The 57671-nt window shown below is 44.2% G+C and carries 49 protein-coding genes, 2 pseudogenes and 1 riboswitch (1 of these 52 running past the window's edge); of the genes and pseudogenes, 24 read left to right on the forward strand and 27 right to left on the reverse strand.

Annotated features, from left to right (window positions below; all coding sequences use genetic code 11):
* Positions 1-452: 452 nt before the first annotated feature.
* On the reverse strand, positions 453-773 hold the full coding sequence (locus tag ACED41_RS04825) for a helix-turn-helix domain-containing protein (protein WP_371724573.1): 321 nt from the start codon (positions 771-773) through the stop codon (positions 453-455).
* A gap of 114 nt (positions 774-887) precedes the next feature.
* Here ACED41_RS04825 and ACED41_RS04830 point away from each other — a divergent pair, with 114 nt between their 5' ends.
* The 3 genes from ACED41_RS04830 to ACED41_RS04840 all read left to right on the forward strand — a co-directional run bounded on the left by ACED41_RS04830 (position 888) and on the right by ACED41_RS04840 (position 3725).
* Entirely contained in the window at positions 888-1400 is a 513-nt protein-coding gene (locus tag ACED41_RS04830; RefSeq protein ID WP_371724619.1) for a hypothetical protein, read from the forward strand.
* Positions 1394-2773, forward strand: coding sequence for a DEAD/DEAH box helicase (locus ACED41_RS04835; protein WP_371724574.1), 1380 nt, complete (start codon positions 1394-1396; stop codon positions 2771-2773). The genes ACED41_RS04830 and ACED41_RS04835 overlap by 7 nt, the downstream gene beginning before the upstream one ends.
* 274 nt (positions 2774-3047) lie before the next feature.
* Positions 3048-3725 carry a hypothetical protein gene (locus ACED41_RS04840; protein WP_371724575.1) on the forward strand — a complete coding sequence of 226 codons (678 nt, stop codon included), beginning with the start codon at positions 3048-3050 and terminating at the stop codon, positions 3723-3725.
* Positions 3726-3858: 133 nt separating this feature from the next.
* Here the strand turns inward: ACED41_RS04840 and ltrA are convergent, their stop codons facing one another.
* The 8 genes from ltrA to ACED41_RS04880 form a co-directional block, all read right to left on the reverse strand.
* Positions 3859-5331: a group II intron reverse transcriptase/maturase gene (gene ltrA / locus ACED41_RS04845; protein WP_029626754.1), complete on the reverse strand. Its 1473-nt coding sequence runs from the start codon at positions 5329-5331 to the stop codon at positions 3859-3861.
* A gap of 678 nt (positions 5332-6009) precedes the next feature.
* On the reverse strand, positions 6010-7434 hold the full coding sequence (locus ACED41_RS04850) for a sensor histidine kinase (RefSeq protein ID WP_371724576.1): 1425 nt from the start codon (positions 7432-7434) through the stop codon (positions 6010-6012).
* A complete protein-coding gene (locus ACED41_RS04855) occupies positions 7424-8080 on the reverse strand; it encodes a response regulator (RefSeq protein ID WP_005393404.1) in 657 nt (218 codons plus the stop codon). The genes ACED41_RS04850 and ACED41_RS04855 overlap by 11 nt, the downstream gene beginning before the upstream one ends.
* 3 nt (positions 8081-8083) lie before the next feature.
* On the reverse strand, positions 8084-8719 hold the full coding sequence (locus ACED41_RS04860; RefSeq protein ID WP_017063791.1) for a hypothetical protein: 636 nt from the start codon (positions 8717-8719) through the stop codon (positions 8084-8086).
* A gap of 14 nt (positions 8720-8733) precedes the next feature.
* On the reverse strand, positions 8734-9528 hold the full coding sequence (locus ACED41_RS04865; protein WP_017063792.1) for an SDR family oxidoreductase: 795 nt from the start codon (positions 9526-9528) through the stop codon (positions 8734-8736).
* Positions 9529-9536: 8 nt separating this feature from the next.
* On the reverse strand, positions 9537-10220 hold the full coding sequence (locus tag ACED41_RS04870) for a TenA family transcriptional regulator (RefSeq protein ID WP_017063793.1): 684 nt from the start codon (positions 10218-10220) through the stop codon (positions 9537-9539).
* 25 nt (positions 10221-10245) lie between these two features.
* Positions 10246-11805 carry an AMP-binding protein gene (locus ACED41_RS04875; protein ID WP_017066111.1) on the reverse strand — a complete coding sequence of 520 codons (1560 nt, stop codon included), beginning with the start codon at positions 11803-11805 and terminating at the stop codon, positions 10246-10248.
* 80 nt (positions 11806-11885) lie between these two features.
* On the reverse strand, positions 11886-12497 hold the full coding sequence (locus ACED41_RS04880) for a thermostable hemolysin (RefSeq protein WP_005464330.1): 612 nt from the start codon (positions 12495-12497) through the stop codon (positions 11886-11888).
* Between the two features lie 238 nt (positions 12498-12735).
* Here ACED41_RS04880 and ACED41_RS04885 point away from each other — a divergent pair.
* The 8 genes and pseudogenes from ACED41_RS04885 to mnhG form a co-directional block, all read left to right on the forward strand.
* Positions 12736-13254: pseudogene (locus ACED41_RS04885) on the forward strand (universal stress protein); the annotation flags it as partial.
* Positions 13255-13337: 83 nt separating this feature from the next.
* Entirely contained in the window at positions 13338-13529 is a 192-nt protein-coding gene (locus ACED41_RS04890) for a hypothetical protein (RefSeq protein WP_080582258.1), read from the forward strand.
* Between the two features lie 292 nt (positions 13530-13821).
* Entirely contained in the window at positions 13822-16428 is a 2607-nt protein-coding gene (gene mbhE / locus ACED41_RS04895) for a hydrogen gas-evolving membrane-bound hydrogenase subunit E (RefSeq protein WP_017068245.1), read from the forward strand.
* Positions 16428-16781 carry a Na+/H+ antiporter subunit C gene (locus ACED41_RS04900; RefSeq protein ID WP_017062418.1) on the forward strand — a complete coding sequence of 118 codons (354 nt, stop codon included), beginning with the start codon at positions 16428-16430 and terminating at the stop codon, positions 16779-16781. The genes mbhE and ACED41_RS04900 overlap by 1 nt, the downstream gene beginning before the upstream one ends.
* Positions 16778-18346: a proton-conducting transporter membrane subunit gene (locus ACED41_RS04905; protein WP_371724577.1), complete on the forward strand. Its 1569-nt coding sequence runs from the start codon at positions 16778-16780 to the stop codon at positions 18344-18346. Before ACED41_RS04900 ends, ACED41_RS04905 begins: the two co-directional genes overlap by 4 nt.
* The gene (locus ACED41_RS04910) at positions 18343-18819 is read left to right on the forward strand and encodes a Na+/H+ antiporter subunit E (RefSeq protein ID WP_017062420.1); all 477 of its coding nucleotides are present in this window, start codon (positions 18343-18345) and stop codon (positions 18817-18819) included. Before ACED41_RS04905 ends, ACED41_RS04910 begins: the two co-directional genes overlap by 4 nt.
* 28 nt (positions 18820-18847) lie before the next feature.
* Positions 18848-19108 (forward strand): cation:proton antiporter, encoded by a 261-nt coding sequence (locus ACED41_RS04915; RefSeq protein WP_032545874.1) that lies wholly within the window; start codon positions 18848-18850, stop codon positions 19106-19108.
* Positions 19108-19404: a monovalent cation/H(+) antiporter subunit G gene (mnhG, locus tag ACED41_RS04920; protein WP_017062422.1), complete on the forward strand. Its 297-nt coding sequence runs from the start codon at positions 19108-19110 to the stop codon at positions 19402-19404. Before ACED41_RS04915 ends, mnhG begins: the two co-directional genes overlap by 1 nt.
* Before the next feature lie 669 nt (positions 19405-20073).
* Here the strand turns inward: mnhG and ACED41_RS04925 are convergent.
* A complete protein-coding gene (locus ACED41_RS04925; RefSeq protein WP_004734802.1) occupies positions 20074-20547 on the reverse strand; it encodes a GNAT family N-acetyltransferase in 474 nt (157 codons plus the stop codon).
* Between the two features lie 1322 nt (positions 20548-21869).
* Here ACED41_RS04925 and ACED41_RS04930 point away from each other — a divergent pair.
* Complete coding sequence (locus ACED41_RS04930; protein WP_371724578.1) at positions 21870-22124, forward strand: hypothetical protein; 255 nt, start codon at positions 21870-21872, stop codon at positions 22122-22124.
* A gap of 301 nt (positions 22125-22425) precedes the next feature.
* On the opposite strand, the gene ACED41_RS04935 is transcribed toward ACED41_RS04930, so the two are convergent.
* Complete coding sequence (locus tag ACED41_RS04935; protein WP_371724579.1) at positions 22426-23898, reverse strand: carboxypeptidase M32; 1473 nt, start codon at positions 23896-23898, stop codon at positions 22426-22428.
* 295 nt (positions 23899-24193) lie between these two features.
* On the opposite strand from ACED41_RS04935, the gene ACED41_RS04940 reads away from it, so the two are divergent.
* A complete protein-coding gene (locus ACED41_RS04940; protein WP_017058961.1) occupies positions 24194-24829 on the forward strand; it encodes a LysE family translocator in 636 nt (211 codons plus the stop codon).
* Between the two features lie 106 nt (positions 24830-24935).
* On the opposite strand, the gene ACED41_RS04945 is transcribed toward ACED41_RS04940, so the two are convergent.
* From ACED41_RS04945 to ACED41_RS04960, 4 genes are all read right to left on the reverse strand, one after another.
* Entirely contained in the window at positions 24936-26411 is a 1476-nt protein-coding gene (locus ACED41_RS04945; protein ID WP_371724580.1) for an aerolysin family beta-barrel pore-forming toxin, read from the reverse strand.
* A gap of 560 nt (positions 26412-26971) precedes the next feature.
* On the reverse strand, positions 26972-27433 hold the full coding sequence (locus ACED41_RS04950) for a hypothetical protein (RefSeq protein WP_017059728.1): 462 nt from the start codon (positions 27431-27433) through the stop codon (positions 26972-26974).
* Positions 27430-28242 (reverse strand): winged helix-turn-helix domain-containing protein, encoded by an 813-nt coding sequence (locus ACED41_RS04955; RefSeq protein ID WP_017066273.1) that lies wholly within the window; start codon positions 28240-28242, stop codon positions 27430-27432. Before ACED41_RS04955 ends, ACED41_RS04950 begins: the two co-directional genes overlap by 4 nt.
* A 384-nt stretch (positions 28243-28626) precedes the next feature.
* Complete coding sequence (locus ACED41_RS04960; protein WP_017059726.1) at positions 28627-29997, reverse strand: sodium:alanine symporter family protein; 1371 nt, start codon at positions 29995-29997, stop codon at positions 28627-28629.
* Between the two features lie 128 nt (positions 29998-30125).
* A riboswitch (glycine riboswitch) is annotated at positions 30126-30245 on the reverse strand.
* Positions 30246-30854: 609 nt separating this feature from the next.
* Between ACED41_RS04960 and ACED41_RS04965 the strand changes: the two genes are divergently transcribed.
* The gene (locus tag ACED41_RS04965; protein ID WP_371724581.1) at positions 30855-31589 is read left to right on the forward strand and encodes a chromosome partitioning protein ParA; all 735 of its coding nucleotides are present in this window, start codon (positions 30855-30857) and stop codon (positions 31587-31589) included.
* 322 nt (positions 31590-31911) lie between these two features.
* Positions 31912-32148: a hypothetical protein gene (locus tag ACED41_RS04970; RefSeq protein WP_371724582.1), complete on the forward strand. Its 237-nt coding sequence runs from the start codon at positions 31912-31914 to the stop codon at positions 32146-32148.
* A 143-nt stretch (positions 32149-32291) separates the two neighbouring features.
* Here ACED41_RS04970 and ACED41_RS04975 read toward each other — a convergent pair whose 3' ends face one another.
* From ACED41_RS04975 to ACED41_RS05000, 6 genes are all read right to left on the reverse strand, one after another.
* Positions 32292-33833, reverse strand: coding sequence for a sodium:alanine symporter family protein (locus ACED41_RS04975; RefSeq protein WP_017063800.1), 1542 nt, complete (start codon positions 33831-33833; stop codon positions 32292-32294).
* A 571-nt stretch (positions 33834-34404) separates the two neighbouring features.
* Entirely contained in the window at positions 34405-35577 is a 1173-nt protein-coding gene (locus ACED41_RS04980; protein ID WP_371724583.1) for an ABC transporter permease, read from the reverse strand.
* Positions 35574-36875: an ABC transporter permease gene (locus ACED41_RS04985; RefSeq protein ID WP_065583586.1), complete on the reverse strand. Its 1302-nt coding sequence runs from the start codon at positions 36873-36875 to the stop codon at positions 35574-35576. The genes ACED41_RS04980 and ACED41_RS04985 overlap by 4 nt, the downstream gene beginning before the upstream one ends.
* Before the next feature lie 7 nt (positions 36876-36882).
* Positions 36883-37857 (reverse strand): HlyD family secretion protein, encoded by a 975-nt coding sequence (locus ACED41_RS04990; RefSeq protein WP_017070946.1) that lies wholly within the window; start codon positions 37855-37857, stop codon positions 36883-36885.
* 3 nt (positions 37858-37860) lie between these two features.
* Complete coding sequence (locus ACED41_RS04995) at positions 37861-39297, reverse strand: TolC family protein (RefSeq protein ID WP_017059718.1); 1437 nt, start codon at positions 39295-39297, stop codon at positions 37861-37863.
* A 215-nt stretch (positions 39298-39512) separates the two neighbouring features.
* Entirely contained in the window at positions 39513-39740 is a 228-nt protein-coding gene (locus ACED41_RS05000; protein ID WP_371724584.1) for a hypothetical protein, read from the reverse strand.
* 617 nt (positions 39741-40357) lie between these two features.
* Between ACED41_RS05000 and ACED41_RS05005 the strand changes: the two genes are divergently transcribed.
* The 5 genes from ACED41_RS05005 (at position 40358) to gnd (ending at position 46893) form a co-directional block, all read left to right on the forward strand.
* On the forward strand, positions 40358-42010 hold the full coding sequence (locus ACED41_RS05005; RefSeq protein ID WP_032545674.1) for a sensor histidine kinase: 1653 nt from the start codon (positions 40358-40360) through the stop codon (positions 42008-42010).
* Between the two features lie 66 nt (positions 42011-42076).
* Positions 42077-42772, forward strand: a complete 696-nt coding sequence (locus tag ACED41_RS05010; protein ID WP_017059715.1) for a response regulator — start codon at positions 42077-42079, stop codon at positions 42770-42772.
* Between the two features lie 410 nt (positions 42773-43182).
* On the forward strand, positions 43183-44685 hold the full coding sequence (gene zwf, locus ACED41_RS05015) for a glucose-6-phosphate dehydrogenase (RefSeq protein WP_017059714.1): 1503 nt from the start codon (positions 43183-43185) through the stop codon (positions 44683-44685).
* Positions 44682-45416, forward strand: a complete 735-nt coding sequence (pgl, locus tag ACED41_RS05020; RefSeq protein WP_017066266.1) for a 6-phosphogluconolactonase — start codon at positions 44682-44684, stop codon at positions 45414-45416. Before zwf ends, pgl begins: the two co-directional genes overlap by 4 nt.
* A gap of 28 nt (positions 45417-45444) precedes the next feature.
* Complete coding sequence (gene gnd / locus ACED41_RS05025) at positions 45445-46893, forward strand: decarboxylating NADP(+)-dependent phosphogluconate dehydrogenase (protein WP_017059712.1); 1449 nt, start codon at positions 45445-45447, stop codon at positions 46891-46893.
* A 138-nt stretch (positions 46894-47031) separates the two neighbouring features.
* On the opposite strand, the pseudogene ACED41_RS05030 reads toward gnd, so the two are convergent.
* Positions 47032-47238: pseudogene (locus ACED41_RS05030) on the reverse strand (metal-dependent phosphohydrolase); the annotation flags it as partial.
* Between the two features lie 239 nt (positions 47239-47477).
* On the opposite strand from ACED41_RS05030, the gene ACED41_RS05035 reads away from it, so the two are divergent.
* The gene (locus tag ACED41_RS05035; RefSeq protein WP_010438513.1) at positions 47478-47891 is read left to right on the forward strand and encodes a VF530 family DNA-binding protein; all 414 of its coding nucleotides are present in this window, start codon (positions 47478-47480) and stop codon (positions 47889-47891) included.
* 132 nt (positions 47892-48023) lie between these two features.
* Here the strand turns inward: ACED41_RS05035 and ACED41_RS05040 are convergent, their stop codons facing one another.
* The 5 genes from ACED41_RS05040 to ACED41_RS05060 form a co-directional block, all read right to left on the reverse strand.
* Positions 48024-48215, reverse strand: a complete 192-nt coding sequence (locus tag ACED41_RS05040) for a hypothetical protein (protein ID WP_017066914.1) — start codon at positions 48213-48215, stop codon at positions 48024-48026.
* A 226-nt stretch (positions 48216-48441) separates the two neighbouring features.
* The gene (locus tag ACED41_RS05045) at positions 48442-49200 is read right to left on the reverse strand and encodes a sulfite exporter TauE/SafE family protein (protein WP_102333369.1); all 759 of its coding nucleotides are present in this window, start codon (positions 49198-49200) and stop codon (positions 48442-48444) included.
* 192 nt (positions 49201-49392) lie between these two features.
* Complete coding sequence (locus ACED41_RS05050; RefSeq protein WP_012603793.1) at positions 49393-50913, reverse strand: tripartite tricarboxylate transporter permease; 1521 nt, start codon at positions 50911-50913, stop codon at positions 49393-49395.
* A gap of 10 nt (positions 50914-50923) precedes the next feature.
* Positions 50924-51424 carry a tripartite tricarboxylate transporter TctB family protein gene (locus ACED41_RS05055; RefSeq protein WP_371724585.1) on the reverse strand — a complete coding sequence of 167 codons (501 nt, stop codon included), beginning with the start codon at positions 51422-51424 and terminating at the stop codon, positions 50924-50926.
* Between the two features lie 242 nt (positions 51425-51666).
* Positions 51667-52638 (reverse strand): tripartite tricarboxylate transporter substrate binding protein, encoded by a 972-nt coding sequence (locus tag ACED41_RS05060; protein WP_229648231.1) that lies wholly within the window; start codon positions 52636-52638, stop codon positions 51667-51669.
* Between the two features lie 497 nt (positions 52639-53135).
* Between ACED41_RS05060 and ACED41_RS05065 the strand changes: the two genes are divergently transcribed.
* The 3 genes from ACED41_RS05065 to prpB form a co-directional block, all read left to right on the forward strand.
* On the forward strand, positions 53136-56309 hold the full coding sequence (locus ACED41_RS05065) for an HD domain-containing phosphohydrolase (RefSeq protein WP_371724586.1): 3174 nt from the start codon (positions 53136-53138) through the stop codon (positions 56307-56309).
* Positions 56310-56700: 391 nt separating this feature from the next.
* Positions 56701-57420: a GntR family transcriptional regulator gene (locus ACED41_RS05070; protein WP_102428969.1), complete on the forward strand. Its 720-nt coding sequence runs from the start codon at positions 56701-56703 to the stop codon at positions 57418-57420.
* A 100-nt stretch (positions 57421-57520) separates the two neighbouring features.
* On the forward strand, positions 57521-57671 hold the 5' end (the start) of the coding sequence (gene prpB / locus ACED41_RS05075; RefSeq protein ID WP_017062292.1) for a methylisocitrate lyase. Its footprint extends 746 nt past the window's final position; the window shows 151 of its 897 coding nt (coding positions 1-151); the start codon lies at positions 57521-57523; the stop codon falls past the right edge of the window.

Here is a 57671-nt window from a genome sequence, read left to right on the forward strand (position 1 = left end):
GCCTTGGAACTTCAAACATTAGTAATATCGCCCTGTAGGTTCATGGGGCGTTTACAAAGTGCCCATCGAGCGACACGTAAAAATCAGGAATGCGGCGACCCCTTTTGACCCTCAATACCAAAAATATTTGGTGAAGAGAAGATCTAAAAGGCTAGCTCGTAACTCTTGGAAAGAGCCTGTCCCGACTGCGTTATAAGTTGCTGGGTATCAATGATGCCTTAGTTGAGGCTTGAGCCGTATGCAGTGAAAGTTGCACGTACGGTTCTTAGAGGGGCGGCACTTGGTAACAAGTGTCGTCTACTCGACAGATCTTTGCTTGGGAGTGGACGTACTGTGTGGACGTACTCGGTAATTACGCCTTTGAATTCTACCAATAAGAAACAGTAAAGGACGATCCTAAATACTACCTATTTAGTCAGGCCGCAGATCAAATCTAAGCCTGGATAGTACTGCTAGACTTCACGTTTACTTTTGGCTAGCAATGATGAAATTAATTCTTTCCTCTCACTCTCTGTCATTTGAGAAACAATACATGCTAGTTCTGCGGTGCTTTCATCTTCACAGAAAAAGTAACTTAAAGGCACACCTAGTTCATCGGCCAATAGCTTTAAGGTTTGTACGTCTGGGGTGTGTTTACCCTTCTCGTATTGATTCATTCTAGGGCTAGCAGAGCTTTCATCCATACCTATACGTACTCCCAATGCTTTTTGAGAGAGGTTTGCTTTTTTGCGGGCTTCTTTGAGCCGCACTGGAATTGGGTTTTCGAATGGCACTTGAGTTTCATGTCTCTGATCTCACGGTAACTAAGATTTTCTTAGTTTTACTGATTTCTGTATACTAAGCAATCCTTAGTATTTTAGTGGTATATGCGGTACATGAAGCGTTCTTTGAAAATCAGTGATGAAATGCACAAACTATTGATTGAAAAAGAGATGGATGGTTTTTTAGTTGTTGAGCTAAGAGATGCATTTGTTTCGATTGATCACTCCTATGTTGATCTGGATGATGCTCGTCGTAAGGTTTATCGACAGCTCCTTCGTTTGGTGAAGAACAATTGGCTTCGAGTTGAAGGGACGGGGCAGCAGAAACGATACTTTCAAACAGACTTATTTAAAGGTCTTCAAATCGATACTGCATCAGACAACACTAAGGTTACGTTTTCCACCTTGCCTGATTACTCGGTATTAAGGCACGAACGCAATCAGTACAAAGGTGAACTAGAGATTGTTTTTGGGGAGATTAATGAGTATCAATCTCTCTGTAGGCGCTTTCCTGAACTCGAGCCGAGGTTGCTTCCACTTCTTGAGCAAGCAAGAGAGCATTCAGCGCAGTTGTTAGGAAGAGTGAATGTACTCACCAGTGTTCTCAAAACACTTTGTGAGGACAACCAGTCGTGCTAAGGCAATGGCAGGCAGAATGCTCAGAGAAGGCATTACAGAAATACAGCTCAAACCAGCAGCACTTCTTCTGTCAAGCAACTCCAGGAGCAGGAAAAACGGTACTGGCTGCGACGGTCGCTTCAAGGTTGCTGCAAGAGGACAAGATCGACCTGGTATTGTGTTTCTCACCCTCTTTAACGGTTTCAAGCGGAATCAAGAGAACCTTTTCACAGATTCTTAATTGTACCTTTAATGGTGGATTAGGTTCTATTGGGCGATCTCTCACTTATCAGTCGATTCAATTTCTAAATGAGGAGTTTTGGCTGACGCTAAGGAATCATCGAGTTTTTGTGGTCTTTGATGAGATACACCATTGCTCTGGTACAGATATTGAAAATGCGAATGTTTGGGGGCAACAAGTCCTTGCAAAGATTCAAGGACTCGCAATGTATACCCTTGCTCTTTCAGGGACTCCGTGGTGTTCAGACTCTTTGCCGATAGTATTGGGACAGTACAGCGATCCTGATGGGATACTTTTGGTTGATTATCAATACACGTTGAAGCAAGCAATCGGCGATAAGGTTTGCAGAGCCCCTAAGATTGTTTTGGTTGATAATGAACATTTGACCGTGACGAACGATGAGAAGGTGGAGTCTTTTTCTTCAATATTGGAAATGATTAAGCAGACTAAGGCCTCATATCAAAGCATCATTCATAATGAAAATGCAATGGAGTACTTACTTGGATTGGGTTGCAAAAAGCTTGCAGAAATCCGTTCTCGATCCCCGACAGCTGGGGGGTTAATTGTTGCTGCATCAGTTCAGCACGCACAAACAATTAAAAAGGTACTTTCTGAAAAGTATGCTCAATCGGTCTCAATAGTGACCTACCGGCATGAAGAGCCTTTAGCAGAGATTGAACGTTATAGACGAAGCGATACTCAATGGATTGTTAGCGTTGGAATGATTAGTGAGGGGACCGATATTCCGCGCCTTCAAGTGTGTTGTCACATGAGTTCAGTCAAAACCGAATTGTATTTCAGACAGGTGCTCGGGCGAATTCTTCGTGTGAACGGCGCGACAAATCAACAAGCGTGGCTATTCACCTTTGCTGAACAAAGCTTGATTGACTATGCAGAAAGGATTGAACAAGATATTCCTGAGTCGTGTATATATGCAAAATGGGAAAAGTTTGCAGAAGCCGAGCCAGATACTAAGCGCAACCGTCTGAGCGAAAAGGGGTTGCTAGAAGAGAGAGGAGGACTTAGCTCTAAGTTGGTATGGAATAGCACGACAACGAATACTGAGAATACTGATGTCACACTTGGCGCGTTTGATGAGCTTCGGCTCGGAGCTTTTAGACAGCGGGTAATATCGGCATTTTTGGCTTCTTGAGTAGGCCTATTGTTTTACCAAGTCGTTTAACTCAATCAAAATTCAGCGTTTTGACTCTGGGTGGCGAGGCTTAGGGGCTCGTTAATACCACACTTCAGTTTTGATTACCCCTGACCCGAAAGAGCTAATAAATGCTGCTAGCTCAAAAATGCCCCCATTCCTTCTTTCAACTGATTGAACACACACTTCACCTAAGCATCATTTGACTTACTTTTCGTAATACCATTAATGTGGACATACATACGGATTAACTTCATTACGCGTAAAGGTACAAATGAGCATTGAGAGTGCAATAGAAGCAATTGGCAAATTTCAAGGGGATTCTCTGACTGAAAGTCTTTCTCGTTTGGAAGAAGACATTATCGGCGCTAGTGCTGCCGACTCATTAGAGTATTGCTCTGAGAGAAAAATAGATGATGACTTTGTTGCTTCAGCCTTGGCTGTGAAAAAAGTCGCTGGAGAGATCAATGTTATTATTCATGCCTCAGGAATATTGCACTTACTTAAAGATATTCTAAAGCAAGGGGAAGTTGTTCAAAGTGTTTCTTTAGGGGCGGGTAATACTGGTCGAAAATTTGATCTAGAAACAAACCTCCAAGTAGCTGAATTCAAGTTTATCGATTGGAAAGGAGGGGCTGAGTCAATACGGCAGAATGGGTTATTCAAAGATTTCTATGAGCTTGCAGAATATGATACTGAAAAGGCAAAAAACCTTTACGTGGTAGGCACTCATTATCCACTGAAATTTTTGAATGGAGGAAGAGCTTTAACTAGCGTTTTATCAAAGCAACCAGCAATATACAAAGGTATATCAGATAAATACGGTTCAGCGATTAAAGTAGTAAGAGATTACTATGAGATTCATAAAAGTTCAGTGGGTATCATTGATATTTCTCCATATATTGGACGTGTAGACAAGGAAGAAAAGGCAAAGGCGCTAACCACGGACTAATGGATTCTGTTGGCTCATCTTTGTCGGGTGGACGACACTTGTTACCAAGTGCCGTCTCCCTAAGAACCCAGCGTGCAACTTTCACTGCACTAGGCTCAAGCCTCCACGAAGGCATCGTTTGATACCCAGCAACTTATAAAGCAGTCGAAGCAGGTTCGTTCCAAGAGTTACGAGCTAGCCTTTTAGATTTTCTCTTTACCAAGTATTCTTGGTAAAGAGGGTCAAAGGGTGTCGCTGCACTTCGGATTTTCACATGCCTTTCTATTGGCACTTTGGCTATTTGGAAGAGATTGAACTGGCAATCCATATCCATGATCTTCTGCCAACCGTGAAACTGCCATTGGCCTTTTCGGTTGATGAAGTATTTTAGGGCAATCCAAGTTTTAGACTTTGTTGGATGACGCCTTTTAGCCCAGTGCCATAACGTATGGAATAACTTGTGACCTACATATCCGAATACCTGTTTAGCTACGCAGTGCCGATAATAGTTCGACCATCCCCTGAGTTTAGGATTTATCAGTTTGATAAGATCATTCACTGGAAGGGTTACGTGCTTTTTGATGAGTTCGCGCAGATTGCTTAAGAACATCAACGTATTGGATTTACTCGGCTTGATGAGCAGTTTCCCTTTGTACTTCCTATGGTTGAACCCAAGAAAATCAAATCCATCGTTGATATGAGTAATGTGCGTTTTCTCTTCGGATAATGTTAAGCCTCTTTCCGCTAAGAAATCAGCAATCAACGGTTTGATATCGTTCTCGAGCACTTCCTTTGAAGCGCAAGTGACGACGAAATCGTCGGCATATCCAATAAAGTTAGCTCTTGCTCCTTTCTTAAGCGCGGTAGACTTAATGCGCTGTTCGAGACCCGATAACGTCATCAACATCAAGGTGGGGGATATAATTCCGCCTTGAGGAGTGCCTTCGTCGGTGTCGTAAAACAGCCCTTTGTCTACAAAGCCTGACTTTAGCCATTGCTCCAACATCCGTTTATCGATGGCGATGTTATCCATAAGCCATTGATGCCCGATTTTGTCGAAGCAAGCTTTAATATCTCCTTCAAGAACCCATTTAGCCGATTTCTTTAAAGCCAAACACTTGAAGCACTGGTCGACAGCGTCAGCCGTGCTACGATTTGCTCTAAAGCCATAACTATTCGGGTCGGCAGTTGTTTCTGATATGGGCTCTAGCGATAATAGGTGTAGCGCTTGTTGTGCTCTGTCTATCATGCATGGGATGCCCAGAGGTCGAAGCTTGCCATTCTTTTTGGGGATATAGATACGCCTGAGTGGTTTCGCTTGATAAGCTTTCCGACTCAGTTGATTTACTGCTTTCATACGACGCGTGTCTGTGTTCCAGACAACGCCGTCTATTCCAGGCGTTTTACTGCCTTTATTTTGAGAAACTCGCTTAACAGCAAGAAGTTTTGCTGAGCGAGAGTGAGTCAGTATCCACTGCAATGCTTTTGCTTTGCCGTGTTTACCGTCTCTAGTTGCCTTTGCGATACGCATTTGAAGCTTTAAGACGTTCGCCTCTACGGCCTTCCAGTTAATGGATTGCCACAGTGCACTGTCAGAAGATGCACTAATCTCATTCGAAATCGTCATTTGCTTTTCTTCCTTAATAAAGTTCTTCAAACTCTCTCGCAACGAGAGACCAGTTGGAAGTGGGCTCACTTTCGTGATCAGGCACAAACCTGTATCTGCGTCATTACAATGCAGCCTTTGCTTTTTCCAACCTCCTCTACCCGCATCACTATCGGCCACAGAGGCTTTCCCGTAGGGAGTGATACAGGCTTACCGTGTTCCGTATGTCACGCAATGTCAGTTTAGATGCCCGCTATGGTGCGGAGAGTTCAACGATCACGAAAGAGCATGGGGCAATCTCTTTCCGACTCTCGTGCCTTTTGGCTACAGCGTATTAACCACTTCCGCTGTTTCACAACATAACGCACCTTACGCGGATTCACTTATGTTCATCATGCTGACTACCTAGCACTCACCCGATGTTGTGGTTATCAGGAGGATCGTCCTCTCACGACTTCAATCCCGATTGGAAAATACCAACCTTAGTTACATTGTCAGAGCCGCTACTTTATTCAGGCTCCTAGGTTCATCTGGTGATACAGATGGTTCACTCGTTGAGCGGTGAACAGCGCTTCATACGACATCACGTCGCACGCCCCATTATTTGTTAGACTAAATACTCAATCAAATACTATTAATAAAAATGATCATACAAATACTAATGTGAGCCTGATAAGCACATTTCTTGATGAAATCTACTTATGCTCTTTCTCCATACTTTGGGAACTCTACTATAAACGTATTCCTACTATTTTCTCTGGGAATGAGCTCAAGTGTTGCACGGTGTAGTGCAGTAATGTCTTTGCAAATTGACATCCCTAAACCCGCACCGTCGCCATGTTCGGAATGACCCCGATAAAACTGTTCGAAGATTCTTTCACGAGTTTCTTTCGGGATGTCTGGGCCAGTATCGGAAATTAAAACTTTGATTGTATTATTTTTCTCTATGACGCTGACTTGGATGTCACTGTGTTCGCCGGAGTAACGAATCGCATTATCGACGAGGTTACGAAATAACACCTCTAACAACATTCGATCACCTGATATAGCGATGTTGGAAGATGATAAACTGATGTCTTGCTTATGCTTCAATGCTAACGGTGCCAAATCAGCAACAACGGTTTGCAACAAAGGGGTTGGTTCAACGGTGTCGAATACACGTTCTGATAAGCTATCTACTTTAGCTAAAGTCAGTAGCTGATGGATAAGGCGGTCAGTGCGTTCAATGCCTTGCAGAATGTTGAGTAAATCTCCTCTCAGTTGCTCCGGATCATTACTTTCAAGCGCATTTTCTACGTTAAGACGAAGGATTGTTAGTGGGGTTTTTAGTTCATGCGCTGCAGCACGTGTAAAGCGTTTCTCTCTTTGCCTGGCTAACTTTAGTTCAGAGAGGAGAGAGTTGAGCGAATCGACAAGTGGTGCGAGTTCAACGGTGTTGTCTTTTACATGAATGCGATCTAATCGGTGTACGTTTCTTTGTGTGATGGCGGTGCGCAGGTCGTTAATCGGTCGGAAATGTTTATCGATCAACCAAAACAGCAAAAGCAACAAAGTTGGTAGTATCAGCAATTGTTCTATTGATGTGGATAGGGCAATTTCGTGGATGATCTCTTTACGTATCTTGTATTTTTCTGCAACCACGACGTATTCATTATCATGTTTTGTTTGTGGTAGTGAAATCTGAAATGTACGCCATTGTGTAGCGTCTTTTACGATATCAGCGTAGCCGTTATTATCAAAGGACGTAGAGAGTGCGTGCAAGCTTTGATCAGAGCTCCAGATTAGTGTGTTGTCTCGATAGAATTGAAAAACCAAGTTTTGTTCATAAGGGTGGCCGAACTTTGTGACATTGTCGTCGTCAGACTTTGACATTGACTCAATGTTTTCCATCCACTCATTAAATAATTCTCGATGGTTAGCGAGAGTCCTCTCTTCCGTTGAAATTGAGAGCGTCAGCAACATTAATTTTGCGGATTGTCCAAGCCTAGCGTCATAAACTTCTTCGACTTCGTGCTTCGCAGATTGGAAACTGAAATAAAGTGAGATGAGTAAGAGAACACTTACCAACACGACTACTGATAGAGTTAACTGACGTTTGATCGAGTACGATTTCTTATCTTTCAAGAATGTACCCCACACCGCGAATATTTTTAATGACCACTTTGGGCGCTTTTTTACGCAAATTGTGAATATGAACTTCGATAGCGTTGTCGCTTGAACCTTCATCCCAGCCGTGCAGTGATTGTTGCAATTGCTCCTTACTTTGCACGCGTCCGGCGTTCGTCATCAAACTGGTGAGGATTTTAAATTCATTGCGTGTGAGTTTAAGCGGCGCGTCATCGTAGCGAATGCTTTGTTCCGATAAGGATAAAGATAACTGTCCAACTTGAATGATTTCTTCTGCACTACCGGATTGACGGCGAATCAACACACGCAAGCGAGCGAGCAACTCTTCGAGTGCAAACGGTTTTCCGAGGTAATCATCTGCGCCGCCATCAAGGCCTTGAACGCGATCGCGAATGTCGTCTCGTGCGGTAAGTATCATCACTGGGAGCTTAAATCCGCCTTTGCGAATATTACGCAGAACTTCCAGTCCATCGATATCGGGGAGAGTGAGATCCAATATTACGGCGGTGAACGCTTCTGTTTTGAGTGCGCTAGTCACGCCAGACCCTTTTTCCACCCAATCCACAGTGTAACCATGGCGACTTAATGAAGTCACCATGGATTGACCGAGTAGTTTGTCATCTTCTACGAGTAATAAGCGCATGATTTATTTCAATCTCCCAAGAGTCGCTTCAATTTCCAGTTTTCGGCCTTTATCTGCCAAAGGTCGGTCAGGGCGAGGTGATGCTTGCATTGCGCGAGTCAAATACACTTTCGCTTCCTTGTCTCGACCTTCTTCTGCAAGGAAGTCTCCATAAAAATAGTTCGGATCGATGCCTTTTGGATTGATCTCTAACGCTTTTTTCAACATTTCTTCGGCTTTATCGTCATCACCAAAGCCAATTGGCCACCCCGGAACTTTGTAATACAGAGAACCTAAACTGGTGTATGCAGAGCCATCGAGCGTTTGCGGTGACGTTGCAATTACCCCTTCGAGTAAAGATTTGGCTTCTTTGGCGAGTGATAGTGCACCTAAGCCACCTTGAGCACCAGCCAGCGATGCTTTATTGATTGCCAGCCAAATAGTGAGTTCGGGATTGCCGGGTTCTCTGTCGAGATAAATACTGGTTTTGGCAATCGCACGATGGAAGCATTGTTCCTTCTCGTCACCATCGGGCGTGCTATACTGACATTCCGCCCATTTCTTTTGAACCTGTTGCAGTGGAGCATTACCTGCCAACGCAGCGGTCGAAGCTAACGTTGAACAAACCGTCAAAGCGAAAAGTAGTTGTTTGGTATTCATCGTCCATGTCCTCTTCAGTGACTGACTCGGTTTACGTATTGGTGAATGGTTTCTTGCTGCTTACGAATCGCAGAAGAAACCACGCTTGGAAGTAGTTGATTGATGCGAGCAAAAAGCTTTTCTGGCCAACCAATCCATTTCGCGGAAATTTCTTTTTCCAACATGGTGACAACGTGATCGGCTACAACTTGCGGCGAGTCCGTTTTGTTACCCAGCTGTCGATTCATTTCATTGACGGCATCGCTATTGAGTGAGGTTTCTGTCGCTCTTGGTGCCAAATACAGCGCACGGATTCCGGTTGCGAACAGTTCTCTGTCGAGCGATTCGGTAAAACGGTGCAACCCCGCTTTTGCCGCGCAATAGGAGGTATAGCCTGGGTAGCCAATTGAGCCGAATGTGGAACCAATATTGAGAATCACCCCAGGCTGTTTTAACCACGTCAACGCCGATTGGCACAGCAGCATCGGCGCAACGAGATTGAGTTGGATTTCGTCTGCAACCTGCGTTGGTCGCTTGTGGCATAACAACGAGAAATCGTTGCTGCCTGCATTGTTAATCAGTGCGTCCACTTTTAGATGTTGGCGCGCTCGATCTTTAATCGTAGTTAATCCTTCTGATGAGGTGATGTCTGCAACGACTAGGTCATGGCGTTCTGGATTCGACAGTTCGCGCTGTAGTGTTTGCAAGCTCTCTTCGTTTCGCCCAACAAGAATGAGGCTGGCACCGCGTTTTGCTAACTCTTGCGCGATGGCTTGCCCTATTCCGCCCGTTGCGCCTGTCAGGAGAATGGTGCTGTTGTTAATGATCATGCTTCACCTCACGCCGCTTGTTGGGTTGAGAAAGAAGGCAAAGAACGCAGCATTTGTCCGTACAATGCGAACACCATTTTTGCGGAGTCGATGATGACTTGTTGATCTTCCACTTTGGTGGTTTTGTTCATCAGTGATTCAAAAAATTGCAGATGATCTTGGTCTAACACGCTGTGTGAAACCAGGTAAGTCATTGCTGAAGGCGGTAGGCTTAGCGTTGACTGGATTTTTTCTGCCATTTGGCCACCAATGCCGACGCTGGTGCCTTCTAATACCCACACCATCCCAAACAGCGCGAGTGGGTTGTGGCGGTCAATTTTGTGGTAAAGGTAGGAAACCATCAATTCAATCGGCGCACCGACTTGACCTATACCTTTGTTATTGCGTACCGCTTCGGCATCGCCGCCGCACGCTTTGATGTCATTTAAAATCCATTCTTGATGGCCTTTCTCTTCCTCGATGTATTCGGCAATGGCATCTCGTACCCATTCGTATTCGCCAGATAGTCGGCCTCCACACGCCATCAGCAAGGGAACAGTGTGCTTAACGTGATGGTAAGCTTGGGTGAGAAAGGCGATATACATATCTTTGGAAATGTTTCCTTGTTGAACCTCTGCGATGACTGGCGCAGTTAACATTGCTTGTTGAGCAGCGGCAGTGCTTTGTTTGAGTTGTTCGAAAAATAAAGTCATAACCTTCTCCTTAAGAAGCCGTTAACTAAGATGCAGTTTGGAAAGACGTAATGTGTTGCTGAAAGGGCAAATCGATGCGTTGGAGCTTTTGCGCTTGCAGCGTTAATTCAGGCGTTGTGCTCGCTAATAACTGAGCCACATCATGTTCGATTTGATTTCGTTTGAGCTTGCCGTTATCCGTGTACCAATCAGAGATGGCTCGTGGGTAGTCCAGTAGCAATAAGGTTCGGATTTGTGCGTAATCGGGTAGGGTTCGGTTTAATGCATGAACCTTTGATTCGACGTCTTCACTATTGGCAATGACAGCGCATAATGTTTGTTGGCTATCGCCAGTAACGATCAGCGGCGTCATCGGCAAAAACGCTAACGCTTCTGATTCAATCCATTCCGGTGAGACATTTCTGCCATACGCGGTGACGATAAGGTTCTTCTTACGCCCCGAGAGAGTGACAAAACCTTGCGCGTCAATTTGGGCTAAGTCGCCAGTTGCTAACCATTCTTGAGTAAACGGCTCATTCAAATAACCAAGAGCAACGTTGCCTTTGACGAGCAGTTCACCATCTTCCGCGATACGAATCTGAGCGTGGGGAAGTGGTTTGCCACACGTTCCTGCTTTAAATGCGGCTGGTGTATTCAAACAAACGACGGAGCCACATTCAGACAAGCCATAACCTTCAAACGCAGGGATGTTCAGCGCATGCGCGGTGTTAATCAGTTGCGACGACACTCTTGCGCCGCCAACAGCAACAAATTTTAGAGAATCCACAAGAGAGGGCTGCTGTTTCGCGATATGAATGAGCGCAAGCAATAAAGCCGGTGTTAGCACTAAGCTTTCTGGTTTGATGGTCGCTAATGCTTGTGCAAACAGATGTGGTTCGAATTGGCTTGAACCGAGTAAGCCGGTTTGCTCTCCGGGTAAAATATATGACGTCACGCCCAACATGAGTGGGACATAAACGCCGGTTATGTTCTCGAGAAGCGTCGATAACGGAAGCAGCACTAAGTGTGAGTGCGCCGTGCCGTTTACTGCGTCGGCGATCGATTTCGCCACCAAACACAAATGATCATTGCTTAAACACACGCCTTTAGGCTGACCAGTCGAGCCAGACGTAAATGTGATTTTTCCGGTTTCTGGTAGATAAGCTACCTGTGTATCTTCATCTCTCAACTGGCTACGACGCAGCAAAGGCAAATTTGCAATGGAAAACGGATGGTCTTGCTGGTTAAAGCTTTGCTTAGGATTAGAAGCCAACCATGCTTGCCAATCGCCGACTAAAGCATCGACGCCTGATTGCTCTAACGTATGTTCAACTTGTGCATCAGAGAAAAAAGTCGGAATAGGTACGACGACTATGTCTGCCGCCATCGCCGCCAAATCAACAATGGCCCAATCGATACCGTTTTCTGCGCGTAGCGCGAGTGCTTTGATGTTCTGTGCAATAAGCTCGGCGGCAACGAGTTCGATCTTGTTTAACACTTCAGAGTAAGTTAGTTCAACCGTTTGATTCGCTTCGTAGCCGACAAGTGCTGCTCGGTCTGGTGTCGTTTTTGCCCATTTTGTAATGACATCGAGGAGAATATTCATACTTCACCTATATTCTGGCGTTGTGTTTAACCAAGTTGTTCTGGTTGTGTTTGCGGTTTTAACGACGTTTACTTTTCTATCTAGGCTTGTTTGCGTTTTCTTTCTTGGACTAATCGAAGACGTTCGAGTCCTTTTTGCAAATTGCCAGCTAACACACGCGGTTGATGTTCGTAGTATGACCCCCAAGTGGACTCGGCATCGGGGACTTTGTTTTGATCGGCCTGCGCGATGATATGAGGCTCCAATCCTAGGCGCGCCATCATGGCGTGAAGTGGGTCTGTCGCGGTGAAGATGCACCATTCAAAACCGAGGTTGACCAGCATTTCTGCGATGAGGTAAAAGTGCAGAGATGACATGCCCTTAGCGAAAGACGCCAAGTGACCAAACTCCACTAAGTTCGAACGTTTTACGTCGCAGTTAAATACGTTAGAAACCAGCTTTTGGGCGTCGTCTTCTAAATACTGTTCAAGGAACAAAGGCTCATCTTCGGCGATGCGAAAGCCGCATACGGAAACAATTTGGCCGCCTTCAATGAGGGTTAAATACGCCGGCATAAACTGTTTGAGCTCGGCAAAGAATGCTTCTTGATAACGCTGAGAAACATGCTCGATAACTTGGCTCCAAAGCGGATGCATTGGATAAACGATGTCTAAAGTAAAGCCATCTGCAGAAGTTTGTGCATGGTGTTTCATGAGCGCTTCCTTTGTTTGAGTAGTTATTAACAAAATAAAACGCGAAACTTAAGAAACTCTTAAGGAATGAGTGTTTGTAAATAAATTATTCTGTAAAGACCACTAAGTAATCTGCACCATCAATATTGGACACCAAGTTAAGCAACTTTCGATACTTTTAGTTATCCATAACTTACTAATTTAGCAAAGCCTCTGAAACGTTTTTGTCCAGAACCTTCACAGATAGCGACGATGTGGATTGCATCGACCAATATTTAAACCACGAGACAAACGACGTATTGCGGTTGCGGTCGATCCCTTGGCTATCAACGATGAGCAGCAGGCACTATCGTGTCGATTGTTAGAGCTCTCTCGTTCGATTGCGGATACCTGTGATAGCCGATTACACATTATCTCTTGTTGGGAACATTATTTAGAGAACTACCTCGACAATCACGTTTGGATTCAAGTTGATGAGGCTCAGCTGTCTGTCGAGGTTTCTAAAGAGAAAGCGCGTCACGAACAAGCCTTGCAGCAATTAATTGATGACTCAGGTATTGCTGGTGAGGTGGTTGTTCATCACCTGCATGGTAAACCGGACGATAAAATTCCGGAGTGTGTTGATGAGGCAGAGATTGACGTGTTGGTCATGGGAACCTTAGCCCGAACCGGTATTTCTGGTTATGTGATTGGCAATACTGCCGAGAATATTCTTCAATCAATTAATTGCTCCTTAGTGGCAATGAAACCAGAGGGATTTATATCTCCAATCAAGTAACAAATTGATCTCGAAAAGCGGAAATAGTAATACTGAAGTAAGCGTGCACACGACAGACTAATAACTTCTTAGTGGAGGGTAGTATGAAGAAACTATGTCCTATTTGCCAAACTGAAATGCTTGAGCGCTCTCACATTTATGCATGCCCGAGAAACGATATCGGAGACTGCTCCTACGACGCACTGAGTGCAGTGAATGAAGAGTCGAGTTTTTTATTTGACCAGAGCAATTCCCATAGTGACATGCATTCTTATGTCGTTCTCGACAGCAAATAATTTGAACCAGTGGGATCTATCTATATTGGAATGGATGATCGTGACTTAATTTTAGCGGTCTTATTCAAAGCCTTCGTAAACTAGATAATCCGTTCACATGCCTTGCTCGGATTATCTTCCTGATGCCCAAATCAACAATGTGGTTGAAGCATGAAGTATCAGGAGAAGGCTTTTTTCCTTCGATTCTATGAGTCCCCATACACGCGTGAACGTAACGAAATGGATGGCGATATTGAATAGTGTAATAGGAAAAAAACACACAACAGGTTCAAAAGATCATTCTTTGATTCTCATGATTTTTCCTGTTCTACCCATGGTCATTTTCTTCTTGCTCATCAGTTGGTATGAGCCGGGAGGCGTGAGTTGGCAAACGAATTGGGTTCCTAGTTTAGATGTAAACCTGAGCTTCAAGTTGGATGGGTTATCTTTCCTGTTCGCGTGTTTGATCAGTGGTATCGGTGCATTGATCCAGATTTATGCACTGGCATATCTCAAGGGGGATTCGTCTCGATTTTCTTTTCACCTCTATCTGACGCTGTTTATGTTAGCGATGTTAGGTGTTGTCACGAGCGACAATATTCTACTCCTTTTTGTTTTTTGGGAACTTACCACCATAACGTCGTATCTTTTGATTGGCTTTAATCACGAGAAAGATAAATCCCGCAAGAACGCATTTCAATCTCTGATTGTCACTGGCGCTGGTGGCTTAGCGTTATTAGCAGGTTTGATACTGTTGGGTGAAATGGCTGGCAGCTATGAGATAAGTACCATCGTCGCGCAAAGTACGCTGATTGCACAACATGAATGGTTCCTGCCTTCGCTGGTTCTGGTTTTGCTCGGTGCGTTCACCAAATCGGCGCAGTTTCCATTCCACTTTTGGTTACCTAATGCAATGGCAGCGCCAACGCCAGTGAGCGCTTATCTTCACTCGGCCACTATGGTGAAGGCTGGGGTGTATTTGCTTGCCCGTGTTTCACCTATCTATTCACACAACGATATTTGGTTTTACACGCTCGGCATTTTTGGTGGCTTTACCGCTATATGGTGTGCGTTATTAGCGCTCAAGCAAACTGATTTGAAGTTGATGCTGGCATACAGCACGAATGTTGCCTTAGGTAAATTGGTATTGTTGATTGGTATGGGTACTGAGCTTGCGATGATGGCCGCGCTGCTGTTTGTCTTGGCTCACTCGTTCTACAAAGCCGCGCTGTTCATGGTGGTGGGTAATATCGATAAGGCAACGGGAACGCGTGACATTCGAATGTTGTATGGTTTGAAAACAGCGTTAATACTCAGCCTCGTAGCCGCAATCATCGCTGCTCTGTCGAAATCGGGCGTGCCACCATTACTCGGGTTCTTGAGCAAAGAGTACATGTACAAATCCGGTCTGGAGGTGAGCGTCATCCTTACCGTTATCTTCCTTGTGGTTAACGTCATTATGGTGGCGTTGGCGTTGGCGCTGATCGTGAAACCTTTCTTCGCGACTTATGAAGGTAATCCAACGCCAGCCAAGAAAGTGGAATCCAGTAAAGGGCTTTGGTTGCCAGCAATGTTGCTTGCCATTGCCAGTGTGCTTGCGCCGGTGCTTGGTTTAGATTGGATCAACAACAATGTGGTTATTCCGGGGGTTTCGTCGAGCTTGCCTGACTCAGCACCACAAGCAGCCAAGCTTTGGCAAGGCGTGAATTTGCCGTTGGTGCTGAGTGTATTAACTTTGTTACTCGGCTTTGTTTTATATCGAGTCTACCCAAGGCTGTTGGTGGGCGGACAACGTGAAGGGGCCGTGGTGCCAACAGCCGAATCCGTTTTCGACAAAATTATGGCAGGCATGATGCGGTTAGCTAAATGGCAAACGCAGTTATTACAGCAAAAGCGCTTAAGTTATTACGTGTTGCTGTTCTATATTGTGCTCGCTGGATTACTGTTAAGCAGTCCGTTAGTGATCCCACGAGCTCGATTTGCTGCATTAACGGACATTAATTTCTACGAGGTAAGCATTGCACTGCTACTTATCGCTGCTGCCTTAGTCTGTACCTTTACCAAGTCTCGTTTGTTGGCGGTATCTGCGCTTGGTGTTGTGGGCTTTATGACCACTTTAGTCTTTATGATTTACAGCGCGCCAGATGTCGCGAAAACCTTATTGCTGGTTGAAACCTTGATGGTTGTATTTGTGGTGCTGTTGATACGTCACATTCCGGGCTTAATGACGGTGCCGCAACATCCTATTCGCCGAAAGTTGCTGCACGCGGCGATAGCTGGTGTGATTGGTATCTCGGTAACGGCGTTGTTGATCAATATCACCGCCCAACCTTTAGATGCCACTCTGGCTGATTTCTTCGCAGAAAACAGTGTTCCCGGCGGACATGGACGCAACATCGTCAACGTGATTTTGGTTGATTTTCGAGCCTTCGATACGTTGGGTGAGGTAATCGTAGTCGTGATGGCTGGTATCGCTGCGGTGAGTTTGTTGAAAACGCACTATCACAAACGTAATCGTATCCATTCCCTTATTTTTGCCACTACTGCACACATCGTTGCAGCGCTGATGTTGGTGTTTTCACTTTACTTATTGTTGCGTGGACATAACGAGCCGGGTGGTGGTTTCATCGGTGCGCTGATTGCTGTAATTGGTTTTGCGTTACTGATGTTTGCAGAGTCGCCAAAGTACGTTCGGGATCGTTTGTATTTCGCGCCATTTAGCATTGCTCTATTTGGTATTTTCTTAAGCTTCGTGGCTGGCCTGATGAGCTTTGCTTTCAATTTGCCGTTCTTAACCGGTTTGTGGTGGAAAGATATTCTACCGCTCGGCACACCGCTGATATTCGACGTCGGTATTTACCTCGCCATCATTGGTGGCGTGATGGGGATGTTGTTACGTGTGAATGAGGAGTTGGATTGATGGAAATACTATGGAGTCTCGTGGTCGGTGTGTTTGTCGCGGCTGGTGTCTATCTTATGCTTGAGCGACACATCTTGCGTCTATTATTCGGTTTGATCTTATTGAGTAGTGCCGTGAACATCGCGATTTTCACTGCCGGACGTTTAACGCCCGGACTACCGCCTTTGATTGATGCGAATTCACAATTACCACCGGAAGGTGCGGCAAACCCGCTTCCTCAAGCTTTAATTCTGACTGCCATTGTGATTGGTTTTGGCTTGTTGGTGTTCGCGTTGATGCTGTTTTACCGTGCATATTCAGAAGCGGGCTCGGCCGATGTTGATGCGATGCGACGTTCTGAGGAGGATGAATGACGACGATTTGGTTGACGTTACCCGCAGTGATTTCGCTTCTTACCGCTGTCGCCATCTTCTGCGCGAAGCGTAACAACGCGCTGGCGGATGCGATAAGTGGCACAAGCGCATTGGCGACTTTGGTGATTGCAGCATTGTTGACGCACGATGTCATCAACGGCTGTCCGCAAGCAGTGGCGTTTGGTCAGTGGGCGGCACCATTTGGCATTGTTTTTGTGGCGGATTATCTTGCCGTCGCCATGGTGATGGTGACGGCCATTATTGGTGTAGTGAGCGTGTTCTACGCCATGGGCGATCTGCAAGAAAAGGCATCTTACGGCACATTTCATGCGCTGATGCATATCTTGTTGGCCGGCGTGTATGGTGCGTTTCTTACCGGAGATATTTTCAACCTCTATGTGTGGTTCGAGGTGATGTTGATAGCATCGTTTGGTTTGATGATCTTAGATGGATCAAAGCAACAAGTGGATGGAGCAGTGAAGTACGTGATGCTCAATCTAATATCGACCTTGGTCTTCTTGCTCGCGATTGGCTTACTCTACGGTGCAACAGGGACTTTGAACCTCGCGGATTTACACGCCAAAGCCGCACTGATTCCGTCTGACACCAAAACTTTGCTCGCGGCACTGTTCCTATTCGCGTTTGCGATAAAAGCGGTGTTGTTTCCCGTTTTTGCTTGGCTACCTGCTTCTTACCATACATTGCCAAGCGCCGTTGTCGCACTGTTTGCTGCGTTGCTGACCAAGGTTGGAGTGTATGCGCTGATTCGTGTGTTCACTTTGATTTTTCCGCTATCAGAAAGTGGTTGGCAGCCAACTCTGATGTGGGTGGCGGGGCTTACGATGTTAACTGGTGTATTGGGGGCCGCGAGCCAATACGACATTAAAAAAATTCTCTCTTTCCATATCATCAGCCAGATCGGTTATATGATCATGGGATTGGCGATCTACACGCCGCTCGCCATTGCGGGTGCGATTTTCTACATCGTGCACCACATCATTGTGAAAGCAAATTTGTTCCTGATTGGCGGCTTTATCGAGCGTAACTATGGCTCGGGCAAACTTGGGCAATTAGGCGGAGTCTACAAAGCCATGCCTTGGCTAGCTTTCTTGTTTCTCATTCCTGCATTCTCTTTAGCGGGGTTTCCACCTCTGTCGGGTTTCTGGGGCAAGTTCCTTGTCATCAAATCTAGTTTGCAAACCGAGTTGTATTGGCTTGCAGGGGCCGCGCTCTTAGTGGGTCTGTTAACGGTGTTCTCGATGACCAAGATCTGGAACGAGGTGTTTTGGAAAAAGCCTCAGCAAACACTCAAAACTCAGCCAATGAACAAGTACACAAAAGGATTGTATTGTGTGCCAATAGCCACGTTGACCACGTTAAGTCTGATTATTGGTTTGGCAGCCGAGCCGTTTTACCAATTTTCAGTGCAGGCAGCAGAACAGTTGATTGAGCCCCAAGCCTACGTAAAAGCGGCTCTTGGAGAGAGTGCATTGGCTGACAGTGCAATAGGTGACAGCGAAATAGTTGAACGCGTGGCATTGAATTCATCGGGAGGGAGCCAATGATTTATCTATTTTTGAACTTGTTTCTTGCCTTAGCGTGGATGCTGCTAAACGGCAACTATACAGGCACGAACTTCATTCTTGGTTTTGTGGTTGGCTTTTTGGCGTTGCGACTCAGTCAACCGTTTGGTTTGAAAAACAGTTACTTCCGACGCTTCCGTGCTTTTGTTGGCCTGTTTCTTTTCTTCTGTTACGAGATGGTGATCTCGGTAGCCAGAGTCGTCTGGGATGTGGTCACGCCAACCCATTTGAGTGATCCAGATATCGTGTATGTCCCGTTAGATGTTGAGTCAGATTTAGAGATCTCTTTACTCGCAAACATGGTTTCTCTTACTCCGGGAAGCTTGAGTTTAGATGTTACACCAGATAAGAAGCACATGGTTGTGCACGCGATGTTTGCACCCGATCACGAAAAGGTTATTCGAGAAATCAAAGACGGTTTAGAAAAACGGATTTTGGAGGTGACGCGTGACTGATGGATTAGAAATCGGTATCTGGTTACAGATGAGCATCACGTTCGCTTATATCGGACTACTGCTCAGTATCTTGATGGCATTCATTCGCTTGGTGCTCGGTCCAACCTTTGCCGATAGAGTGGTCGCGCTTGATCTGATTTCATTCGTGACGGTGGGCTTTATTGCTGTTTATACCCTAGATAGCGGGCAGCAACCCTTGTTGGATATTGCTATTACACTCGGTCTAGTGGCCTTCCTAGGAACCATCGCGTTTGCCAGGCTTATCTTTAAAAGAAAAGGAGAGGTGTAATGGACACGATCGTTGGGATTTTACTTTGTCTTGGAACCTTATTTACGCTCATCGCAAGTCTTGGGATCTTACGAATGCCCGATCTCTACACACGAATGCACGCCGCGACTAAAGCGGGTACGGTGGGCTTAGCATCATTGTTATTAGCGGTGGCGGTGGCCATGCCAGAAATCACGGTGATTTCACGAGTGATTGGCACAATGTTGTTTATCTTCATTACCGCTCCGGTAGCAGCACACTTGCTGGGGAAAGCGACCCGAGAAAGTGGTTATCAAATCTGGAGAAACGACAAATAGCGTGGTCTTTCACTTTATGTAAATGTTGTTTCATTTGGTAACCATGAAACTACGCAATCATAACGTGAGCAGATCAGGATGTTATTTTTGCTTTTCGGTGGATAAACCTAATTTCGACCGCCCCTGCAAGAGCATTTAAGATTCTCAACTCCTTTCTCAGCTGAGTTGTCGCTCCGCCACTGCAGTGGAGGCTCGCAATATCTAGGGTAATTCTTGAATGCTAATTTAGCAAAGTCACTGACACAGAATTGTTCAGAAGTGCGCTGACGGGGGCATGTAACACGAAAATGCCCCATTGTGTGTTCACTTCGATGAGTGAACTACATCGGCAATCTATTTTTACAATACATAAACTAATGGTTAGGAAAAGGCCCGACACATTTTCTTTCTTCACTCTAGGTAGTCAGCATATTTAGATAGTATGGACAATAGGATAGAGTCAGACCATACTCCAGTCAAAAAGCTCATCGAAGCGATTCAAGATCTTTAAAGGTTACGGAGACTGAATAAGAGTCAATTTGATTGTTGGTTACTCTGTGACCGGGGGGAGGTGAGAGTGCACGAGGGGTCAGCGTTTTTGAATGAACTCTTCAATACCTTTACAGTTGAAGTATAAAATGAGGCGGCCAAATAGCCGTCCCAGACACACCATCTGACTTGTTTATTCACTCATTCCTTTAAGCCAAAAATTAATTCAATTTCATCATCAAGTCTTCTGCCCGTTGGTATAAAACCAAGCTTTTGATAAATAGAGAGCGCATTGCCTTTTTCTTTATCCATCGTGGTCAGGGAGACGCCTTTTAAACCGGTAATGGAAGCGTATTTCTTACTGAAGTTAATCGCTTGACTCCCCAATCCTTTTCCTTGGAAACGATGGTCAATCATGACGCGCCATACATATAAATGCTCCTTTTGAAAGTGTTCATCGTGTGTGTCCAGTATTCTAGGGTCAATCAGAGAGATTAGCCCCGCAGGTTTATTGTTTAAGTAAATACCATAGTTGATACTATCGTCGTTAAAACTGGCTTCTGCAAGCCACTCTGCGTTGTTAGCAATGAGTTGTTTTTGAGACTCTTCCACTGAGAGATCAATAATGTCATTGATAATGGTATTGTTTATTTTTAAAAAGCTAATTTTATTCATGCTTATTTACCTTGGGTAGGTGTTTCATTAAAAGTAACTGGCCAATGTAAGGATCTTGATAAGCTAATCTTGAGTTATCAAAATGGTAATGTCGCTTTTGCTCCTGTCTTTTAACATAGACTCTTCAAGTATCTTATAGATCTCTTTATCTGGCGCATATTAGAACGCGCCAATTTTTTTAATTAAGGTATATGTATGTCTTAATTAAAAACGATGATGGAAGTTATTGTTTCCTTTTTGCCTGCCCCCATGACAGAAATATTAGTTCCAAGCGTTGCCCACGATGATTCAAAAATAGGGTACGTATAGTATTTTTACAATAGTGCCGTCACAAAACCCAAAACAAACTCCCTGATAGAATGCTGACGAGTGTGATTAAAGATAACTTTAATGTGTTCTCAGCCAGCTACATTTTGTATATCACTTATCAGCTAAAATGGTGGCCAATATCTTATCGCCTTTGCATTCAACACTGACGTTCATTCCATTGACGAGTGCTCTCTCATTAGGCGCACTTGCTCTCATATCGAGTCCACTTGTTTAAATTTGGACAACTAGTTCGGTAAGCGTTAAAGAAAGAGTGCTGGTTACCCTGAAGTTTTAGTGTAGGCCACATCTTGATGTTATCGAAGATGGCCAATCGCAATGCAAAAATAGACACAGCCCTGGAATATTGAAGCTAATGTTATCGAAAGCTTTTCTGCACTATTTTTTTAGTTTGCGTAATTGGTGTAGCCAAACTTAACACCAATGATACGAACCGCCATATAAGTTTTAACTCATACCATTTGACGTATTATTGCGGAATCTTTTGTCTATGACAGTATGACTTTGTAAGTAAAATCATTACATAATGAAAGCGTATTTATTAAGTTGCCAGTTCAAACCTTGATGTATTGTTTTCATAAAGTTCAACGTTAATGTCGGTTTTATCTAATAGTCATAAGATGTTGCTCCTAATGAATTGATAGCAGCGTAGCTTCTTACGTCTAAAGCGGGACTGTATTGGATAAACCTGTGATAAAAATACAACGATTCACAAAAATGCTGTGCTTGGCCGACATATCACTCAGATTGACATCACTCATGGAAGTTGATTAAACGACTTTATATACTTGTAGTAATTCATTGTTTACTAAATTAGTAAAATCACTGACACGCTTTTGTCCAAAAGCTTCTCGGATTGAATTTTTGCCCGTGGCACTTTCTAACTCGAAAGTGCCCCATTTCAATTCAGCGCAGCTTTTCCTAACATTTTTACGATATCATCTTTGCCTAATTTATTGTAATGCGACAAACTTAATACACCCCCTAGATTTAGTATGAGCATGCATACAGTGCGAGTAAAAATAGAACAAAATGAAGATGGTGATCACTACTTCTTAATACCTGATGAGTTACAGAAAGATTTATCTTGGGATGAAGGTGATTCAATAGAGTGGATTGATAATGGTGATGGAAGTTGGACTTTAAAGAAGCTTAGTCGGTTGGAATCATTAAAACTCAAAGCATTTGACGACCCAGCTGTTAAAGCTGAGTATGACCGATTAAAAGATGACTCTGAGTTTGATCTTTAGCCAGTCAAGTCAAGCTATTCTGGTCGTAGTCAAACTACCAAACAACAAGCTTCCCAAATGTACAATAGCCCGTTCCACAACTCATCTTAACGTACTTCTTCTCCTTTCTTTGTTGTAAATCCATCACGCAGGGTGCGTGATGAACTTACTTTTGCCCCTTTTCTAGTTAGAACCAAAGCTACCCTTCAGCCATAATTGTGACTTTTGACTTACAATACTTGTACTATGCTTTTTTCAGCTTGGTTCTACTTACACAGCAAGCGATGCAAGTAGAAACCTTCAATGTGGTTGGGCGTTTTATCTACAGATAACGACTTCTCAAATGGTCTTTGAAGTATTGCGCATTCAAGGTTTCGCCCGTTGCACCTTTCACCAAGTCATCAGTGGTCAGCAGGCTGCCTTTGCTCCAAATGTTTGATTCTAACCAAGTGAAGATAGGGGATAGGTCACCGCTTTCAATCACAGAGTTTATATCTACCGTTTTCTTCATTGAAGCCATGAACTGCGCCGCGTACATCGCACCTAATGTGTACGATGGGAAGTAACCAAATGCGCCGTCTGTCCAGTGGATGTCTTGCATACAGCCGTTAGTGAAGTTACCTTGAGTGCTTAAACCAAGGTAAGACTGCATCTTGGTATTCCATAACTCTGGCACGTCAGTGTGTTTGATCTTGCCGTTGATCAAGTCACGCTCAATCTCGTAACGCAGGATAACGTGTGCAGGGTAGGTGAGTTCATCAGCATCGACACGGATGAAGTCTTTCTTCACGCGCGTGTAGATCTTCTGGAAGTTTTCTTTCTCAAATTCTGAGCCTGAGAATTGCTGACCAGCCAAGTTCGCTAAGTGTCCAATGAACGGGTCGCTGCGGCCGACTTGCATCTCGAAGAATAAAGATTGAGATTCATGAATGCCCATAGAACGAGCTTCCCCCGCTGGTTGTCCTGCTAGGTGTTTTGGTAAGCCTTGTTCGTAACGTGCGTGGCCTGTTTCATGCACAATACCCATTAAGCTTTGAACGAATTCCGCTTCGTCATAGCGTGTTGTGATACGCACGTCTGAAGGGACGCCGCCACAGAATGGGTGAACACTTTCATCCAATCGGCCGTGTTCAAAATCGAACTGAAGCAGCTTCATGACTTCTAAACCCAGTGCTTTCTGTTTCTCGGTCGAATAGATACCTGATGGTGCGTTAAATTGCTCGCTCGATTGTTTTTCGATCACTTCATCAATTAAACCTGGAAGCCAAGTTTTAACGTCTGCAAATAGGGTATCAAGTGAAGTAGAGCTGGTGCCCGGTTCATAAATATCCAGCATCGCATCATAAGGCGTTAGATTGGCTGCGTCTGCGCGAATCTGCGCTTCTTCACGAGAAAGCTCAACCACTTCACGCCAGTTCTTTTCGAATCCAACCCAGTCGTTGTTACCGCGTTGGCTACGCCACGCATGTTCACATTTTGAACCCGATAGAGATTTCGCTTCAACCAGTTTTTCTGGAAGTAGGTTTGCTTGTTGCCACTGGCGTTTTATTTCACGAAGTGACGATTGTTGCTCAGTGTTCAGCGCTTCATTTTCAGCGTCTACAATCCAATCGCCAAGCTGTGGTTGAGTCATTAAGCCGTGAATATGAACAGAAAGCTCGGCCATCGCTTCACTACGAGCTTGGTTACCACCTGCTGGCATCATTGAAGCTTGGTCCCAACCACAAATAGAAGCTAGGTGTTGAAAGCGTGAACATTTTTGAGAGTGTTCGACTAGTTTTTTGAATGCGCTCATTTGACTACTCTTAATTTGGTTTCTTTAAATGATCCTTGGGCTGCGTCAGCGTTAAGGTTCATCTCGTGTACTTTGATTATGGCTTTGCTTTTTAATGACGCCGACCTTCGCAGTCGAAGATATAGCGAGAAAAGCATGAGGCGGTACGATGCCTTGAATTTACTATTTCTTAACAAATCAAACTGTTCTATTGTGCACAAAATCAGTGAGTTGTATAGCTGGTGGCAATTGTTGCTTGCGAATTGTTCAGATACACGGTATTGATGATAGATCGCTGAACAAAAATGACAATGATATGGATATTTTGAACTTTGAGGCATTTCTAATTGCCATCACTATTTTAACGCTAACGCCGGGCTTAGATACGGCTTTGGTGATTCGCAATACTAGCCGCTCTGGCTTAGCTGACGGTTGTATGACGAGCTTTGGTATTTGTAGCGGCTTGTATGTACACGCGTTTTTCTCTGCTGTGGGTATATCTGCAATCCTCGCCCAATCCGCTGAACTCTTTCAAGCCGTTAAGATGGTAGGTGCGGTTTACCTCATCTGGCTTGGCTTAAGCAGTTTGCGAGCATTAATGAAAAACGGTGGCGGTTTAAAGGTCGGAGAACAAGCTCAGCAGGCATACAGTGCAAAGCGTTCTTTGCGTGAAGGCTTTCTGTCTAACGTTCTTAACCCAAAAACAGCAGTTTTCTATCTGGCCTTTTTACCTCAATTTGTAAACCCTGAAGGTTCGCCTTTATTGCAATCTATGTTGATGGCTTCGGTACACTTTATGATTGCGATGGTATGGCAATGTGGTTTGGCTGGCGCGCTTAACTCGGCTAAAAATTTGCTCAAAAACGCGAGTTTTATGAAGTGGATGGAAGGCGTGACGGGCATGGTGCTGGTTGGGCTGGGTGTTAAGCTTCTGATGGAAGAGCCTGTGTAGTTCACCGTTTTCAGTTGAACATGAATATATGAAAGCCCACGATGTGTCGTGGGCTTTGTGCTTTATTACTGGTAGATCTTTGTACCGATCTTATTCTACAGCGCAGTTATTCAACGACGCTAATGTTCATCTCAGCACCTTCGAAACCTAAGTCACTCAACTCATCGGCGTTAAAGTTGGTGGTAACTTCGATGTCGCCAATGCGCTCAGTAGATTCGTTGACGGAATCAGTACTTCTTTTGCTGCGTAGATTGTTAGTAATTGGTGTTGCTTGTCCAATTTCGATAGTACCTGCAAATTGAGATTCAGCGTAGAAATCTCCAGACACGTAAGAGTGGAAGGGGCGTAAGCTTCCGCCAGTCGCGTATTGCATGCTTGATAAGCCAGCTTCTTTAATCGCCCAGCTCCAATCCCACCATTTAGTTTCACCTGGGATGTAACGGTGATCCCATTGGTAGCGAATGTCGGCAGATTCACTGCTGCCACGGCCCATGGTGAAGGTATGAGCCTTGTACGGGCGGTTATCTGGATGAGAGTGCCACGCGTTGCCACCCCAACGAAGGAAGCCGTTGAATTCAACATCGTAGCTAATATCGGCGTTGAATCGGTACGGGTAAGAGATGCTTGAACGATACAGCTCAACTCGAATCGGTAGCTCCGAATTCGCAGGAACCATAGGACGAGCTTGAAGTGTTACTTGTTCGCTAGTGGAGTTGCCATTTGTTTCAGCGAAGCTTTGGTTAGCCTCGAACTTAACGGTGAGCTTAGTTTCGCCAACCAAAGGCCACTTGAAGGTGTTCTCTGTTTGAACGCTCTGTGAGAATCCGTAGCTGTTCGTTTTCGACCAGTTTGTTGATTCGTCTACTTTTAGGTCTACCACCACTTGTTGCGCGATGTTGCTGTTGTTTCTTGCCGTCGCGTAAACCGTTTTCACTAGTTCACGATCCGACTCGACAACATCACCATGCCAAAAGTTGTCGTCGTTAACGGTGTAGGCAAAATTGTCGACGGTGATTTTGGTTTTTTCATCACAGCGATAGCCGCTACAAGAGCCATTGTTATTTCCTTGTATTACCCAACTGTTGCCAGAGCGCTTTATCGTCATGTCTTCGCCCACGTACTGACTGTTATTACCGCCAACCCAAGCGTAACCTAGGTTGTGGGCTAAGTAGCTTAATGGGCGTACAAAGTCGTTACGGTTGTTCACTAATTCATACTGAACATCGATTTCGCTGCCTTCCTGAACCGATTTGGCGGAATAGTTAGGGATTTCAGATTGGTCGTTGTTTGGGTAACAGAACGTTGACCCACTGCTTGATTGCTTAATTTCGCCATGATAACCCGGCCCCATGATTACCCAGTTTCCTTTTAACCCGGTGATCTGCCAAGTGCCCATGCGAGCGACCAAAGTACTCTTCTGCTCTTCTGCTTCATAACGGTCTATAGGACGATAACCAGAGCGACAGACATCTTCACCAAGTTGGTCAAACACTATTTGGTCTGGGTAAATCTTCGCATTTACACCGGTTGATAGAACAGACAACACTGCGGTTGCTAAGAGACTTCTGTTTACTGTGATCATTAACAATTCCCTCATTTGTAATTTTTCTATTTTGATAATGTTTTGTGTGCCGTGCAGTTAACAAGACAAGTTCACTTTTTCATGTTGATAAATAGATAGATACTGAAAAGGGTTGAATTAAATTACCCAGTTAATTCAATGGCTTGTATTGTCATTAGTGTTTTTACGGTGAAAGAGTATGCAACTGAACGTAAATTGTTTGATGGGGCTCAAACCGTTTTTAGAAAAATGAAGGCCCATTATTCGGGCTTAGACGTCAAAATTATTTGACGTTATTTTTGGCGTTTGTATGAATGGTTAATTAGAAGAACAGGTATAACCATTCACAATACTCGTAGTTTTAAGGTGGGCAGGTAGTGAGTGACAAAGAGTAAAAATCTAACTTGAATATTTTGCTTTGCTATCGGTTTTAAAATGCAAACACTTAAAGTAAGGAAGACTGTAATAATTGTATTACTGATAAAATAATGAAAATAACCATCCGTTTTTTATGTGTAATATCGGAAAAGCTTGCTACTTGATAATAGGGCACTTTTTGCTAGTGGTTAAACTATCTCTAATTATCGTTTGGCCAGAAGTTGCGTTCGGCCTGTATTACACGTTTTAATGATGGCAAATAAATCATTCGAACTTAAGATATCAATCTTTACCGTTAATGGGTCATTGTTGATTAACAGGTAAGGCGCCAATCGGCTGTCATTCATTGTTTTATTTATTTTTTGCACAGAGACTAAGTCAATGGTGCCAGAAATAGAAAAGAAAAGTGATTGAGAAGGACGGGCTGTTCCTCTGAATCGCAGAACAAGTGGGTCGGGCATGTTGTCGTCTTGAACGGACATCAGGTGCAGCACCTTGTTGTTACTTATTTTCGTTAATCCGTCGGTACGTAATACATTGTCATTCACTATCAGGTCCACCACGCTATGTTGGTAGCGATGCTCTTCTTTTGGTTGGGGCGAAGGGATACTCCATATGCCAACCAATAAAACGAATGCAGAAATGAGCGCAACGATTGGCATCATAATTGACCTCTTTCTAGGAATAGGGCCAGTTCGGTACTGGCTTGATCTAGTTGGGTTGGCGTGTAAAAGATGTTGACGGACTGGCGTGTGGCTTTGTTCAGAATAGAGAGCTCAGAATATTCCGCTTCTTCGCTAATGTACGCCACGCAATCACATTGATACTGATAGAGAATGCTTTCTAGCTCTGGCGTCATCGCCATTTCAGGGGCTTGGAAAACTTGTATTTGACCTATCCATTGCTCGCTGAGCCGGTTAACGGGGTTGATATCGCTGAGGTTTCTCTCATTAACCTTAGCAAAAGCCAATAACGCTGATGCCAACAGTAAGCAGCCAGTGGTGAAGTAGCACAACTTGTTTCGGTTTTCAGCAGTGGGAAAGTAAGCCGACGAACTTTGTTTAGGGTTAGGCTTAGGTTCGACTGCAACAGCTGCACCGATAGCAATACCGTTATTGCCGACGGGTATCAGGTTGCTCGCATCAGCAAGGGGAGTTGTGGCTGCATTATTGATGGGGGAGTCGATTACCACGCACTCATCGATAAGGCGATAGCCCACCTTAGGAACGGTGACGATTGGGGTTTCTTTGATGCCTAATCTAACGAACCCTTGGCGCAGTAAACTTATACTTTTCGCTAGTGACGTATCCCCTATGAACTCGTTTCCCCAAGCGAAGCTAATAATATCTTGTTTGTTAACAATATCGGGTGAGTTTTTATGTAATAACTCCAGGACCCGAGTTTCACGGTATCCTACTTTAATAGAACGTTCATCGTTATAAATACGGTTTTTAATCGGGTCGAATCTGATCATATAGCCAACGTTTTATTTTTATTATAATTCTCTCTACAATGTAGATGACTATAAACTGACTAATATATGAATTAAAGTCACATGTTTTATTCTTCTGGTTTTTTGTGTCGTTGAAACGAAAAGAAATTTAATATGTTTGTTACAAAACGCCTGACACCTACGCACAATCTGTTAAATATAAGTAATATCTAATTAAGTGTTGGTTTTATTAGTGTTCTTTTTAGTAGTCTTCTATCTTCTTTATTAAATCGCATAGTGGTCGATTTAATATTCTTGTTATTTATAAGGGCATATGTGCTGCATAATAATTTAAGACGTTTCGCTATGTGATGAAAATAAAAAAGCCCGCAGTTAAATGCGGGCTTGGTATTCAATCACTTCAGTTTACGCTTTAACTGCTTCACAATCATTTGAAGACGTCAACGGTTTGAAGAATAGCTTGGTTTCTTCGATAACAACGTGGCGCAGCAAGATAAGCCCGATTAGGTTCGGAATTGCCATTAGGCCGTTCACGATATCAGCCATTATCCAGATCATGTCGAGCTTTAAGAATGCACCAGAAGCCACCAACGCAATGAAGATGATCTTGTAAGGCAATACAGCTTTGGTACCTAGCAAGAACACAACACAGCGCTCACCGTAGTAGTTCCAACCTAAAATTGTTGTAAACGCAAAGAAGATTAAGCCAACAGAAACCAACATAGGGCCAAGGGTATCTGCATTCAGACCAACAGCGAATGCGTGAGTGGTCATCGCAGCGCCTGAAAGATCAGTCTGCCAAGCACCCGTTAAGATAAGCGCCAAACCTGTCATCGTACAGATGATGATGGTGTCGAAGAAGGTACCTGTCATAGAGACAAGTCCTTGTTTCACACATGAGTCTGTTTTAGCCGCTGCTGCAGCCATTGGTGCGCTACCTAGGCCAGATTCGTTCGAGAACACACCACGAGCGATACCTGATTGGATAGCAAGCATGATGCTCGCGCCAAAGAAACCACCGGTTGCTGCTGTGTTGGTAAACGCAGAAGTCACAACAAGGGTAATGGCATTCAGTAGTTGGTCGGCATTTGAAATCAGAACGCTTAAACACGCGACGACGTACATAACCGCCATAGTAGGAACAACTTTCCCTGCCACTTTAGCGATAGATTGGATACCACCAAGGGTAACCACTGCCACTAATATCGTAAGAACGACAGCAGACATCTCACGCGAAGCGCCAAATGAGATTTGAGTTGCGTCCAAGATAGCGTTGACTTGTGGGAAGGTACCGATACCGAAGCAAGCAACGCCGAGCGCGAAGACAGCGAACATTACCGCTAAGATTCGTGAGCCGACACCGTATTGCAGGTAGTACATTGGGCCGCCAACCATTTCGCCATTGCTATCGGTTCTGCGGTATTTAACGGCGAGTAGACATTCTGCGTACTTGGTCGCCATACCAAATACAGCGGCAAGCCACATCCAGAATAGGGCACCAGGGCCACCAATCTTGATTGCGGTTGCTACACCAACGATGTTACCTGTACCAATGGTTGCTGAAAGTGCAGTACACAAAGCGGCGAAACTCGATACGTCACCCGTACCAGATTTGTCTTTGCTGAACACCATTTTCAGTGCAGTTGGGAGGTGTCTAAACTGGAGTAAGCCTAAGCGAAAAGTAAAGTAGATACCTGTACCCACTAGCAGAATAAGCAGTGGTGGTCCCCAAACGAATTGGTTGATGGTTTGTAGTGTAGCTTGTAGGTGGTTCATAGATTCCCCTTAATAAATTAAAAATTTAAGGAGAAGAGGGAAGGCAGTGCAGATCGCAGGGATCGGGAGCACTACTTAATACATACGGATTTCTAGATAGAATTCTTTTGTTAATTAAGGCTGTTGCTTTCCACTCCTCTGTCCTTTTGCCTGAGAGTTTCACTTAGCGAATCACTTATAGATAAGTAACGGGCACTAAGCTTGCTCCTTCGGCGACCGATCTAACGGTTCTCTCCAGAGGTTCCTCCAACGACAGTCCTCACTTTTCTGGATTTCTCCAGCATAAAGCACCTGAAAGATTTACTTCTTCGGCGGGTCAATCTAACTAAATGTTAATATTCAGTTAAAAACCACTCTCCTGCAGTCTTCATCGGAACAATTACCTAAATAATTAGGTAATCTGTAGGCGTATCCTAGATCATATAAAATGTGATGTCAGCTACAAAATATCTGTTTGCACAAATGTTGTTCAACTAAATGATCAAACAACGAGTCTCTGACGTAACTTGCTTATTTAAATGGTATAAAATAGAGAAACAAGGAGGAGTTATGACTCGACTAATAGCGATTGTTTTTTTATTGGCTTTGGCATTTGTACTATTTCGTTACCGGACAAACGAAAAACTGCAAAAATGGGTAGTGATAGTTATCGTTAGCAGCTTCCTTTTGTATACTGCCAGCTTGATGATTTCGGAGTTAACTCGTTAAGCCTGCCTGTAAACAGGTGGGATGAATGTGTTAGTAGAGCTTAAGTGCTTCTGGCTTGAGCGATAGGTTTAACTGAGCCTGCACTATCAGTATTGGCATTCGTGCCAGTGACCGCGTAACGTTAAACAAATTTTTGGGAGTACCCGCTAGTGAACCAGCAATCTGGACAAAGCGAACAAGATGAAGTGGTTGTTATTGAAGAACGCGATAAGCGCAGTCAGCTCTATATCGGCATTGCTGCGGTTATAGGTTTAGCACTGGGTGGCTTAGTTGGTTCTACAGTTACGGCTTCTAAGTGGGAGTCCACTTATCAGGTACTCGAAACTCGTTATCAAGAACTGCATGACAGCAGAGCACAGTTGATGACATCCGTTGAAACTAAAGTGGCAAAAGTTGATACCGAAATCGATGCGAAAGTAGAAGCCGCTCTAGTGAAACAAACGGAAGAGCATCAAAAAGAGCTCCAGGAATTAGCGAAGCAGTCTTCGGTTTTAGAGAAGGCGAACTACTCGTTAGAGCAACAGCTAAATGAACAGAAGCAAACGTTAGAGCAAACTCAGCAAGACAACCAGAAACTTAATCGTCAGGCTGACATGCAATCGACTTTGTTTGAGCGTGCGCGTGAAGTTTTCCGAAAAGAATTACAGATTTCTCAAGAACTTGAAAAACTTGAGAAAGAAAGAGATCAACTCGAGCAGAATCTTGGTTCTCTTAAGAAAGCGTGTGATGTTTACTTAGATGGCACATCATGGGATGCGAAATCTGACGCGTGTGAGAAGCAAGATAACGCTAACTCTCGACTGAGTGATATAAGACAAATGATTGAAGTCCACACCATGGACCTCAAACAGATCAAAACTCTCACTGAAGAGATGGGTCTATAAGCCGAAGGCTTTACCAACCTAACGTTAGTTTTTCACTAAATATTGAAACGCCCACATCACACACGTGATGTGGGCGTTTTGCGTTTGTCGAGAGCATAGATCCGGTGCTTTCTCATTATTGATTATTTGCGTGTTTTCATTGTTTGCTTAGATATTTGTGAATAGTTACGTATATCCACAATGATATGTTACTTGTTGTCTATTAAATGACTTTGCATACATATTTTCAGCTCAGAGTCGCTGCATAATAGTGTTGTTCAGGATGAACACGCAGTCGATTGCTAGCTCGCATTTGGCTGCTTTGACGACAAGGGATGGAGTGATGCCAGAGTATCTTTGTGAGAACTGCACCATAGCTTATTGTTTCGATGATTGTCGCTCGCCATTAGCGCAAAAAGAGATGATCAAAGTAGAAGAGTTGGTTCGTCGTGTCGATGTTGAACACGATGATGAACAGAGTGAAAAGGGTGAAAAGGGTGAAAAGAGTGAGCAGGGCATTGAAGGTAGTTATTCGCCTAATCGTTCAGACATAAAAAATCCCCACAAGCCAAGCTGGTAGGGATTTTGGATAAGTTGCAGTCCTGTTCTCGCTTTCTCAAGCAAAGGGTCTTACAAAAATTTTTAGAACAGTTTCGTTTTTAGAGCTGTGTCGTTTCTTAGAATGCAGTTAGCTACTAGAGCAAAACCTCATTCCACTAAACGTTATTTCTCATACGTTTTGATTTCGCCTGATTTCACACGAGCAACAAACGATTGCAGTTCTTTCTTCACAACTGGCATCAAGAAGTACAGACCAAGAATGTTGAAGATAGACATCGCAAAGATAGCCGCATCAGAGAAGTCGATTACCGCACCAAATTGAATCGTGGCACCAATAACAACAAACACACAGAACATCACTTTGAAAATCAGTTCCGTTGTTTTACCTTCACCAAATAGGTAAGTCCAAGCCTTAAGACCGTAGTACGACCAAGAGATCATGGTAGAAAACGCAAACATAATTACCGCGAGAGCGAGTGTGTATTTGAATACTTCTGCCGTTTCAGTAAACGATGCAGCAGTCAGCGTTACGCCCGTTAAACCAGAACCATCGAATGGACCTACGTTTAAGCCAGCAATAGTGATAACCAATGCGGTCATTGTACAAATGATTACCGTATCAACGAACGGTTCTAATAGTGATACTAGACCTTCGGTGATTGGTTCTTTTGTTTTAACCGCTGAGTGAGCGATAGCTGCTGAACCTACACCTGCTTCGTTCGAGAACGTTGCACGTTTCAAGCCTTGAATTAACGCACCAATAAATCCACCAACAACACCTTCACCAGTAAATGCACCTGTAAAGATTGCGCTGAACGCAGGGCCGACTTGATCAAGGTTAGAACCGATAACAATCAGAGCCATACCGATATACAGAGCAGCCATCCAAGGAACAACTTTTTCCGTTACCGATGCGATAGAAGGCATACCACCAACAATCACAGAGAAAACTAAAGAAGCAAGTACAAGGCCAGTGATCACACCGTATTCACTTGGTACATCAAATGCGTAAGTTAACATGGCGTGTGCTTGGTTAGCTTGGAACATGTTACCGCCGCCCAATGCGCCCAAAATACACATTAATGCGAAACCAATAGCGAGCACTTTACCTAGTCCGCCTAAACCTCTTTCACCCAGACCTTGGCTTAGGTAGTACATTGGACCACCCGAAACAACACCTGAAGGTAGGATAGTTCGGTATTTCACACCTAAGGTACACTCACAGAACTTAGAAGCCATACCCAGAAGGCCACACAAGATCATCCAGAATGTCGCGCCAGGGCCACCAATCGCAAGTGCAGCACCCACACCGGCAATGTTACCAAGCCCGACGGTTCCAGAAAGGGCAGTAGCTAAAGCTTGAAAATGGGAAACTTCGCCGTCTTCTATTGAGTTAGGGTCTGTGTACTTGCCTCTAATGATATCTACAGCCATACCGACTCGCTTAAATTGAACGAAGCCAAAGTAAACAGTAAAGATCAACGCAGCGAGTAATAACCAGCCAACAATAATAGGGAAGTTGGCTTCGCCAACCGGTACACTTTTAAATATGAGTCCAACGAACCATCCTGTGTAGTCGTTGAAAAACCCATCAACACTTTGACTTAAGTTGCTGATAGCTTGGTTAAATGATCCTTCTTCTGCAAATGCACTGGAACTAAACAATAATATAAACCCAAAAAATAATTCACGTATGTTTTTCATGGTTTTCCCTGTCTTTTTAATAAATTATGTTTGTTGCTGTTGTGTTTGTTTTCTATTTGATTTGTATATCTCAGTGGTTTATCTACTTCATTCGACGGCAACATAAACGGCTGTAGCTAGGTCGAAAAACGAAATAAATATAAGTACTGATCTTGTTTTGTATGGATATCCTTTTGGTATGTGCACCAATAAGACCATGGTATTCGGGCTACCAAGTCCTACTGATAATCCTATACATAAAAATAATGCCAACAAAGAAATTTTTACAATAAATTTACAATTGTTCGGGTTTTGTCATCATTTGGGAATAAGTCGATGCTTTGTAGGCTGAGAAAAGTATATGCAGTAGTTGTTTTAGGGACGGGTGAAGGAGAATTCAGAGTGATGGGCTGTAGGGGCATAGGGGGGACATAGAGGGAACGTAGGAGAGTTCGAGTATTCGATATGTTTTCGAGGTGTATAAACATTCTAAGGCTGAAAGTGTATTCGGATCTTAGGATATTAAAAAAGCCCTTTATAAGAGCTTTTTTGATGAGCGGAAAGCATGACTACTTTCCGATAGCACATAAAACTAAACGGCTCGATCACTATTGCTATTGCCAACCGTGCTTTTGCTGGATTTGTGGTAGAGCTTAAGTGCCAATAACGAACCCCACAACAAAACTTGTCCCCAGAGTAATGTCCATTGAGATGCCACCTCTTGCCAAGATGCACCCATCTGATCAAGTGCTAAGAAACCTTGGATAGCGGGTGTGCTTGGGAACAGCTGTGATAATAGAACTAACCATTCGGGCATCATTTCAACTGGCCAGATAAAACCTGAAGAGAAGATCAGTGGCATTGAACTGATTAACACTACAACCGTGACTAGCTCTCTTCGTGGCACTAACTCACCAATAAAAATCCCGATCAAACAACTGGCCAGTAAGAAGGGCAGAAGTAAGGTTAAGATCTGTGTTGTTGAGGCGAGCTGGTTTATCCCATACATCGAAAAGCTAGCGCCGAAATAGTACATCGACAACAGGTAATAAATGCCGACTAAGGTACAACAGCGGGCAAGCATCAATTTCGCTGGAGAGGTCTTACTCCAGTAGCCAAATGTCGATTGAGCATTTTGGGTTGCACCAACTAAACCTGAAGCCATGGCTAAGGTTTGTTGCAGGATCAACACAAAGACGGCTGGAACTACGTAATCGATGTATCCCATGCGACTATTAAACGTTGGTTTCAGGTTCAAGCTGAATGCACTGTAGCCTTTGGCTGCCGATTCTAAAGGCACACCTTCGACTAACAAATGGCTGACCTTAACTTGCGCAGCTAACGTACCACCGGCCTTGGCAAGCCCTTCAACAATGGTTCCGTAGACCAAAAAGTAAGAAGCATCACCAGCGTAAGAAAGTGTCGGGCTCTTACCGAGCAACAAGTCTTTATAGAAGTTTTCTGGAATGACGAGGAACCCACCAATCTCTTGGTTAAGTACGGCTTGTTTCGCATCGGCGATGGTGGAGTCTCGACGAACCAATTCGATTTGAGAGGTGGCATCCACCATACGCTCTAATTGATAGCTGCTTTGACTCTTATCCAAGTTCACAACCGAAGCTTTCAGTTGTTGAGGAACTTGGTTCGCGTAAGGCAATGGATACAAGAATGAATAGAAGACCACACCACCAAATACTGTAAGAAGCACGACAGGGTTGCGCAATACCGCTAAGAGTTCTTGCTTGAGCAGTTGAGTAAAGCTCATCGTTTTACTCCTTGTTGTGCTGATGCTTCTGGCTGTGTTGACGGCGTTGTTTTTGCAGATATAGCTGCTTTTGTAGATGGATCTGCTTGTGCAGTTAGAGTTGATTGCGCCAAGTGTTTCTTAATTAGCAACATTACCACGAAAGCAGGAACTGCATACCACAACATAGAAGAGAGGCTGATCAAAGACTGTGCTGCGCTCACACCATAACTAGACTGCGCCGTTTGTACTTCGATGTAATGACTCACGGGCAATAAGCTTCTCCAAATTTGAGCAGCTGTATTCATGTCTGTTACTGGAAAGGTAATACCCATGAACGCAAAGCTTGGTGCCGTAAATGCGCCAGCGAAACTCATCGCCCTTGCTGGATCAAGTGTTAAGAAGAAAAACAAACAACCCATAATGATACAACTGATCACGGTTAGCAGTTGGGCAATAGTCAATGCCACAAAGCTGCCGTTAAATGGCCAGTCTAAGAGCACATAGAACCAAAAACTAAACGCGATACCAAACATCAAAAACAAGACAAGGTAGGGCGTTAATGTTGATGCGAGTGACTTCATAGGGGCGTTGGATAACCAAGCGTGAAGCCCACGAGCTCTAACGTTCGCCGTCAAAACCAATATCGTGCCCACCACAATCATGATCTGCCACAGTGCAGGAATAACCGCAGACACCAAGAACTGTGCATAACTGGTGTTCTTGTTGAACAGCGGCGTGATCTGGCTTTGTACCGTTACTGCTTGGCCTAATGCGGATTGCACCGTGGTATCACCGTGTGACAGCTGTTTCACGACTTCAAGTTGCGCGTTAAAAGTCCCTTGAGCCTGCAGCAAGGCAGAGTTCACCAGCTTACCGATTAAGATAAATTGGCTGTTATAGAATACAGACACTTGCGGATTCAAGCCGAGCAGAAGGTCTCGGTCGAAGTGCCTTGGTATCACAACATAACCATAGATATCACGTTCGATCATCGCTTTCGCCGCATCACTCGCAGAGCTGTATTTCTGAGTGACTTGCAGCGTTGGTGACGCATCAACAAGGCGTGTGAACTGTTGCGAGATTTGACTGTGCTCAAGGTCGACAACTGCGACCGGTAAGTCACGAGCGATCCCTTGTGAAAAAATCAGCCAGATACTGGCAGCAAGCAGCAAAGGAATCCAAGTTAGGCAAGACAACAACCATTTGTCTTTGCGGACAATCGCCCACTGCCGAAGCAAGGTATTCTTCGCTCTATGATGCTCAGTTGATTGCGAGCCTCTAGATTGCGATCCAGTATATTGAGAGTTAGCAGACATAAGTCACCTAAAGCTCAACCACTAGGCTCATGCCCATACGCAGTGTTTCGCTCGTATCGACAGGGTGCGCTTCTACTTCAAAAGTACGTAAATCGAAGCCTTGTGCTGCGTCTGTTGAGCGCCAAGTTGCGAAATCACCCATTACGGCGATGTGAGTTACTTGGAAAGTTAATGATTTATCCAGAGCTGGTAGGTACGCCTCAAACTGGCTGCCTTTCTCGAAATGCTTAAGCATGTCTTCACGAACATTGAGCACAGCCCAAGCATCCTTGGTGTCGATAACAGTCACAACAGGGAAGCCTTGTGGTGCGAGTTCACCGCTGCTTAATAGCACCTGAGATACTTCGCCATTAAACCAGCTGTGGATCTGTGTGTCTTTTGCGTAAGCTTCAACTTCCGCTACCGCACCCGCTGCCATTAACGCTTTTTGAGCGGCGGCCACTTTGGTTTCGTCACGCGCACCTTCTTGCGCTAATTGATACATTTGGAATGCAGCGCTTTCGGTGTACTTCGCCGCTTGCCACTGTGTTTTGGCTTCATCACGCTTCTGCTCGGCAACCACACCATCATTGTAAAGGTTGTTTACACGTTGGTAGGTTTTGTCCATCAGATCGGCAGCTGCTTTGGCTTTCAACCATTGGTCTTTAGCCGCTTGGATCTGTTGAGTACGCGCGCCATTCTCTGCTTCTTGTGCTAATGCACCAGCGGCTTTCTGACCAGCTTTTGCTTGCTCTAGCTTCGCATCAATCTCAGGGCTTAGTAGAGAGAAGATCAATTCGCCTTTTTCAACCGAATCGCCTTTGCGCACGAATATTTCATCAATTCTGCCAGGTACTTTCGATGAAATGCTGTATTGCTGCACATCGATTTGACCTTGAAGCTTAACCGGCTGAGGTTGATAAGCTTGATAGAAACTGTATCCGACCCAGCCAATAACGCCGATACCAACTAAAGATAGAAGAAGGGGCTTAATAGGTTTCATGAATTATCCTTTTGACTGGCTAACGGTGTCTGTTTTTGAGTCGAAATCAGACGGAACAGAGGAGGTTAAGTAACTGGAGTAAGCATTCATTTCGCTGGTTAGCGCTAACAGCTTGTTGAGAGAGATTAGGTATTTGAAGCGAGCAGCAGATTGCTGGGTTTTAATGCTCGCAAGATAAAGCTCGGCATCAACCACTTCTAATGAGTTAGATAACCCTTGTGTGAAGGCTTTTTTACGAAGTAATAGGTTTTCCTGAGCTAAAGACAAGCTCGAGTTTAGGCCTTGAACCTCTTCAATCGCTTGGTTTGCTTCAAGGTAAGTCTTTTGTACCAACACGGTTAAGTCTTGCTTAGCTTGTGACTTAAGGAATTGAACCTGTGATACGGCACTGTGAGCCGCAGCGACTTTGTCGGAACGGCCAGAGGTATCAAGCAGTGGCACATTCACACCAATGCCAACCAACCAATCGGGTTTCATTTCACTGGCTAGAGAGTCATCTTCATACAGGCTGTAATCACCATAAAGGTAAACCTCTGGGTAGTATTTACCTTTCTCGGCTTTAATTAAGCTGCTTGCTTGTTTCTCTTTTGCATCAAGAATCTTAAGGCCGGGGTAGGTCATGAGTGTCTGGTCAATGAACACGTCCATATGAGGCAGGTTCTTATTGATAAACAGTTGTTCAGAGGGTTCTACACTTTCATTTTGACCAAGGATTTGGGTCAACGCCAATTGCGCAATTTTAAGATCGTTCTGAGCTTTCGTGCGCTCTACAATCGCTTTATCTAAAGAAGCATCGGCTTGTAGGCGTTCTACTCGGGCGATTTGTCCTTGCTGTTCAAGCTTGATGGCGAAATCACGATGCTGAGTTAAGCCTGCTTCAACGGCTTGACGCGTTCTCACCACGTCTTCCGCTAAGATCACCGAGAAGTAATACTTACTTAAGTCTTCGTAGCGAGCTTGTTTCTCCATCAACAGTTGGCTTTGCGCTTCTTCGCTTTTACCTTCAGCGGCATTTTGCGCAGCGGTTATTCGACCACCAGTGAAGATAGGCCACACAGCACGAATGGAAGAGCTAAAGATGTCTTGTTCGGTAATGGTAGAGGTGATGCCACCTAACTGAGCTAAGAAGGGAGCAAATGCTGGATTTACGCCGCTTAAGCTGTCACCGAACTGTTCACCATTAATCGTCACATCACTATCAAGGTGCGTGTAGTTAGCCCCTAAGGTAATAGAAGGTAGATTAAGGCTACTTGTTGAGTTCTGAAGGTGTTGATAACGTTCAACGTTGGCTTGTTGAGCCGCAAGTGAGTTGTTGTTTTCTTGCAATATTTGCCACGCTTCAGAAAAAGTGAGCGGAGCTGCATAGCCTGGCGAAGCCATAGTGCCGAGAAGCATACTGGCGATCGCAAGGTATCGGAATTTTGGTTTGGTCATCTGCATTAAATACCAATTAGAGTATTAACTCTAATGTTAACAGGGCGATAGTCATTTGTCTTGAATAGATTGTCTCATATGAATAGAAATTTTCATAACTCGTTAATCAAGTGTAAATAAGATTGAGTGACGTGAATATCAAAGATAAATGAAACTTAAAAAGCACGCATAAGCGTGCTCTTTAAGTTCAGTATAGAAGTGTTTTTACAAAATGAAGTGGCTTATTTAAAGCTAGGACAATGGTGATCGGCGCGCCATACCAATTGTCTTGAACCTTGCATTGTTTGTAATAAATCTCTCCCTGACATTTGCGGGAATGCTAACAATACCTTGAGATCGAGTGAGGAGGTGCCATCTTTCTCATAGGCTCTTACGTGAGTAAAAGTCGATTGTAAGTGTTTGAACAGCATAGTCTTAGTAAGACAAATTCCAAAGTTATCGCGTTTCATTGCCTTGTTTCCTTTTCAACAATGTTTATACGTTATGTTTGTTATCCTGTTTCTATTGGACGTTGCCACTGATCGATACTTCCTGCTCATCAATGTTTTATTATTGGGTGATGCTTTTATCAGTCACCTCTTCGTTGTCTGGCTAGCCGAGTTTGAAATAGCGATGGATGAATAGGGGAGAATACTTAATCCGTTTGTTCATCATTCGTAACGGCGAGCGTGCAACTTTTAGTTATAGATACGTCCAGCGAGCGAAGGGTTGTTGCTATTTTGTTAATCGAAGTTTCGATTCAAAGCGCGGTCTGAAAATCATGACCTATGGCTTAGCAACAATAAACTTCTTCATATGCAACCATTATAATTGTATTTATTTTAAACAACCTAAAAAACACCTAAAATCTTAGTGATCTAGCTCAATATTTATTCGTTTATTTTGGTTTTTAAGCTAATCAGTCCTAAAAATGAACGATTAATCGAGATGAACAACGTAAAGGATTATCAATTAACAATCTGCTCAATTATTTAGTTGAGTAGCAGTCACAAATTCACGTCCCTAGAAAGGTCATGCGATTAACTTGGTGTTAACATTGATCGTCTAACGCTAGGGACGGTGGAATATGAAATGGAGCAGTATCAGTTTCCGTAAAAGGTTACTGATTATCATGACGGTCACTGGCCTCGTTGAACTTTTGATTCTTGCAGCGGCTGGTTTTTACTACATCAAACAATCTCAAGAACAAGAGATGGGTTTGAAAGCGTTAGGTGTTGCTGAATTTCTATCTGAATCGCCGCTTGTCACCAGCATTATTCAAGAAAATGGAACGTTGGACCCTAATGGCGTTCCCTACGTTTTGTCTGAAGAAACCCAAGTTAAATTTCGTAACCTTACTCAGCTCATTGGCGCGGCGTTTATCGTTGTTGGAGATGATAAAGGTATCCGCCTGATTCACCCTTATGATGACAGGCTCGGTAAACCCATGCGTGGTGGCGATAACCAAAAAGCATTGGTATTGGGCGAGTCTTATGTGTCGACAGCCAAAGGATCGCTGGGTTTTTCAGTTCGTGGTAAATCCGCGGTAAAAGACACCCAAGGTACCGTTATTGGTGTGGTGTCAGTTGGTTACTTATTGGATTCGTTGCAAGATCGAATCGAACCTTACTTAGCCTTTTTGATTGTGATGGCGTTGCTGGTGGTTGCGGTCAACGCTTTGATTTCGAGTTATGTATCTCGCCGTTTTCAACGCGCTATTTTGGGCTTTGAGCCTGAAGAGATAGGCCGGTTGTATGTTGAGCTAGATGTAACCATGAGTACCGTGAAAGAGGGCATTCTGAGCATCGATAAGCACGGCATTTTACGTTCAATTAATAAGAGTGCCTGCGATATTTTATCGATAGACAGGGATAAAGCACTCAATCAACAGCGCCTTTCTGATGTATTGCCAGGCAGTGATTTAGAACAACTGCTATCAACCGGCGACACCGACCACGATGTTGAGTTGTATTTAAACAATAAGCGAATCATTGCTAACCGAAGCCCGATTATAGTGGCAGGTGAGGTGGTCGGGGCGGTATCGAGTTTCCGATTACGAGATGAAATCAACGATTTAACAGACCAGCTCTCACAAACCAAAGAATATGCTGATCTACTGCGTTCACAAACCCACGAGCATCAAAACAAGCTCAACACCATCAGTGGCTTGATTCAGATGGGCGAGCTGGATTCTGTTCAACAATTGATTGGTCAAGAAACCGCTCATTACCAGAGCTTAATTGAGTTCTTAAGAGAGACGGTGAAAGACCCTCTTATTGCAGGCATGCTTTTAGGCAAAACAGAGCGAGCTCGAGAGATTGGGTTAGAGCTTAAAGTGGAAGAGGGATCAAGGCTTGAAGCTCTGCCTAGCTGGTTAAACGCGGATGACGTTGTCACAATTCTTGGCAACCTGATTGATAACGCCTTTGACGCCACCATGACGGCGATTAAGCAAGAGGGTCAAATTGCGCCAGCGCGTCGGGTTATTGAAGTTTCAATCAGTGATTTTGGTAATGAAATTATCGTAGAAGTAGAAGACAAAGGGTGCGGTTTGCCGAAAGAGTTGGCGACCAAAGCACTCACCGAAAAAGGCGTATCGAGCAAAGCGAAGCAAAATCGTGGTGTGGGTTTGTATCTGATAAAGCAGCTGGCAGACCGATATCAAGGGCAGCTTGAAATGGTCGACAACCACGATTTTGGCACGCGAATGACGGTTTATCTGCCAAAAGAAGAACAATAATTAAGCACGAAACGATCTTGCGAAGATCATCGTGACGGAAAAAGCATGGTTAAAGGAAGAACATAAATGAACGCAATCACGAGAGTCATGGTCATTGAAGATGATATTGCGATTGCAGAGCTACACCATCGTTATTTAGAACAGATGGGTGGCTTTGACGTGGTCGGCATTGCCACCACACAGTCTGAAGCGCTCATGCAACTGGACATCTTAAAACCTGATTTGGTGTTATTGGACGTGTACCTGCCGGACGGGTGTGGGCTCGATATTCTTAATCACGTAAGAGGGAGCAATCAAGGCTGCGACGTTATCTTGATTACTGCTGCTCGGGATGTGGATACGCTGCAGCAGGCAATGCGCGGGGGAGTGGTGGATTACCTATTAAAACCAGTCATGTTTCCTCGTTTGGAAGCAGCACTGAAGAAGTATCAGTCACAGTTACAAGAGTTCGAAAGCGTGTCTGATTTGAACCAAGGTTTGGTTGATAAGATGCTGCAAGCCAATGCCAAAGCGGACTCAGGAAAAGTATCAACCTTGCCCAAAGGAATTGATGGCGTAACGTTGGATAAGATCAGAGCCATTTTTCAGCAAGCTGATGCCGTTAATATTACCGCCGATGAAGCCGGAGAACGAATTGGTGCTAGCCGAACCACCGCCAGACGCTATTTAGAATTTTTGATTACCACTGGTGAGTTAGTCGCAGACTTAAATTACGGTACCGTAGGTCGCCCGGAGCGCTGCTACAACAAAGCGCAAAGATAAACACGACACCATCAAAATAAATATAAAGCCAGTTGAATAAGCTGGTTTTACCTTTTTCTCCCTTTCCTATTGCTCACTCCACCGACCAGATACCGTTCTTTCTTGACTACACTGTTTGAGAATGCCGATTTGCTTCTCCCTCGGGTCAAATGAACGGAACTATCGATTAGAATTTGTTCGAAATGAGTCAATATTTAATCGATTGCTTTCACAGTGGTTGATGTAAATCAAATAGTCATAGACAATACTGTCCCGAATAGAGGTGATAGCTTTCACCCTCGTTTACCAAACGCATTCTCAAATTTAATAGGCGCTTACTATTGATGTAATAGTTAAGACCTATTATCTATTTTCGTATGTCGCTGATACCTTTGGCGAATACTAAAAACCTTGTTTTTATAGGAAAGATGATGGTAATACCTGAAAACAGCAGCATCGTTATTTTTGGTGCGTCGGGAGATCTAACTTACCGCAAGTTAATTCCTGCTCTATACCACCTGTATGCTAGCAATCAACTACCAGAATCCTTTGCGATTCTTGGAGTGAGCCGTACTGAGTACAGCGATGAGTCTTACCGTGAGAAGCTGAAGAAGTCTCTTCAGGAAATGGAAAAAACTGAACCAGAGACGCTGAATGCATTTATTGAACATCTGCATTACCAAGCGATCAATACTTCAGATGTAGACGACTATGCTCGTTTAGCACAACGTCTAGACAAGCTTGAGCAAGACTACCAATTCGAAAACCATAACACATTGTTCTACTTGGCAACCCCGCCAAGCCTATACGGTGTGATTCCAGCAAACCTTGCTGCGCATGGCCTTAACGATGAATCGAACGGCTGGCGTCGTCTGATCATCGAAAAACCATTTGGTTACGACTTAGCATCAGCTCAAGCGTTGGATGAAGAGATCCATCATCACTTCCAAGAACACCAGATCTACCGTATCGACCATTACCTTGGTAAAGAGACGGTTCAAAACCTTCTAGTGCTTCGTTTCTCAAACGCGATGTTTGAACCACTGTGGAACCGTAACTTCATTGAATACGTTGAAATCACAGGTGCTGAGTTCCTTGGCGTTGAAGAGCGTGGCGGATACTACGACGGTTCTGGCGCAGTTCGCGACATGTTCCAAAACCACCTGCTGCAAGTGCTAGCGATGGTAGGTATGGAGCCGCCTGCACAAATTAACGCTGATTCTATTCGTGATGAAGTGGTTAAAGTGCTTCAGTGTCTGAAACCATTAGAAGAAGATGATCTGCGTAAAGACTTAGTATTAGGTCAGTACACAGCATCAGATGTTCGTGGTCAGCACCTACTAGGTTACCGTGAAGAGCATGGTGTAGCGGATGATTCTCGTACCGAGACTTACATCGGCTTGAAAGCTCACATCAATAACTGGCGTTGGAATGGTGTTCCTTTCTACGTACGTACAGGTAAACGCTTACCAACACGTGTGACTGAAATCGTGATTCACTTTAAGAACACGCCACACCCAGTATTTGGTCAAGATGCACCAGAGAACAAGCTGATTATCCGCATCCAACCGGATGAAGGTATTCAGATGAGCTTTGGTTTGAAAGAGCCAGGCGCAGGCTTCAAAGCAAAAGAAGTGAAAATGAACTTCTCTTACTCTGACTTGCCTGAAACTCAGATGCTGACGGCTTATGAGCGTCTTCTTCTTGATGCACTGAACGGTGATGCGACTCTGTTTGCACGTACCGATGCGGTAGAAGCATGTTGGAAGTACGTTCAACCAATCTTAGACTTCAAGCAAGATCCTCAAGCACTGTTTGGCTATGCTTGTGGTACTTGGGGCCCACAGGAAGCAGATGAACTTCTGCAACGTGATGGCCGCGCATGGCGTTTCCCATGCAAAAACTTAACAGACACGGATTACTGCGAACTATGATCAATCACAAGATCTTTGCAACGCCTGAACTGGTTGTTGAAAACCTAGCAAATGAAATGAAAGCATACAGCGAGCAGGGCAAACCTGTTCACATTTCACTGTCTGGTGGCAGCACGCCAAAAATGCTTTTCAAACTTTTAGCACAGGCGCCATACGCGGAAGGTATTCAATGGAATAACCTTCACTTCTGGTGGGGCGACGAACGTTGCGTTGTACCAGACGACGCTGAAAGCAATTTCGGTGAAGCAAACGCGCTCTTATTTTCAAAACTAAAAGAGTTTACTCAAGTAAACCTTCCTGCTGAAAACATCCACCGCATCCGTGGTGAAGATGAACCAAAAGCAGAAGCAGAGCGTTTCGCAAAAGAGATGGCAGACGTAATCCCAACAGAAAACGGCACGCCTGTATTCGATTGGATTCTGCTTGGTGTTGGCGCAGACGGCCACACAGCTTCACTATTCCCAGGTGCAACCAACTACCAAGATGAGAACCTATCTGTATTAGCTTCTCACCCTGAGTCTGGTCAAATCCGTGTTTCTAAAACAGCGAAAGTTTTAGAAGCAGCAAAACGAATCAGCTACCTAGTACTGGGTGCAGGTAAAGTTGAGATCGTTAAAGAAATTCATACAACTCCTGCTTCAGAACTGCCTTACCCGGCAGCGAAAATCCAGTCTAAAACTGGCGAAACAGAGTGGTTCCTAGATTCAAATGCAGCAAGTGCTATCGCATAAGTGCGAATAGCCGCAAGGAGATAAAATAATGAAAGGTGATATCGGTGTAATTGGCCTAGCAGTAATGGGTCAGAACCTTATCCTAAACATGAACGACCACGGCTTCAAAGTTGTGGCTCATAACCGTACTGCTGCTAAAGTAGACGAGTTCCTAGAAGGCCCAGCTAAAGGTACTAACATTGTTGGTGCTTACTCTCTAGAAGAGCTAGTTGAGAAGCTAGAAGCGCCACGTAAAGTGATGCTTATGGTTCGTGCTGGTGACGTTGTAGACACGTTCATCGAAAACCTAATCCCACTTCTAGACGAAGGCGACATCATCATTGATGGTGGTAACACTAACTACCCAGACACTAACCGTCGTGTAGCGCATTGTCGTGAGAAAGGCATCCACTTCATCGGTACTGGTGTATCTGGTGGTGAAGAAGGTGCTCGTTTCGGTCCTTCAATCATGCCAGGTGGTGCGGCTGAAGCTTGGGAAGCGGTTAAGCCAATCTTCCAAGGTATCTCGGCAAAAACTGACGCTGGTGAGCCTTGCTGTGACTGGGTTGGTAACGACGGTGCTGGTCACTTCGTTAAGATGGTACACAACGGCATCGAATACGGTGACATGCAGCTTATCACTGAAGCATACCAGTTCATGAAAGATGGCCTAGGTATGTCTGCTGACGAGATGCAAGCAGTATTCGCTGACTGGAACAAGACTGAGCTAGACAGCTACCTAGTTGAAATCACTGCTGACATCCTTGGCTACAAAGATGAAGACGGTGAAGCGCTAGTTGAGAAGATCCTAGACACTGCAGGCCAAAAAGGTACGGGTAAGTGGACTGGTATCAACGCACTAGACCTAGGTATCCCACTAACACTGATCTCTGAGTCTGTATTCTCTCGTTGCCTGTCTGCTCTTAAAGACCAACGTGTTGAAGCTGAAGCTTTGTTTGAGAAGACAATCACTCCAGTTGAAGGCGACAAGCAAGAGTGGGTTGATGCACTACGTCAAGCTCTACTGGCTTCTAAGATCATCTCTTACGCTCAAGGTTTCATGCTAATGCGTGAAGCGTCGAACGAAAACGGCTGGGACCTAAACTACGGTAACGTAGCGCTAATGTGGCGTGGTGGTTGTATCATCCGTTCTGCATTCCTAGGCAACATACGTGATGCGTACGAAGCAAACCCAGACATCGCGTTCCTAGGTTCTGACGAGTACTTCAAAAACATCCTACAAGGCAGCCTAGTGGCATGGCGTAAAGTAGCAGCGAAATCTCTAGAGTCTGGTATCCCAATGCCATGTACGATTTCTGCGCTATCTTTCCTAGACGGTTACACAACTGCACGTCTACCAGCGAACCTGCTTCAAGCTCAACGTGACTACTTCGGTGCTCACACTTACGAGCGTACTGACCGTCCACGTGGTGAATTCTTCCACACAAACTGGACTGGTACAGGCGGCGATACTGCTTCTACAACTTACGACGTATAATCGTTAGTTAGAATCAGTTAAGAACCTTGTTGTTCTTATTAGCTGTAAACTAGAAAACAAAAGGATGCCAACTGGCATCCTTTTTTGTTGGTTTGCGTATTTTTAGATGGTCACTTCAAACACACAACTAATTATCGCTTAGGCGGTCATGATATGTGGTTGTACATCGTCGTTGTATTGATCTCGAATGGCCATAAAGCTGTCTAGGTTTTGTTTAGGCGCTTCAACCCACTCTGGGTCAAACATTGAACCAGTGTTTGCTTCTATATAGGCCATCACCTCATTCAGTGACCAAGCGTGTTTATAGGCTCTTTTACTCATTGACGCATCGAATACGTCTGCCAGTTAATAGCGTATGCGCTATTGCTTAACTAAAGTGCTGTTAATGATGATCTGGACGTTAAATAACCATTTTAAAATTAAATGAAAAGATAAATAGGATAACGCACATGCTTTATGCCATCATAAAGACATAAACAAGGGCAATGGAAATAATGCCCAAATGATTGAGCTAGAAGCGGTCAGTGATGACGGTGTTCTAGAGTAAATTCAAGGCCTTTAGTTGCCTTGAAAAAGGTAATGTTATGACTGAAGAAGAAAGAATCGAACTGCAACAAAATAACCCGCTACACGGCTTAAAGCTTGAAACCATGATCACTGAATTAGTGGATCATTATGGTTGGGAAATTTTAGATGCGGCAATGCGTATGAACTGCTTTAACACTAAGCCTACAGTGGCAAGCGCAGTTAAATACCTGAAGAAAACCGAATGGGCTCGTGAGAAGGTTGAAAACTTCTACCTTTACCGTTTCAAGCGCATGCCTAAAGCATCGGACATCGAATACCAGATGCCTCCGCGTTCACGTACATTCCGCCATGGGCTAGAGCCTCGTGAGCCGATGGAACTAACGGTTGAGTCTATCCATGCCTCTCAAGCTAAAGCTGCGTCTGCATTTAAAGAGCGCCGTGGCGGTAACGGTCGTAATTTCCGTCGTTAACAAGAAGACATCGCTAGAAAGAACCGTCGTTAATTAGGCGTCGGCGATTAGCACGGCTAATTAGATAAGCGAAAAACACAAAAGGAGCCTATGAGCTCCTTTTTTAATTCGTTCGATTTAAACCGTAAATGGCTAAGCTTCGCGGTTCTTTCTTTGATTCTTCCAAAGATCGGTGACATAAACGATTGCACTGATAAGTAAGAATAGCGCTGACACAGAAAACAGAGCGGGCATTTTTAGGATCCACGCGAATGTGGCAGCAAGAAAAGCGACAAAGCAAATGAGTCGACTTGATGACATGACATGACCGAGTTTAATGTTCATAACGCCTCCTAATGAAGTCTCACTTTCGACAGGAGAAGTATCCCACCTTTGGAAAAATAAAGGCTAAAAAACAGTCTAAATTGTTATCAAATTTGCTAATTGAAGGACTCGTCTCACACATTTTGGCTTGGCTATTTTATAAGTAATAAAATAGCCAAATCGGTATGAGCAGGGTGGAGTCTTTTGGCTTTATCTTTTCAGTTGCAAGTCTTATTAAACCGAACGTCTAATTAGCATAGAAAAAGTAAGCGGTGATCAAAAAGCTCGCGATGATCACTGTGGTTCGAACATAGTGTTGAGGGATGCGGCGAGAGATTTTTGCTGAATAATAACCACCAACCAATGTACCCAATAATACAGCCATGCCAGACGGCCAATCAATCGAACCATTGACGATAAAAAATACGATCGCTGCGAGGGAAGCACACGCGGACACGAGCAGTTTGATGCCATTCATCACGTTGATGTTGGTGTAACCAGCCAGCGCCAAGTAGCTCAATGTCACAATGCCTAAGCCTGCATTAAAATAACCACCATAAACACACACGATCAAAAGCAATACAGCGGAAAAGAACGCCCCTGCGCTGGTGGCGTGCTTATGTTTAGCGGTTACTTTCTTTAGCCATTTGTTGAGAGTGCCACCAAAGGTAAAAAGCAGAGCGGCGAACAGTAATAACCAAGGTACGGATTGGGTAAATAGCGCTTCTGGCGTGTGTAGTAGTAAAAATGCACCAATGCCGCCGCCAATTACGCATAGCCCAACAACGAGCTTGAGTTGTTTGGTACCAGATTGAATTTCGTGGCGCAGTGCGTAAGCACCACTGATGTAACCAGCGCATGAAGCAAAGGTATTGGTCGCGTTGGCTGCTATTGGTGGAACGCCAGCAAATAACAAAGCAGGGAAAGTGATGAAGCTGCCGCCACCCGCAATGGAGTTAAGCACACCGCCAACCACCCCTGATAAGAATAGAATCAACCAATCCATAGTTTTAGAATCCAATACGTTAACTAACTGGTTACCTTACTTGAATTTGTTATGAATATCAGCGCCATGTGTGTTGTAAAGATAGGTTTGTGAGTTTGCTACCATCTTTAACCGCTGGTTTTAATTGAGGCTTTAAATGAAAAAAGGAGCCAATGGCTCCTTTCGTTGAGGTTTAGTTGATTCGATAAAGCTTTACACTTCTACTGGCTTCGCTCTAAAACTCTTAAATAGTTTCACTAGAATCGGGCTAGACAGCACCAATACCGCCAGAATAGTGAAGGTCATCGTAATAGGGCGTTCCCATAAGAAGTTCAACTCACCATCGCTGATCATCAATGCTCGTCTTAAGTTCTCTTCCATCAAGCCGCCCAATATGAAGCCTAACAGTAATGGTGCCAATGGGAAGTTGGCTAGCCTTAATGCTATCGCAGCCATCGCTACCAGTAGCATCACAAATACGTCCATCGTGTTGAATGACACCAAGTACACGCCAGTGATTGAGAAGAAGATAATCATTGGCAGTAGAACCGTTCTAGGTACCGCTAGCAGTTTAGAAATATAAGGGATTAAAGGCAGGTTTAAGATAACCAGCACGATGTTGCCAAAGTACATCGAGATAATCACCGACCAAAATACGTCTGGGTGCTCAACGAACAAGCGAGGACCCGGCTGAATACCGTAGGCAATCAATGCACCAAGCATAATTGCTGTAGTACCAGAGCCCGGAATACCGAGTGTTAACAGCGGTACAAATGAACCACTTGAAGCTGCATTGTTTGCTGATTCAGGAGCCACAAGACCACGAATACTGCCTTTACCGAACTCTTTCTGCTTGTCTTTTGGCGCGAGGCTACGCTCCATACCGTAACTTAGGAATGCCGCAATAGTGGCACCCGCGCCCGGTAGAACACCGGTAAAGAAACCGAGAATAGAAGATCGAATTGAAACTGGTGCCACTTCTTTGAACTCTTCTTTGGTGACCTTCATGCTACCAATATCCGACATCTTTTGGCTTTCTTCCGCGCTGGTGTCTTGCTCTGGTTTTAGAATACCCATCAAGGTTTCACCCAGTGCGAATGTTGCCATCGCTAATAATAGGAAGCTAAAGCCATCCATCAGATCCGTAAGGCCAAAAGTGAACCGTTCAACGCCAACACCTTTGTCGATACCTACAGTTGATAGCATCAAACCAAGAATAGTCATCATCCACGCTTTGATTACCTGACCTGGGCCTGCAAACGCCGCTACAGCGGACAAACCTAATAGCATCAACGCAAAGTAGTCTGAAGACTGGAAGCTCAGTGACACGCTTGCTAGAGCCGGTGCGGCAATCAAAAGCATGATTGCTGAAAGCGTACCGCCTGTGAAAGAAGAGTAAGCCGCGAGAGCAAGTGCTTTACCTGCTTGGCCTTTTTGAGCCATCGGGTAGCCGTCAAACGCGGTTACTACCGTTGAAGAACAACCCGGAGCATTGATTAAGATGGATGACGTGGAGCCACCAAATACAGCGCCGTAATACACACCAGCCATCAAGATTAGGCCAGAAGAAGGGTCTAGGCCGTATGTAATAGGGATCATCAACGCGATTGCTGAAATTGGACCTAACCCCGGTAGCATACCGATGAAGGTACCCACGAAACAGCCCACAATTACCATCATGATGTTCATTGGCATCACAGCGGTAGAAAGTCCTTGTAAAATTCCGTCTAACATAATGTTATCCCTACCAAAGAGTGAAGATTAAACCAGGCTCTAGGTAGATATCTAAGCCTTGAGTTAATAAAAGAAAGAACGCGATAACGAAAGGAAACGACGCGCCAAATAAAACAGTTTTGCGGCGCTCACCCAACAGGTAAAAGCCTGCAAGTAAGAAGAAGCTGGTTGCTAAAACAAAGCCAAGATAAGTCAGTCCAACACCGTACAGTGCCATTAACACCAAGAAGCCAATCAGCAGTTTCCAGTTTAGCGGTGTTGTGTCACATGTGACTTTCTTATCCGGTTGTCCTGTTATTAGCAGGATCAACGAAAGGCCAATGCCGATAAACGTCAACAGGGTAGGTAAGGTTCTTGCTGTGAAGGGTTCGTACTCGTCACCGGGGAACAGAGGAATCAGCGTGGTTTGATAGCCGTAGCACAAGCTCGCCAGCATAAAGATCATGGCTCCGATGCGATCCTTCGAAAGCAAAGATTCTTTACTCAGAAATTTGGTTGGTAAGTCCGACATATCCAACTCCATTTGGGGTGGTATAAAAAGTAAAAAAGCCGCACATGAGCGAGTTAATGAAGAATGTCTGGGATCACTAACCAAAGGTGAGCGAATTACATGACTTGGTTAAGCCACTTGCCTCTACAACGAATCAGCAAGCTTTAGCAATACACTACGAATAAACAAAGGAGTTTTAGTTAACTCATGTACGGCGAAACAGGAAAGAGTAAGAGGGCACAAAGACCCTCTCTGGTTGTTGGTTACTTCAAGAAACCAAGCTCACGCATTAGATCGCCCATCTGTTTTTCTTGGTCTTCTAGGAAGGCGTAAAAATCTTTGTCAGCTTTGTAGTTGTCGATCCAACCGTTACGGTCACGAACCACTTGCCACTCATCGGTTTTGTACATTTTGCCAAGAGCTTCGTTCCACTCGTCGATTTTTGCTTGGCTTGTACCCGGTGCCGCAAAGAAACCACGCCAGTTAGCAAATACTGTCTCGTTGCCGTATTCAGTCAGTGTTGGGATGTTAGGCGCAGCGTCAAGACGCTTTGGAGCCGTCACAGCAAGCACTTTTACTTGGCCAGACTTAGACATCTCTAGTACTTCACCAAGGCCCGTTGAAAGCAGCTGTGTTTCGCCAGAAAGCAGTGCCGCCATCGCTTTACCGCCAGCATCGTAGGCAATGTAACGTACTTTCTTCGCATCAAAACCTTCGCCTTTGAACGCTGCCGCTACTACAAGGTGGTCCATGCTGCCACGAGCTGAACCGCCAGCAATCTTCACTTTACGTGGGTTGGTTTCGAACTCTTTAACGACGTCTTCCCAAGTGTCGTACTTAGAATCCGCAGGAGCGACGATTGCGCCGTAATCGGCAATGGTTGCTGCTACCGGAGTTAGGTCACGGAAAGATTGAGGGAAGATACCTGTTAGTGAACGAACAACGATAGGCGTTGAGTTCACCATTAGCGTGTCTTCTTGGCGTTGTGCTGTTTCGATTAGGTGAGCAATCGCTTTACCGCCACCGCCACCAGACAGGTTTTGGAAAGAGACATTTTCTACGATGTCTGATTTCACCAATACATCACCCGTACCACGAGCTGTCATATCCCAACCACCACCAGCGCCGCCAGGGATTAGGAAGTGGATTTTTTCTACGTCAGCAGCAAAAGTGTTGAAAGAAAAGGTTGCTGTGATGATAGAAGCCGCAAGAGTAGGTTTCAGTGCCTTGAACATGGTTCACGTTCCTTATGTAGGGGATCTCTTCAATGGAGAGAAACTTATGTTTTATTTCCAGCTACTAAACAGATGAGTAGGATATTGCTTAGCAGATGAAGCTAAAGTTAACGGTGTGTTAATGAAATGTCTGTAATGCGGCGATATTGAGAATAAAGAACATTGGATTAATATTGTTCATAAAGTTCACGGTAACGTGTTTTTGTCCATTTACTGTTGAATGATATCTGGATTCTAAAATCGTAGTTATTGTCTCAGAATGATTGAATTAATTGACAAAGGTTGGATTTAACTAGCGTTTTCTACTCGAGTGCATTGGTTGTTGGTCTATATTGTTAGATGTGACTACGATAACTATTTCTGCAAAAGAGTCAGGTGTATAGAGGTGTTAGATTTTAGATGTGGAATAGAGTTACTATAGTTGATATGCAACTTAAGCGGTATTGATTGCGCTAGGCTGTTAACTTTGGAGTTGGCGATTATTCAAGGATGAAATAATGGCATTAAAAAAAATTTCGTTACGATTTACTGTTGGAGGAATGTTTTTACTCGCGACATTTCTTACCGCTGTTGTTGCGGTTTCACTGCAATATTACTTCAGTAAAAAAATGGCGACTGAGAATACCCTATCAAAGTTGACGATGGTGTCCCAAGAGCTGAGTAACTATATCGGCGCGGTTGATTCTGACGCAGCCAATACCGCGCGTTTACTTTCTTCAGTGAAACGTTCTATAAGTAACAAAATATCGAAAGAAGAGTCGCGTAGTATTCTTTCAGAAGCAATTAAAGATAACCCTCTCTTTTATAGTATTTACATTGGCTCATCTAATGAAAACTTCTTCCAAATTATTAATCTAGAATCTGCCCCTGTCGTTAGAGAAAAAATCGGTGCACAACAAAAGGACCGTTGGGTTGTGGTTGAGATTCATAATATAGGGGAGGAGCGCGTCCGTACGACGAAATATTTTGACCAAGAGTTTACGCTAAGAAACTCAACTACGGAGCAGAGCAACTACCTTCCAACAACCAGGCCTTGGTATGTTTCTGCCAATGTTCAGTCGGTCGAAAAAACTCAGCCATATCTTTTCCAGCATTTACAAATTACCGGGCAAACTTATTCTTTAGCGTTTGATTCGAAAATCGAATCTGAAGTTCAACATGTGATTGGTATTGATATTGTGTTGTCTTCTTTAGCTAGCAAACTATCAGGTACGGCGCTTGGCTTAGCAGAAGACAGTAAGGTTGAGTCTTTCTTATATTCGAAATCGGGTAATATTATTGCGTCTAACCTCAAGGTTAACAATCAGGAATCGGAGTTTGATGTATCAACATTAATGCTATCGTCTGAGCAGCAAGCCTTGATTAACGATACCCCTCCGCTGTTAGTGTCTAATCAAAATGATTGGGGGCCGATGGACTTTTCAGTGGCGGGAAAGCCAAACGGCTATGCGATAGACCTTCTTAACATGATTGGTGAGATGACAGGGATCAGGTTTGAATTTGTTAATGGTTTCTCTTGGGGCGAGCTTGTCAGTAAGTTTCAAGAAGGAAGTATTGATGGCCTGCAATCGGTTCAACATTATAAAAATAATGGCATAGATGGCCTATACACGACTCCAATTTATGAATTGCCATTTTCTGTCGTGACAAGGGTCGGTGCGAAGGTTGTCACTAATTATGCCGAGCTTGAGGGTAAAAAAGTTGCCATTTTATCTGGGTGGTCAATTATTCCTAAGTTAAGAGAGGACTTTCCGAACATTGATTTAGTTGAATTTGAAAACCTAGAGTCTGCATTTAATTCAATTGAAAGCGAAGAGAACTTTGCTTTCTTAGAAGCTGAACCCGTACTCTCGTTTGCATTAGATAGGTTTTTCCAGCCAGGCCTTGTTGTCAATGGGACTCTAGAAGATCTAAAACAGAACTACTCAAATCAATTCCATTTGGTGCTGCAGAGCAAGCATAAACAATTGCTTCCAATTATTGATCAAGCTATCAGCAAGTTAAGTGGTGAACAACTTGATGCCTTAGCAAAAAAGTGGCTGCATGATACCGGCTTTAATACGAATACGACGGTTCCTTATACTGAACTTTATGATTTGACTAAGGAAGCAACGGTTGAAGGCAGTATGGTAAGGGTAGAGTTGAATGGCGAGATCAAGCATCTCTATTTAAAGAAAATAGACACGGGCGAACACTACTCTGAGTATTTTGCGGTATTGATTCCCGAATCTGAAGTCTTCAGTACAGTCAATAAGCGTCTAGCAACCTCTGTTGGTGTAACGATTTTACTGATGAGTTTAACCTTGCCTGTGGCTTGGGTCTTTGGTACACCGATAGTACGTCCTATTCGCCAATTAGAGAAAGAGACTCACAAGGTTAAGTTGCGTGACTATGACAACGTAGCTGTGCTTAATACTCGTATTAAAGAAGTGTGGGAGTTATCTGTTGCTGTAAAAGAAATGGCAATGGAGCTTAAACGACATGAACAGAGGCAAGAGGCGTTTGTAGAGTCGTTTATCAAGCTTATCGCCCAAGCTATCGATGACAAGTCCCCTTATACGGCTGGGCACTGTAACCGTGTACCAGAGCTAGGTTTGATGCTAGCTGACGCGGCGGAACAATCGCAGTCTGAGCACTTCAAAGACTTTGAGTTTAAAAATGATGACGAACGCCGTGAGTTTAGAATTGCGGCTTGGTTGCATGACTGCGGAAAAATAACAACGCCGGAACACATCGTCGATAAAGGTACGAAGCTTGAGGCCAACTACAACCGAATTCACGAGGTGAGAACTCGATTTGAGGTATTGTGGCGTGATGCTGAAATAATAGCATTAACGAAACAGCTTGAAGGCAAGCTAGCGAGCGAACAAATCCAAACAGAGTTGGCTGAAGCGCAACAGAAGCTACAAGATGATTTTGAGTTTATCGCGACGTCTAATGTTGGTGGTGAATTCATGAGTGATGACAAAGTTGCTCGTATTCGCTTGATAGCTGAAACGACTTGGACGCGTAACTTTGATGATCAACTTGGTCTATCACCGATAGAGGCAATGAATCGAGAGCCGAGTTCAAGTTTACCAGCCACAGAACCACTTTTGAGTGATAAGCCAGAGCACATAGTGAAAAGAGATAGGCCGTTAGAATTTGACCCGAAACATCAAATTAAAATGGATGTGCCTGAGCACTTATACAACCTAGGCGAAGTCTACAATCTGAGTATTGCACGCGGTACATTGACTGCTGAAGATAGATTTAAGATAAACGAGCACATGCTTGGCACGATTAAGATGCTTGAGAACCTGCCATTCCCGAAAGAGCTAAGTCGTGTTCCTCGCTACGCTTCAACTCACCATGAAACACTTAAAGGTACAGGGTATCCAAGGAAGCTGACTGGTGATGACCTTTCAATCCCAGAACGTATTCTGGTGATCTCCGATATTTTTGAGGCATTAACCGCTGCAGATAGGCCTTATAAGAAGGCTAAGCCAATCAGTGTTGCTGTCGACATCATGTATAAAATGGCATTGGACGAGCATCTCGATATCGAACTGTTTAGATTGTTCTTAACCAGCGGCATTCACCTGCGTTATGCAGAAGAGTATCTGAAGCCGGAACAAATTGATTTCGTTGATATCAGCAAATACCTAGATGTTACTCGTCAGATTGCTTGAGTAAAGGTGGCTTGTTAGAACGGGGTCTATGAATGAAAGGCGCACATGAGTGCGCCTTTTTTATATCTGTTTATCGGTGAACAGGTAGATCGACACAAAGTGCTCTGCGTTTGTCAAGTCTGTCTATAAGTTGTCGACACATTGGTTTCGAGTGATTTTAGGGTAGGGAAGGGTTTAGCGGCTCTTTCTTTGCTTAAATCGATAAATAACAAGTGGTTGAATTGTTTTTAGTGTCCTTTTAAGTAAGTTTTTATCGCCTATAGAAAGTACTACCTTAGTCTAAATTGTCGACAATTTGCTTGATTGTCGACAATTTAATCGTGTATTTTATGTTCATGTTATGGAATTGTTGACAATTAAGGTTCAGCAAATAGAAGTGAGCAGCGTGAATATGAATACTGCGATAAAAGATCTCAGCTTAAATGCAAACACGAAAACACGTGTTAGCGATAAAGAGAACACTAAATCAGAAAATCTCACTGAGTATCTCGTTGAGGCGATTGTTAGCGGTGAATTACTACCGGGCAGTAAGATTTCGGAACCTGAATTGGCTAAACGCTTCGAAGTAAGCCGAGGCCCATTACGTGAAGCGATAATGCGAGTTGAAGGGCTTGGCCTAATAGAACGCATTCCACATGTTGGCGCGCGAGTGATTACTTTTTCGGCAGAAAAACTGCTAGAGCTTTACGCGGTGCGAGAGGCTTTGGAAGGCATGGCTGCTCGACTCGCAGCGAGACATATCACACAAGAAGAGCTTGTCGGGCTTGAAGGGTTATTGTCGACACATTCAAAGCATATCGATGAAGTCGAAGGTTCTTCTTACTTTCATCAACATGGGGATTTCGATTTCCATTATCGCATTATCAAAGCGAGTCGTAACAGCAAACTCATTTCGCTGCTGTGTGACGAGCTTTATCACCTATTACGAATGTACCGCTATCAATCGCCTAGGGCTCAGTCTCGACCAAAAGAGGCGCTCGATGAACACAAATACATCCTACAAGCGATTCGTAATCGCGATGAAGAGCTAGCAGAAATGCTAATGCGACGACACATCTCGGGCAGTCGATTGCTAATAGAACAACAAATTCAATCCAAAGATCTTGATTAAGCGACCATTGGAATCTGTCAGCGGATCAGTGCTGGCGATAACCAAAAGCCGTAAGTCTTAAAGGTTAGCTAGAAATAAACAATTAACAGGGAGCGTCATTATGAAGTTATCAGCAGGAGCTAAGTTCCGACAAGCTGTGCAAGACAACGACCCATTGCAGATCGTCGGCACGGTCAATCCGTACTGCGCGATGATGGCAAAGAACTTGGGGCATCAGGCGATCTATTTGTCTGGCGGAGGCATCGCCAATG

The sequence above is a fragment of the Vibrio sp. 1F255 genome, from assembly GCF_041439145.1.
GTDB lineage: Bacteria > Pseudomonadota > Gammaproteobacteria > Enterobacterales > Vibrionaceae > Vibrio > Vibrio crassostreae_C.

Excerpts from the sequence above, each read along its gene's own strand:
- ACED41_RS04840 (WP_371724575.1), top strand. The coding sequence starts at position 3,048 with ATGAGCATTGAGAGTGCAATAGAAGCAATTGGCAAATTTCAAGGGGAT.
- ltrA (WP_029626754.1), bottom strand. The coding sequence starts at position 5,331 with ATGACGATTTCGAATGAGATTAGTGCATCTTCTGACAGTGCACTGTGG.
- ACED41_RS04855 (WP_005393404.1), bottom strand. The coding sequence starts at position 8,080 with ATGCGCTTATTACTCGTAGAAGATGACAAACTACTCGGTCAATCCATG.
- ACED41_RS04860 (WP_017063791.1), bottom strand. The coding sequence starts at position 8,719 with ATGAATACCAAACAACTACTTTTCGCTTTGACGGTTTGTTCAACGTTA.
- ACED41_RS04865 (WP_017063792.1), bottom strand. The coding sequence starts at position 9,528 with ATGATCATTAACAACAGCACCATTCTCCTGACAGGCGCAACGGGCGGA.
- ACED41_RS04870 (WP_017063793.1), bottom strand. The coding sequence starts at position 10,220 with ATGACTTTATTTTTCGAACAACTCAAACAAAGCACTGCCGCTGCTCAA.
- ACED41_RS04875 (WP_017066111.1), bottom strand. The coding sequence starts at position 11,805 with ATGAATATTCTCCTCGATGTCATTACAAAATGGGCAAAAACGACACCA.
- ACED41_RS04880 (WP_005464330.1), bottom strand. The coding sequence starts at position 12,497 with ATGAAACACCATGCACAAACTTCTGCAGATGGCTTTACTTTAGACATC.
- ACED41_RS04890 (WP_080582258.1), top strand. The coding sequence starts at position 13,338 with ATGAAGAAACTATGTCCTATTTGCCAAACTGAAATGCTTGAGCGCTCT.
- mbhE (WP_017068245.1), top strand. The coding sequence starts at position 13,822 with ATGATTTTTCCTGTTCTACCCATGGTCATTTTCTTCTTGCTCATCAGT.
- ACED41_RS04900 (WP_017062418.1), top strand. The coding sequence starts at position 16,428 with ATGGAAATACTATGGAGTCTCGTGGTCGGTGTGTTTGTCGCGGCTGGT.
- ACED41_RS04905 (WP_371724577.1), top strand. The coding sequence starts at position 16,778 with ATGACGACGATTTGGTTGACGTTACCCGCAGTGATTTCGCTTCTTACC.
- ACED41_RS04910 (WP_017062420.1), top strand. The coding sequence starts at position 18,343 with ATGATTTATCTATTTTTGAACTTGTTTCTTGCCTTAGCGTGGATGCTG.
- ACED41_RS04915 (WP_032545874.1), top strand. The coding sequence starts at position 18,848 with ATGAGCATCACGTTCGCTTATATCGGACTACTGCTCAGTATCTTGATG.
- mnhG (WP_017062422.1), top strand. The coding sequence starts at position 19,108 with ATGGACACGATCGTTGGGATTTTACTTTGTCTTGGAACCTTATTTACG.
- ACED41_RS04925 (WP_004734802.1), bottom strand. The coding sequence starts at position 20,547 with ATGAATAAAATTAGCTTTTTAAAAATAAACAATACCATTATCAATGAC.
- ACED41_RS04930 (WP_371724578.1), top strand. The coding sequence starts at position 21,870 with ATGAGCATGCATACAGTGCGAGTAAAAATAGAACAAAATGAAGATGGT.
- ACED41_RS04935 (WP_371724579.1), bottom strand. The coding sequence starts at position 23,898 with ATGAGCGCATTCAAAAAACTAGTCGAACACTCTCAAAAATGTTCACGC.
- ACED41_RS04940 (WP_017058961.1), top strand. The coding sequence starts at position 24,194 with ATGGATATTTTGAACTTTGAGGCATTTCTAATTGCCATCACTATTTTA.
- ACED41_RS04945 (WP_371724580.1), bottom strand. The coding sequence starts at position 26,411 with ATGATCACAGTAAACAGAAGTCTCTTAGCAACCGCAGTGTTGTCTGTT.
- ACED41_RS04950 (WP_017059728.1), bottom strand. The coding sequence starts at position 27,433 with ATGATGCCAATCGTTGCGCTCATTTCTGCATTCGTTTTATTGGTTGGC.
- ACED41_RS04955 (WP_017066273.1), bottom strand. The coding sequence starts at position 28,242 with ATGATCAGATTCGACCCGATTAAAAACCGTATTTATAACGATGAACGT.
- ACED41_RS04960 (WP_017059726.1), bottom strand. The coding sequence starts at position 29,997 with ATGAACCACCTACAAGCTACACTACAAACCATCAACCAATTCGTTTGG.
- ACED41_RS04970 (WP_371724582.1), top strand. The coding sequence starts at position 31,912 with ATGCCAGAGTATCTTTGTGAGAACTGCACCATAGCTTATTGTTTCGAT.
- ACED41_RS04975 (WP_017063800.1), bottom strand. The coding sequence starts at position 33,833 with ATGAAAAACATACGTGAATTATTTTTTGGGTTTATATTATTGTTTAGT.
- ACED41_RS04980 (WP_371724583.1), bottom strand. The coding sequence starts at position 35,577 with ATGAGCTTTACTCAACTGCTCAAGCAAGAACTCTTAGCGGTATTGCGC.
- ACED41_RS04985 (WP_065583586.1), bottom strand. The coding sequence starts at position 36,875 with ATGTCTGCTAACTCTCAATATACTGGATCGCAATCTAGAGGCTCGCAA.
- ACED41_RS04990 (WP_017070946.1), bottom strand. The coding sequence starts at position 37,857 with ATGAAACCTATTAAGCCCCTTCTTCTATCTTTAGTTGGTATCGGCGTT.
- ACED41_RS04995 (WP_017059718.1), bottom strand. The coding sequence starts at position 39,297 with ATGCAGATGACCAAACCAAAATTCCGATACCTTGCGATCGCCAGTATG.
- ACED41_RS05000 (WP_371724584.1), bottom strand. The coding sequence starts at position 39,740 with ATGAAACGCGATAACTTTGGAATTTGTCTTACTAAGACTATGCTGTTC.
- ACED41_RS05005 (WP_032545674.1), top strand. The coding sequence starts at position 40,358 with ATGAAATGGAGCAGTATCAGTTTCCGTAAAAGGTTACTGATTATCATG.
- ACED41_RS05010 (WP_017059715.1), top strand. The coding sequence starts at position 42,077 with ATGAACGCAATCACGAGAGTCATGGTCATTGAAGATGATATTGCGATT.
- zwf (WP_017059714.1), top strand. The coding sequence starts at position 43,183 with ATGGTAATACCTGAAAACAGCAGCATCGTTATTTTTGGTGCGTCGGGA.
- pgl (WP_017066266.1), top strand. The coding sequence starts at position 44,682 with ATGATCAATCACAAGATCTTTGCAACGCCTGAACTGGTTGTTGAAAAC.
- gnd (WP_017059712.1), top strand. The coding sequence starts at position 45,445 with ATGAAAGGTGATATCGGTGTAATTGGCCTAGCAGTAATGGGTCAGAAC.
- ACED41_RS05035 (WP_010438513.1), top strand. The coding sequence starts at position 47,478 with ATGACTGAAGAAGAAAGAATCGAACTGCAACAAAATAACCCGCTACAC.
- ACED41_RS05040 (WP_017066914.1), bottom strand. The coding sequence starts at position 48,215 with ATGAACATTAAACTCGGTCATGTCATGTCATCAAGTCGACTCATTTGC.
- ACED41_RS05045 (WP_102333369.1), bottom strand. The coding sequence starts at position 49,200 with ATGGATTGGTTGATTCTATTCTTATCAGGGGTGGTTGGCGGTGTGCTT.
- ACED41_RS05050 (WP_012603793.1), bottom strand. The coding sequence starts at position 50,913 with ATGTTAGACGGAATTTTACAAGGACTTTCTACCGCTGTGATGCCAATG.
- ACED41_RS05055 (WP_371724585.1), bottom strand. The coding sequence starts at position 51,424 with ATGTCGGACTTACCAACCAAATTTCTGAGTAAAGAATCTTTGCTTTCG.
- ACED41_RS05060 (WP_229648231.1), bottom strand. The coding sequence starts at position 52,638 with ATGTTCAAGGCACTGAAACCTACTCTTGCGGCTTCTATCATCACAGCA.
- ACED41_RS05065 (WP_371724586.1), top strand. The coding sequence starts at position 53,136 with ATGGCATTAAAAAAAATTTCGTTACGATTTACTGTTGGAGGAATGTTT.
- ACED41_RS05070 (WP_102428969.1), top strand. The coding sequence starts at position 56,701 with ATGAATACTGCGATAAAAGATCTCAGCTTAAATGCAAACACGAAAACA.